Below are 41,498 nucleotides of genomic sequence, written 5' to 3' on the forward strand. Positions count from 1 at the left end.
TTTCTACTCCGCGGGTTGCAGGTTCGAGTCCTGCCGGGATCGCCAAATTTGCAGGCCGAAAAGCCAAGCAGAACCAAGGCTTAGTAGCACCGTGAAATTTTATTAGTACACGGACCGACTAGAACGGATGCCGGACAAAGTCGGCCGATGCCGACGCAACACGGGCAAAATTACCGAACTAATTCCCGAACTGATTTCGCACAGCGAAACGCGCGCGGCGCTGGTATACCGCGAATTATACACGCTGCGTGTAGACACATAGCGCATTATGCGCTATGCGCGAGATCCCGGCGTGCTGCTGCGCCGGCGAACCCAGGATCTCGAGCAATGGCAAAACCGAAAATCGAAAACGTTCACGTCGACAGCGTCAACAGCGACGCGTTCAGCGACAAGTTTGCGATCGGCTGGACGATCGGCGCCGACCGCTTCCACATTTGGGCCGTGCAGCAGCGCCGCGACCGCAGCCGGATCCTCGAGGGGATCATTTACAAAAACTCGATCGCGAAGCATGGCGAGCCCGGATATTTCCACACCCGCCAGCTCGATCCCGACAAAAAGGCGCAGGCCGCTATCCTCGCCGAGGTGCTCGCCGCCGTCGACCGCGACGACCTGGTCGCCAAGGCTCGCCAGGCCGCGCGCAGCAAGATCGAGCGACACAAACGGATTGCCGAGCTTTCCGCCCAATTGTCGGCGATGGAAAAGGAAGTCGTCGCGACCTGGATCAAGGACGGTGGCACGCCGCCGGCGGAATTCCGCGACCGCTACAACGCCGCCTCGCGCGAATTCTCGAAGCTGCGCGCCGAGAGCGCGGCGGAGCTCGCGCAATGACCTATCCCGTTCCGTTTGTTTTCCCGATCGAGGCCGGCCGCCCCCTGCTCGTCATGAGCTGCTCGAGCACCAAGCGAAAGGTCGTCGCCGGCGACCTGGTGCGGTTTTCGTATCTCTACGACGGCCCGACCTGGCGCCAGGTGCGCGCCTCGGGCTTTCCGCTGACCAACGTCGCCGCGATCTCGGCACTGTATGGCTTTCTCGAGCCAGGCATCGCGATCGAGACCTATGACCGCAAGATGGACGACAAGGCCGCCGAGCGGATCTGCACGACCAGCAATCACGTCTGGCGCCTCGAGCAGGCCGTGCGCCAGGCCGGCTCGGCCTTCATTGTCGGCGGCGAACTCTATCGCCGGCTCGGCGAGGCGATGCTGCGCCAGGCGCCGGATCTCGCCGGCGTCGTGACGTTCGCAACCGGATCTTACCTGGCGCAGCGCAAGCAGCTCGGCGCCTGGCTGCGCGAGCAGGCGGCGCCGATCGCCGCCGGCGCCGAGCTCGAGGCCGCGGCATGATCGAGGGATTTAACCTCGCCGCGACCGAGCGCGCCAACCGCATCAGCTGGCGCCGGCAGGCCTCGATCTGCCGCGCGCATCAGCAAATGCTAGTCGACGGCGCGCCCAATGGGCTATGGATCCGCGCGGTCGCCCATCCGACCGCGCTGCGGCCCTATTACGTGGTGATGCCGAGCGGCCGGATCCTCGAGCAAAAGTTTCCGCGCCTGCTCGAGGCCAAGTCGGCCGCGATCCTCGAGCTCGCGAAGGAAACGACGTGCACCGAATGACGCCCGACCAGGCCCGCGCGCACCTCGAGCGCCTCGAGATCTCGCAGCAGGCCTTTGCGCGCCTGGTCGGGATCTCGCCGCAACATTTCCGCAAGATGCTGCGCCAGGTCGAGCCGCTCGAGATCCCGCGCGCGGTCGAGTTGCTGCTGCGGCTGCTGACGCCAGCGAAGGTCCGGCGCCTGGTGCGCGAGCTCGAGGCCGACAGCGAATAGGATCGAACCGCCCCTGGCGCCAGGCGCCGGCGCGACTATATCGGCGGCATGCCCAAAGGTTTCGAGTTTTGCGTTCCGAAGGCCGCCAAGGCCGTGCCGGCCGGTCCCGACTGGATCCACGAAATCAAATACGACGGTTATCGCGCGCGCCTGGTGCGCGACGGCGAGGCCGTGCGGCTCGAGTCCAAGGCCGGCCTCGATTGGACCTGGCGCTTTCCCTGGATCGTCGAGACCGCCCGCAAGCTGCGCCAGGCGCGCTTTGCGATCGACGGCGAGATCGTCATTCTCGACGTCCGCGGGATCTCAGATTTCGACGCGCTGCATTCCGGCAAGCACAACGCCGAGGCCCAGCTCTACGCGTTCGACCTGGTCGAGCTCGGCGGCGACGATCTGCGCCAACTACCGCTGTTCGAGCGCAAGGCCGAGCTCGACAAGCTGCTGCGCCAGCGCGCCGAGGGGATCTTTGTCGCGCCGTTCGAGCCAGGCGCGATCGGTCCGGACCTGTTCGAGGCCGCCTGCCGTTTCGAGCTCGAGGGGATCGTTTCCAAGCATCGCGAGCGGCGCTACCGACCGCGGACCTGCGACTGGCTCAAGATCAAGAACCGCGCGCATCCGGCGATGTCGCGCCGGTTTGAATGAAACAGACCCGCGCCAGGATTCGCAGCGCGGCCCCGTGGTGCGTTAAAACGACCCCGGCCGCAGCTCCGCAGCCTCGCGCACGAAAAAACCCGCCAGGGACGCCCCTGGCGGGTTTCTCGCGAGGCCTGGTCAACCCTGCCCAGGCGCCGCCGCGGCCGGCCGCGCGGCAACAGCGCGCCGGCCGGATCTCACTCCGGCTTGAACAGCGAGGCGCTGGCCGAGATGCTGACCGACGTCAGCGGATTGTCGCCGGCCTCGGTCAGCACATCGCGCCAGCCGACCGATCCGCTCAGATTGACGCTGACATGCAGCGCCTCGTCGTCGACCAGCGCGTCGATCGCCGCGCCGGCATTGGCGAGCGCGGCCGCCCGATCGCGCGCGTGGATCGGCTGCGACGCGACCACCTTGTCGAATTCGGCGGCGACCGCGGCCTTGGCGGCCGCCTTGTTCGGCGCCTTGACGCTGAATGAATAACTCATCGGATATGCTCCTTTGGATTGCCGGATCCCGCCGGCGCGGATTTAGTCTCGATCCCGCCGGCGCCGGCGCATGCCGCGCTGCTCGAGGATGTCGGCCAGGCGGCCGCCGGCGAGCCAGAGGCCATAGACCGCCAGGATCGGCGCGATCAGCACCAGGCCGAGGCCGATGGCGAAAGCGCGCGCCAAGCGCCGCAGGAGGCTCATTCGACGCTGACCCTGGCCACCGCGCCCATGCCGAGCGCGATCGCGCCGGCGCGGCCGAGATCGACGCAGCGGCCGCGGACATACGGCCCGCGATCGTTGACCACGGCGCGGATGCTGCGGCCGTTGCGCAAGTTGGTGATGGTCACGACGCTGCCGAACGGCCGCGATTTGTGCGCGACAGTGTAAGGATCCGCCGCGAAGGTGTTGAACCTGGCGCCGGAGGCCGTGCGCCGGCCGTGATAGCCGTCGCCGACGCCATATTGCGAGGCTTGGCAGATCTCGGCCACAGCCGAGCTCGAGGCGATCGAGGCGAGCGCGATCGCCGCGATAAAAGCGGTTTTCATGTTTGGTGATGCTTTCGGTTTTGAGGGGCGGGAAAACTTTAGCGCTAGGAACCGCCGCCCTTGTCGGCTCGCTCGCTGCGCTCGATCCGCTCGAGCCGCTGCTCGAGGCGATTGAACCCCTCGCGCATGTCGCTTTTGATCTGGCGCACGCCCTCGCCGTGATCGCCCTTCGGCAGATACTCCTCGGCCATCTTGGCGCGGAATTCGAGGAGGCCAATCTGCATCGCGTGAATGTTGGCGCGCATCGCATCTAAGCCGACGCGATAATTGCCCTCGTATTCGTCGATGCGGCCGGTCAGCTCGGTCTTGAGCTTCTCGATCGCCGTCGCCGTGTCCTTGTCGAGCTTTGCGAACATGGCCGCCAGCCTGTTTCCGCCGCCGAACAGTTTCTCGCCGACCATGACCAGCATGGTCACGGCCGAGATGATGACGGCAATGATTGCGACGTTGCTGCTGCTTTCCAATTTCGATTTCCCAGCCGTTAAGAGGTTTGAGCCAGGATCATTCCCAGCCTGCGTTGAAGTTGAACGCTTCACTCAGGTCAGGATCTGCCGGCCGTTCGCAGCGACCGGCGGATCCGTTCGCGGCCGAGCTCGGTCCGCTAGTCGTCGTCACGCGGCTCGAGCAGCCGCTCGATCGCGCTGCGCGGCGGCCGCGGCGCCGGCGGCGCAGGCGCTGCAATCACCGGCGGCGGCACCGGCTCGAGCGGCAGCACCGCTGCAGGCGGCGCGGCCCGCGCCGGCAGCACGCGATCGCGGATCCGCCGCAGGATCCCGCGCCTGGCCGGCTTGGCCGGCGCAACCCTCGGCACAGGCGCCGCATCGAGCGCGGCCGGCCGCTTCTGCGGCCGCTTCCAATGACAGCCGCCGACGCCGCCCTCGAGCTGGCTGTCGATCCAATCCTGGTCATAGTCGCGCTGGCCGCGGACCTCGTATTTCGGCGCCTCGAAAATCCGGCACTCGCCGCCGGCGATCGAGGCCGGCCCTTTGCTGGCGCAACCGGCGAGCAGCAGCGCGATCGCCGCGATCGAAACAATCCTGATCAAGAGCACCTCCCCTCGGTTTGACTCCATTGGCCGCCGCGCTCGCGACATTCGCGCCAGGTCTTGCGCAGCTCTGTCGCCCGCCCGATCGCGCGCTTGTCCTCGGCCGCGATGTCGGCGAGCGCACGGTCATAGCCGGCGCGGAAAACCTTGTGATGCCAGATGCCGTATGCGCCGAGCGCAGCCAGCGCGAGCGATGCCGCGACGACCAGCTTTGTCACCAGGCTCGAGGCCTCGAGCAGCGCAAGCGCGCCCTTCAAATACATCATTGCCGTTCCCCCGTTTGCACGGCGAGCGTCGACGTCTTGATCGCGCGCCAAGAATTGTAAGCGATGAAGGCGAGGCCGCCCGCCCCTAACAGCAGCCAGGCGCCGACCGGCAGCGCCGCGATATGATCCCAGGCGCTCGAGACCAGGTTCGGATGATCGTCGACTACGTCGCGATGCTCAGTGAAGAAATCCCAGGCCTCGGAGACGTAACCGCTGACGGTCTGATAGACGGCGCCGGCGCCGGCGACGATCGAGGCCCAGAGCGCGGCGAGGAAATTGCGCCGCACCGGCGCGATCTCCGGCGCCAGCTGCGACAGCACTTTCGGATCCGCTTTCGCCCGCGCCTCGCTGACCGGACGATACCAACCCTCGGCCTCGGCCTTTCCGAGCTCGTCGCGCACCTGGTCGGCGATACCGTGAAACTCCTCGACCGACGTCGGCAGCGGCAGCACCAGGCCTCGATCGTTGAGGAAGGCGCCGAGCGCGCCAGAGGTGCCGCTGCCCCAGAGACCATCGAGCACGCCAGGCGAATAGCGCCGCGCCTTGAGACGCTTCTGCACCTCATAGAGCACGGGATCGCCGCGCACGTCAGGATCGAGCGGCTGCACGTTCGGCGGCGCGGCCGGCGAGCTCGGCGCGATCGGCGCCGGCGGCTCCTCGAGCTCGTCGACGGGCGCGCCGGTCTGCGGATGCAATGCCGGCGCCGGCCGGCCAAAGATCGGCGCCGGCGACGTCGGCTTGCGTCCACCATTGTCGACGAATTCGAAATGCATCGGATCCTTGCGGCCCTTGTACCAGCCGCCCCACATCGCACCCTGCCGGCAAAACGCATCGATCACGAACTGCGGCATGTTGCCCTTGGCATAGAGGCCGTTTTCCTCGGCGTTGAGATCGATCGCCGCGGCATAGGCATGGTTCGACCATTTGGTCTTTGAGCCGCGCACCATGCGATGATTGTAGGCGCCGGCATATTTCGAGACGCCAGCCGCATCGATCCGTTTCTGATCGCGGCCGCAAGCGTCCCAGATCTCATTGAGCGCGGCGAGCAGCGCGCCCGCCGCCTTGCGATGAAACTGGATCGCCTTGACGCGCTTCCCCTCGTAATACATTGCGAACGGCGGCACGACCGGCACCATCTGCGGCGCGATCTCGCCCTTGCCGGGATCGCCATAAAAGGCGTTCCGGGCGGCTTGCGTGTCCTTAGGCCAGGTCGGCACGGCAAATTCTCCTGATCAGCGGTTGAAAAGTCAGATTGCGCGAGCGCGCGCCTATTGCGCGGGTCAGTTGCGACAGCTAGAACGCGAGCCCTGCGCCGCACGCAATTATGCGGCCGGGATGGAATACGGCCGCGGAACACCCTCGGCGTCAGGAAATGCGAAGCATCATGTCATCTGCGGAGACACCGGAAGGCCCCGACACCCCACCGCCATCGAAAGAGGAAATTCAGCGAGGCGTTCGGATTTGGCTCACGGCAACGTCCCTGCTCGGTATTGCGGCGCTGACAGCGTTTCTATTGGTCAGCCGATAGCGCTCACGAAGGCGTCTCGCACCTTGATGTAGCCGGTATGGACCGGATGCAGACCGTCCGGCCCCAAGTCTGCGTCGCCGAGCACCGCATCGAGATCGACCAAAACGACGTTGAGCCCATAGCTTCGCGCCGTCATCACATTGTCGGCAATCATGGTCTTGAACCGAGTGTTACGCGCGGTCGAGGTGCCCTGCGCGGCATTTCCCGCCGCCGTGTAGTCGTGGGTATTGCCAACGACGACCAAGGGATCAGAGGTGACGACAGAGCCCGCGGTTAGGCCGGCGATCCAACACACATAGACGCCGTTGCTCGCTCCGGTCGCCGACACAACGGTCACGACGACAGTGTGCGACCCTGCTGACAATCCGGTAAAGAGCAGCGCAAACGGACCATAGCCGAACTTGCCAGGCACAACGCCCGACGACGGATAGCAGTTGAAGGTGCCTTTGTTGACACCATCGATGGTGACGCTGAATTGCCCGGCTTGTGACTGGTTCCAGTATCCAGTCAGGGCGACCGTCGTCCCGGAAACAGAACCGGTCAGGGTCGAGCCGTTCGTTGTGGATGTCCTGCCCCGAGCGTCTACAACGTTGGTCAAATTCGACCACGTCCCGCCTGCCGTCATGCTTTGCGCATGAACCTTGCCCGTGTCCTTGATCGCCATGTGCAGGACGTTGGCGAGGTGCGCCGATTTCGAATCCGCCTCGCGCGTCGAGCTGTCGAGGCTCAAATTCTTGTCATTGGTGCCGAGCCACATGACGCAGATATCGCCTGGTGCCGGCGTTTGCGCAAACGTTGCCGGACCTTCATCGGCACAACTGTACCCACCATCAGCAAAGTCGTTGATCGTCCAACCATAATAGTCGGCAAGTTGAGCGGCGGTCTCCATCATGAGCGAGTCACCGATCGCGATGACTCGCTTTCCATTCCACGTTTCTACGAAGCCCGCGCCTGCGTAGTCGGTTCGGAAGTGCTTGGAGACGGTCACGCAACGATTTCCTCAATAACCAGGGTAGTGCGGTTGACGCCGCCGAAAAGCCGTCCGCTTGCGTTGCCGTTAAAGCGTATAGGGCCCACAGCCGCACCTACGCGCACATGAACTGTTTGGGTTGTTGTTGCACCCGGAACAAACTCATGTTCAACCATTATAAGATTTCCAAACCCTGCCGGCTGAGTGCAGTAGCGCGCCGCTCTAGCGGCGGTTTCGGAATTTAGGAAAAGTGCCGCGATGATGTTATCGGCATTTGTCGGCGCGCACTCCCCGGAGAAGCGAACACGTAGTTTATTGGTTGTGCTTTTCGGCGTGATCGACGCTGCTAAAATTTCGGCTCCTTCGTCGCTTTGAGGAACTGTATCGTCAGTTGGAATGATTGCTGTGATTGAAGTGCTTGCGGTGTACTCGGCGTAGGCACTATCGATGATCGAACCAATCGGATAAGACACCGCGCCGGGCTGGCCGACGATGTTAAAATTCCAGTCTGCGAACGTGCCGCTGCCGTTGGTCTTGTCAATGTTGATGGTCAGCGTTGCTCCGCTCGCGTCTTGCGAGTACGCCGTGACAACACCCTCCATCCAGTTCGAAGGATTCGCCGCCGAGGTGGCGCGTATGCGAGCGCCGACCTTATAGAAAAGATCGATCTGCGTTACAAAGGCCTTCGATCCAGTTCCAATCGCCAGAGAAGTGACGCTTGTGCCGTTAGTTGCACCATGGACTATGAGTAGCCATTTCCCGGCAGCAAGATCGGCTGGGAATGTCCCTGACGTATGGCTGGCCAAACATTGATATAGAGAGCCGTTCACATGGGTAACTAAATCCGCGGGAGGACCGGCAACATAACTATGTCCCGTCACCCATGCTGCAGGTGTACCGTAAGGAACGGCACCAGTCGCACCCGTATCGCCCTTGCTCGCCAGCAACTGCCAATAGGTCGTATTCGGAGGCGTGTGGTTAGTGTGATCAAGCACGCAAACGTAGCTCGACCCACTGAGCGTCACGACATCGCCGACTTCATATGCGGTCGCGCCGCTCCACGCGCCCGTGAGCTGAAACGCCTTGAAAATGCCGAGGTAGACCCATGCGCCGCCAGTTTTGACCCACATCTTGCCGGTCGTCGGCTGCAACGCATATTGCCCATCGTCGCCAAGCGATGGATCGGGCACGATCGCAATGCTCGACACGAACACGAAAAAGCCGGTCGTGTTGAATGCCGCTACCAGTTTGTTGACCGTCGCCATTGCCTCGGCGCCGGCGAAGCGCTGCGGGGAAACCTGCCAAATCTTATAGGCAACGCCTGCCTGCGCGCCCCCACCCCAGGGCGGAATGACGAGATGCGTCCCATCTGTGACGTCCGAAATCACAGACTGGAAATTGCCTATCTGCAGGATATCGCCGGGCTTGGCGCTACCGTCATTCCAGATTGTACCAACACCCGTCACGGTCGTTCCGCCGGCGCCGACGCTGACAGTGCCGGTCGAATAGCTCGAAAGTGCAGTCATGGTCGTTGCCTTCAGGTTTCGAGGTTGAGCGTCAGGCGCGAGCCGTCCGGCCGCGCTGGAATTGCGGCAAGCATCGCGGCCGCCGTAACGTTGCCCTTGGACGCATCGCGCAGCGCCTTGCGATAGGCCACCCATGCGGCGCGATCGTCCTCCGCAATCGGATAATCCGGCATCACGTATTTGTCGGATGCCGCGAGCTCGGCGCGCACGGCCGCGCGCACCTCGTCGACCCGATCGGCCGACGCATCCGGCGCGTCTTTCGCGACGACCTTCCACGCCACGGCATCGAATCTTTGCCGGCGCGGATCGATCGGCTGGTCGTCGACGATCGCAACCTGGCAACCCGGATAGAGGCTAGTCTCGAAACCGTCACCATAGTCGGAACCGGATCCAAACGACACGATATCGCCGACCTCGGCGATCGAGCCATCGGGCCGAAACATCGCGCCCGCTTCCGTCACGAAATGAATATTCATCGCTTTGCCGCCATCGCAAACAGACATGCGCCGGCCGCGACGCGATCACCGCCGGATCCCGAACCACCGCCCGCCACGCCCGTGACCTGCACCGGAACCGACACGACACCACCGGTCCCCGTAATCGTGGTGGCGCCGGACATCGATCCGATCAGCGTCTGGTTTGCAGCCATGACGATGTCGAAGCCATCCACCTGCGAGCCATTGATGTACAATCGCCATTGCGTGTTCTCTGTCCCAGGGAGACCGCCGCCCACCGTGAATTTGTAGGTCACGTTTGCATAAATCGCGACGACCTTGCCGGACAGTCCCGTCGTGTCGATGCTCAATGTGCTGGACAAAAATGTCACGCCGCTAATCGGTATGTTGACGAGAGCGCCGAGCGTCTGCACGACCGGCACGGTCACCGCATTGTCGCCGATCTTGAATGATTTAACCGCAAGATCCTCGATCGCGCCATTTGCAGCCGTGATCGAATTGGCGGCCATCTTGCCGGCAGTCACCGCCTGCGCGGCCAGGTGACGCGTCAGGATATCGCCATCGAGATACAGATTGGCGCCGTTGATCCCGATCGCGGCGGCGCCATTGATGGTGCCGACCGTAAACACGGGCAATGGAGCGCCGCCGTTGTAGCCGGCCAGCTGCACCTGGAATTTATCGGCGACGACAATAAACGCGGAGGTCACGCCGCCGCCGTTGATCAGCTGGATCCCGGCGACATGGCCGTCGACGCTGGTCGTGACCGACCAGGCTGTGGCCGCATATCCGTCGAGCGTCGCGATCGCCTCGGCCGACTGCTCCACAAACGCCGTCGTCGATCCCCAGGTCGCGGTCGCAGTCGTCGAGAACGACGCAAACGCCGCCTCGGTCGTGACAGCGACGGTCCGAACGTCATCGATCTGTGCCAGAGCATCTTCGGAGCGCGCCGAGAGTTGTGAACGCAATTCCTGCTTGTCGAGCGGCGCGCGCGCAGCGATGTCGGACGCAATTGAGGCGATGCGGTTAATGGCCTCGGCGAGCTCGTCCTTAATCTGGTCGCGCAGCGTCGTGGTCGCATAGGTCAAGGCGGCGTCGAGCTCGGCCAGCGAAAATCGGACGTCCGGCGTCGTCACGTCGACCCAATCCGACCACAGCATGTCGCGCGGCGTGGTCGGCATGAACCGCCCGCGCACCTGGTAATCGGTATCGGGCAGGATCGACTGCGTGATGATCAGATTGCCCGCGATCGGCCGATCGGTCCGGCCTCGCGTCACGCTCGAGCCGTCCGCGGCAAGGCGCACCTCGAATTGCACCGCCGCGATGCCAGGCTGCACGTTCCAGCTGATCAGGATCGCCGGCCGGCGGCCGATGCCGTCGGCGTCGAGTAGCGTATATGGCTGCGCGTCGAAATTATCGATCAGCTGCGGCGCCGGCGGATTGGAGATGGTGCCGCCGCCCGTGACCGGCTTGAAATCGGCCCCGGTATCCCAATCGTAATCGGACGGATCGACCTCGGTCAGGCTCAACGTGACGTCGAGGTTGGTCTTGTCGATTGCGGCGTCGACGCGAAACTGCTTGGCGCTGTAGCCGTTGCGAACCGACGTCCATTCACCGACGTCGCCAGGCTCGACGATCCAGAACGCCGGCGGCAAGGTCAGCGTGTGCGTGCGCGCGCGCTGGCCCTCCTCGATCGCAGATTTCTGCAGGCGCTGCACCTGCTCCGGATAGGGCACGAAATCGAACGACGGATTCGCCATCAGGCGCCGGTTGCCGTCGCGCGCCTCGAGATCGGTCCGGTAATAGGCCGGCGCCGTTGCATTGTTCCAGCCCTGGTCGGGATCCGGATAGGTTGCCTGGATCCCGTTGACGCTGTCGGCCAGCGAAAAGAACGGCCTGTAAACCTGCGTTTCTGTCGACAGGATATCGTCATCGGAAAACGTGAACGTCGGACTATCCGGCGCGCCGACATGCACTTTGTAGAAGCCGCCGACCTCCGATAGCCGCCCCTGGCAACCCGTCAGCAGCGCCTCGATCGCGTTGGCCGGCTGCGCGCTGACATCGATCTGGCCGCCCGTGCGATAGGTCGGCTGCGGCCCGGTATCCTCGATCACCGTCTCGCGGCATTTGGCGATCTGCGCGATCCAATTCGAGACCGGCAGCCGCGCCGCCGTCATATTCTGCAGACCGTAGAGCCAGGCGCCGCCGTAAGAGAAGCCGCGCAAGATGTTATAGATCTGCACGGCCGGCAGGTCGTCGCCGTCGCCGCCCCAGGTCGCCGGATCGTTGTAGCGATGCGATCCGGATCCGCCGACCGTGGAATCCCGCGATGGATCATAGAGCGGCACGCCCGACAGCTCGAATTTGAAGGTCGGAAATCCGTTCCAGAGATCCTCGTTCACGTAGGCATGAACGATCGCGTAGCACATGCCTTTGCCGACGAAATTCGACGTATACGGCCGCTCGTCGGTCGAGCAATGCGCAACCGTGTAGGCATCGGCTGCGGTTTGCGTGCCGTTGTAGAATTTCACGAACAGATGCGCGGTCGGCGAGCTCTCGCCGTCGAGCAGCTTGATATATTCCGGCACCTGGTAGCCGAGATCCCCGACGCTGCCGAAATCCGCATCGCCCTCGGCGAGCGTCACCTTGGTGCCGTCGACCCAGAGCCCGACCAGGCGCTCGCCCGGCAGATCCGACAAGGCGATGACCTGCGTCAGGAAGGCATTCGGCGTTTGCGAGGTGCCGCCGTGCGTGTTGGCATACACCAGCGACCCCGCCGTGACGTGACGGCCGAGGCCGAACGACCGCGGCACGTCGCCGCCGCCGGCGATCTTGCCCTGGACGCCGAATGCATCCTGCTTGCCTTGCTGCTGCGGCTGTCCGGTCAGCGCACGCAGCGCATAGGACGTCGCGAGCGCCAGGCCGCCGGCAATGATCGACGTGGCGATCGCGCTGCCGGCAAAGAACGCGGCCGAGATCGCGGTCGCGATCGTGGTGAAAATCGCCATCAGAGCGCCTTCAGGAAATGCGTTTCCGCGACAAAATAGCCGCGGCGCAAATAGAGTTTTGCGACGGCGGGATCGTCGCCCATGCCGGCCATGCCGGCGAAGCTGCAGCCCTTTGACGCCGACCAGGCCTCATAAGCGTCGAGCATGGCGATCGCCGCGCGGCCGCGATGCGCCGGATCGATCCACCAGACCGTTTCGGCAGCCATCCAGACCGGCCCGAACGGATGCTCATAGGCCATTGCCAGCAACAGGCCCTGCGCGGTCCCGCCGACGTCGTGCACCAGGCAGCAGGCGTTCATCTCCATCATATCGTGATGCCGCAAAAACACCCGCTCGGCATAAGCAGGCACGAACGGCACGCGAAAGCCCGCACCCTCGCGGCGCGCAAAGCCCGCCGCTTCGTGCGAGTCGCGCAGTAGCTCGACCGCGCGCGCGACATCGCTGCGCTTGGCCTGCCGGATCATACGCGTCCCAGCACAGCGCCGGCGCCGGCGAGCGCACGCGAGGCGAGCGAGGATCCGCCACTGCCGCCGCTCTTGGAGCCGATCGTTCCGGGATCCTTGCCCCAGAACAGTTGCCAATCCGCAACCGTCGCCGTGTGACGCAGAAAATCGTCGGAGGCATCGCGCACCTTCTGCGAGGCATCGGATCGCGTGTCGGGATTGGATCGCGTCAGCTCCTGCGTGTTGCCCGTGCAGGTCAGCGTGACGTCGCCGGATCCGCCCTCTTTCGGCGTGGTGATCGGCGCCTCGTCGATCGTGCCGGCAAAGCGCGGGAAGGCCGGCGCGACCTGCGCGCGCGTCGCGGGATCGAACAGGCCGCGAAAGATCTGAACCCGGCCCTGCTTGCACTCATAGCCGCGCACCAGGTCATTGATCCGGTCCGACACCTGCGACAGCGTAACCGTGACGTGCTGCACGGTCAGGTTGGAGACCAGCGGCACGTCGGAGATCGAGATCAACCCGCCGGCGCCGTAAAACGTCCTGGTCGCAACCGAGCCCGTATCGGGATCGATGACATCGGCCGAGATGTTGCCGACGTCGGACCAATAGCCGTCCGTCACCGGGTTGTCCGTGACCAGATCCTTGACCACGAACCAGATGAAGTCGCGCGCGACCAGGCGCCGGTCGGTCAGCGCCGCAAAATTTTCGGCAGAAATGGCGCGCGTCATGCGACCGGCTGCCCGTCATAAATGGCGAACTCACCGCGCATATAGGCCTGCAGACCGGCCATGAAGGCCTCGGCCTCGGCGCGCGTATCGAACGCGCCGAACACCCGCTGCATGCCGTCCTGCGCGCCGGCGTCGGTCCTCGCCACGAAAAACAGAGTCATCGGATCTCGATCCCCTGAAATGAAACCGTGCCCCACCCACTGAGCGAGGCATCGGTCGATATCGACCCCGGCACCAGCGCCATGACGCAGGCCGGCCTGTAGACCGCGACGGCATCGCCGCCGGCGACGACGCCAGGCCAAATGTGCGGCCGCACCTCGAATTGCGCCGTCAGGCCGGCGCCGTCCGCGACCGCGGCCTCGAGCACCTGGTGCAGGTCGGTCCCGATCGCGAGATAATCGCCGACGCCAAAGGTAAAGCCGGCCGGAAGATCGCCGATCGCGATCGCCTTGCGGTTAGCGTTCACGGCCGCGAGCGAGGCCGAGACGCCGTCAAAACCGGCGCCGGTCGGCCAGGATCCGCGCGGATAGGCGATCGGATAAACCCTGGACAGCGGATAGGCGCGAAACGTGTAGAGCCCGCCCTCGAGCACCTTGAGCCGCGCGCGCCAATGGTCGAGCACATTCGGCGGCAGCACCTTGGATTGCGCCTTGAGCGTCCAGAGCGGCGGCCCAAGCTCCTTGACATAGGTGATGCCGGCGGCCGACCGCGACTGTTCCTGGCGCGCCATCAGCTCAAACGCCGTGGTCCAGCCGGGAAAATCGGCCAGGATCTCGAAAGGCTCAGCTCCGAGTGCCATTACAGGTTTCGCCCTTTCTGCGCGCGCTTGACCGACTCGACCACGATCGACGGCAGCTCGGCGCGCAGCTCGGCGAGCTGGCGATTGATCCTGGCCTCGGCGGCGTTGTCGGCACCGCGCGCGTCCATCGTGATATTGATCGGCACGCTGACGCCATTGCCGCCCATCTGCCGCGCGATATCGTTCGGGATCACCTGCGCGCCGCGCGGCAGGTTGACGATCTCCGGACCGTTCTCGCCGACGATCGCCGGTCCGCCTGGCGCATAATCCGTGCCGCCGGCGAACTGCGGAAACAGTTGCGATCCGACCTGGATCGTGCCCATCGCGCTGCCGCTGCCGCCACCGCCGAACAGGTCGAACCCACCGAACGCGCCCTGCAGCGATCGCATCAGCGGCCCGACTACCAGCAGCTTGATGATCACCTCCTCGATCGCGCGCAGCGCCACCTTGGCGAAATCGCCAAAGGCCTGGCCCGCGGTCTTGGTGCCGTCGATCGAATCGGCGATCGCCGCGGTCAGACCGCCCGAGATCGCCGAGGCGACTTGCCGATTAGCGTCGACCAGGCGCAGCGCCGCGGCCTGGCTCGAGGCCATCGCCGCCGGAATGTCGTCGCCATAGATGCCGCGCAGCTGCTGCGCGATCTGCACATCCTCCTGCGTCAGGAACGCCGAGCCGGCGCCGAACTTGATCTCGCTGGCAACCCGCGCTTTCGCCAGCGCCTCGCCAGCAGCGCCAGCCGCGCGCGAGATCTCGTCGATCTTTTTGGCGACCTCGCCCTGAACGGGAATGCCGGCCTGCTGCGCCGCCGTTAGCAGCGCGCTCTTGGCCCGGTACTCCTCGAGCGCGCCGGCCCCTAAGCCGACCGCCGCCGTGTCGGCCTGCAGTCGCGACGTATGCTTTTGAAGCGACTCGATCGCGCGGTCATAGGCGTCGGCGACATCATTCTGCGCCTTGGCCGGCGCAATCGACGTGTCGCCGCGCACCCTGCTCTGCGCGTCGATCGTCTGCTGCATGGCCCGGCGCACGGCCTCCGGATTGTTGAGGCCGGCGGCCAGGCGCGAGCGCGCAGGATCGTCGGCAAAGCCAGGCTCGCCGGGAAAGATGATGCCGAGGCTTTTCGGATCCGAGTTGAGGCCGAGCTTGCCCGTGACCTCGGTCAGCTTGGTCCAGAACGACGACGATCCCGCATCGGCGAGCGCATCCGGGATCCGCTTGATCGCGGCATAGAGCGCGTTTGCGTTCTCCACCGCTGACGACATGGTCTCGACGACGCCGATCCAGCTTTCGTGATAGTTGACGCCGAGCTTGGCGAGATCGTCCTGAATCGGCTTGAACTTCTCGGCGAGAACCTTCTGCGCCTCCTCGAGGCGGGTCTTCAGCTGGATCGCCTGGCCGACCTGGTCGTCGCTGACGATCTTGTCAGCCGACAATTTCTGCGCGGTCTCGAGCATCTGGTCGAGGAAGGTCGCATCCTGGCGCAGCCGGTCGGTAATCTCAGGACCGAACGCATTTTTTGCGATATCGAGCCCGGCCAGGCGCTGGCCGGATTCGAAGGCTTCGCGGATCAGCTGCACCGTCGCGCGCAGCTTCGCCTCGGTCTCGGTCGCATTGCCAAGCGCGCCAACGCCCGAATTGCCCTCGAAATTGCCGGCCTTCTTGAGCTCGTCGACACGCTGGCCGAGCGCGGACCCCCCGAGCTGGTCGCGCGATGCATTATTGAAACGCTCGAGCGCTGCATTGACCTCGTCGACCGTCAGGCGCAGCTGCTCGCCTGATTTGGTGAAGCGCTGGAAAAAATCGGTCGAGACGTTCGACTTGGCCGCCTTCTCGGCGATCTCGTTAAACTCCTCGATCTTTTCTTTGGCGAGCTCGGTCGCATAGCCCATCAGTTTGAACACGCCGACGATTCCGGAAACCGCGATCGACAGCGGACCGAGCACGCCGAGCAGCGAACGAAAGCCGAGCACGGCGCCGCCGGCCGCGCCCTGCGTCGCCAGCACCTGCGCGTTCATGTCGATAAACTGCTTGGTGATGAACTTGGTAGCTGTCGACGTCAGCCCCTTGGCGCTTTCAATGTTCTTTTGAAAGCCGTCCATGTTGAGCAGCATCGGAATCCGCAGTGACGGCGCCGGCATGTCTATGCAACCTTGTGTTTGGCGAGCATGGCGTCGAAATCGTCGTCGCTCATCGCTTCCGGTTTTTCCGGATCCGCGTTGGCGCGGTTGTAGCCGTCGATAAAGGCGACGATCTCCCAGAGCGTGAGATCCTCGACCACGCGCGGCGACCAGCCGAACCTGGCGCCGATCGCGATTAATTCGGAGCGTCGGAGGCGTCCGTCGTCGTGATGGAGCCGGTTTGCTGCGCCTCCGCCGGCTCGGCTTTTCCCTGGTCGTCGCCGTCAGGCTTTTTGCCGACCGGATCGTCGGGCACGCCGACCATGACCGCCTCAAGGATTGCATAGGCAAGCAGCACGCTCGACGTCAGCGGATTGCCGTCGACATGATTGCGCACCGCTTGCATCGCCTTGTCAGGCGCCATGCCGCCGCCGATCAGTCCGAGCCGGATCGGCTCGCGCACGTCGTTAAGGCGCCAGGTGCCGGATCCAAGCCGCGTCATCACGGTCGCGATACCGGCCTCGCATTTCGCCTCGAGATCCAGGATCAGGCCGACCTTGGCGAGGCAAAACTGATCCTCGCCGCCCGCCCAGATGATGGACCGCGTTCCATTCGCGCTCATTGCCCCTCACGCCTTGTCAAGCACGTCGGCGACGGCCTGCTCGATGTTCTCTTGAATGTCCGGCATCAGCTCGCGCGCCGTGTTGTAGAAAAACGGCTCGGCCGGCCGCTCGGTCGTGCCGTACTCGACCGCAAGCGCATAATCGTAATCGACCCCGGCGCCCTTGCGGATTTCCTTGCTCGTCGCCTGGCCGCCGGCGACAACCTCGAGCTCGAGCTCATTGCGCCGGCGCCGCACCTTGACGCTGTCGCGCAACGTGCCTGATACGACCGGCGCCTCGGCCTTGATCGCGGCGGCGAGCTCGTCGGCCTGCTCTTTGAGCCTGCCCGCGAGCTCGCGCTTGAGCTTGAACGGCAGGCCGGAAAACCAGCTCTGCAGCTCGTCGTCAGGCTCGGCCATCAGGGATTGGCAACCCAGGTCACGCCGCCGTCGTTCTTGAACGACAAATCGACGGTCACCTTGTTGCCGCGCGTGCCGGCGAGCTTGAAGCTGGTCAGTTTAAACGATCCGAGATAGTGGCCGAGATCGGCGTGATCGAGCTTGATCTGCATGTTCTTGCCCTCGGCGGACATGAACCAATCGTTCCACTTGTCGAACGATTCCACCGCCATGACGCCGGTCCCGGATCCGGTCGCCGACAGCGCGTTGATGTCGGTCGCCTCCCAGGCCGGTGCCTCCGGATCCGCGCAATCCGGAATCAGCGTCGTATTGGTCGACGCCGCCATGTCAAACGACTTCGTCGTCAGGCCGCACGGTTCGGCGAACACTTCCGGGCTGGCGCCGTCGCCAACCAAGAGCAGCAGTTTCGTTCCCGCAATGACAGTCGGTTTCGCCATGATCTTTCCCTTTCTTGGAAAACAGCCGCGATCATCGCGGCCTGGTCGTCGCGCGCATGGCGCAAACTAGTTTGAGGCCTCGAGCAGCGCGCGAAACGTGATCGCGGCGTGCCGCGTCTGCCCATCTGGATCGCGCATGTACTGGACGCTGGACAGCTCAAACACCGTGACGTTGAAGCCGTCGACCGTCAGCGCCTGGTCGTCGAGCGCGGCGATAACGGCCGCCGCGATCTGCTTGGTCTCGAAATAGCCGACCTTGCGGCTCCAAACGTCGACCTGCAGGAATATCTCGACGCCATCGATGCATTCCGCCTTGTCCGGCAACACCTGGCCGTCGCCGAGCGTCACCAGCGGATAGGTCGGCGCACCCGGCACCTGGTCATAAACGCGCTTGCCGACCGAGGCCGGCAGCACGCCGTCAGCGCGCAGCGCCTCGATCAGCGCATTCTGCAGCGGCAGGCTGGGATCGCTCATTGCTGCTCGATCTCCTCGACGATCTCGCCGGCGCCGGCGGCGACAATCGCGCGCGCCTGCACCTCCGGCACGCGGCGATAGGTTTCGCCGGCGCGATACTGGACAAACACGCGAGCAGCGGCACGGAACGAATAATCCCGATGCACGGCAACGGTTTTCACGCCGCAACCCCCGACTGACAGAGGAAATCGAGCCATTGCCTAGAGTCGTCAGGATCGACAGGACCGGACTTGATTTCCCAGATCGTGCCGTCCCGCATATCCTTGATCCGCCAATCCGTCGTCACCGCGCGCGTCGCGTTACTGCGCCTGACCGTGATCGTCGCGACCTTCTGTCCCTGCAGCCGCGCGGCGAGCACGGCCTCGCCGGCGAACCGGATCTGCACCTGGCCGCTGCACTCGAATTCAGGCGTATCCGAAAACTCGCCCTCTTCGTTGCCATACCCGTCGCTGACGACAGGCCGGCGAAAGAAGCCGAGCCGATGCCGCAGATCCCCCGCGCTGGTCATGCGCGCCGCCTAAAGGCGAACGTGCCGATATCCTCGCGGCCGAGATCGGTCTCGACCGAGTTCATCGCGGCCAGATCAAACCCACAGCCCTCAAACGTGCGGATCAAGCCCTCGCTGGTGAAATACCAGACATGCTCATCCTTGCGATAATGCTTGGATCTCAGCACGTGCTGCGCGTTGGTGAAGATCGGCACCGACACGAAAACCCAGGAGCTCACGCGATCGAGCAGCGCGGCGAAATCCGGAATGTGCTCGAGCACGTCCCAGAGCGCGATCGCCGGCACCTGGCCGCGATAGGGATCGATCCAGAGCGAACGCGCCTTGAGCCAGCCGATCGCGACCGGGTTGACGTCAAAGCCAAACGTATTCGGCCGGCCATCGCTCGCGGCGTTGCGGCGATCGATGAAGGCGCCCGACCCGATGCCGACGTCGACGACGGCGCCGGCAAAATGGCGGTTGACGAAATCGACCCGCGCCTGCATCAACGCGCGGCCGATCTCGGTTTCGGCCTGGCGCTGGTAGCGCTCGAAATAGGCGGCGTCATACGGCTCCGAACCGGCCTCGACCGGATAGAAGCCGATGCCGATCTCCGGCCACCAGGTCAGGCGGCGTTCGGCGCAAGCGTCGAAAAAGGAAGGCCGCGCCGCCGGCAGAACGCCGACCATTGCGCGGGAAGATCCTGAATCGTCTTGTCGCAGCGATGCAGCAAGCTGGTGCATTGGCAGAACTCCCGAGGTGTTGCGAAAGCGATCCGCGACAAATCCATGCGCGGATCCGTGATGACGTTCGGCGCGTTGTGGCCGCCGTGACCGCCGAGGATGACGAACGCGGCGCTCCCCAGCGCGATCGACGCCGGCACGATCCAGCCGACGCCGCCGACAACGACGTCAGCGGCGGCGACCAGGCCGAGCAGCTCGCGCACGGCGAACTCGCCCTTAAGGTGCGCCTGGTGATGCGGCGGCAGCTCGCCCTCGAGCCATTCGTGACCCGCGGCAAGATCCGCCGCGACGACGACGTGATGCGTCTGCATCAATTGCTGCGCGATCTCGGCGACATATTCCGGCCGCGGGTTGCGCGCTTCGTTGCGCCATTCGCCGCGCACCGTCACCGGCCGCACCAGCGCGATCGGCCGCTCGGCCGCGATCGGCGAGGCCGGCAGCGCCGGCAGATCCCAGACCGGCGCCGAAAGCCGCACGCCGACCGCCGCCACCTGGCGCTCGAGCGCCGCAACGATCGAACCGCGCGCGAGCTCGGCGTGACCATAGCCGAGCCGGATCTCACGGATCCCATGCGGCGGAGCCGACCACCGCGCCGGCGATTGCCGCGCCACGTTGCGCATTTGCGTGCGCAAGTTTCGCTTGGCGGCGACGAACCGCAGCGGCAGATCCTCGAATAGCTCCGGCCACGGCGTCTCGAGCCAGACGTCATATTTTGCGACGCAGGCGCGAATGATCGGCCTGGCGAAAATGTTATCGCCGAGCCCCCACTGACCGCGGATCAGCAGCGACGGTTTCATCCCGCCGCACCCGTCGCGATTTCGGCAGACACAACCGACAGCTTGACCGAGTGGTCGAGCACGATGACGCGGCCGCGCAATTCGGGATAGGCCTCGAACATTGCTTTGACCCGGCCGAGCGTCTCAGTCGAAAAGATGCCGTCGACCTGCACGGCGAGCAGATCGCCGGCGCCGAGCTTGATCCGCTTGACGTCCTCGATATCGATCATCAGCTAACTCCCTTCCGGCTCAGAGGTGATGACCTGACCGCCATCGCCCGATGCGATCGAGGCGCTCGCGCCATCGTTTGGGCCGCCGTTCGAGCCCCCGGTCATGCCCTCGATCGTGGCGCGCAACTCGCTGCCGTAGCGCTCGAGCTCGCCGACATGCGCCTTGGCCGAGGCGTGCGCCTCGTCGATTGCATCGAGCGCAGCGTCATAGCGCGCGCCGGTCTGCGCGATCGCCGCTTCGGTCTGCCTGGCGCGCGCCAGGCGGCCTTTCAGGCCGGCGAGCTCGATCGGCCGTTTGATCTGCATGTCGATACCCTCCAATAGACGCGGGTTGCGCTCGATCATCACCAGGCGCAGGCGCAGATGCGCGATCGCGACCAGCGCCTCGAGGCGATCCATCGTTAGGCCCGCGATTTCGCCCTGACCTTGATCATCACGGCCTGGCGCATGACGCGGCCGGCCGCCGTGGTGATACTGTTGACGATCAGATAGGACCGCCGATCGACGCCGGCCGACAGCCAGATCGTCGTCGACGTCGCGCTGCGCGACGACGCCTCGCCAAGGATCCCTGGCGGCACCGCGAATTGCGAGGCCGCGATCGCATCGCCCTCGAGCCGCTCCGTCCAATCAATCGCGAAGTCGAGCCGCTCGCCTGGCTGCTTGCTCGGCCAGCGCACGCCGCGGCCGTCCGCGCGCGCCGCGGCGCGCCGCGAGCTCGAGGCCGGCGCCGCGCTCATCAGCGATAGACCCGCAGCTGGCCGAGCAGAGCCTCGGCCGCAAGCGGAACGACCTTGAGCTCGGTCTCGGACGACGCCTCGCGGTTGCGATACCAGCTGGCCGCGATCATCAACACCGCCTGACGCGCGCGCGGCGGGAATTCGAGCTCCGGATCGTCACCGGCGCCAGTCATGTTCGGATCTTGGTCGAAACCGGCCTCGATCTCGATCTGCACCGCGTTGTAAGCGTCGGCTTTGAGCGCCGGCGAGGTGAAGCCGTCGAGAAAGCGGATCTCGGCCTGGCCGAGATCTGTCCGCTCCCAGCGATACAGATTCGCGGCGACAATCTGCACGGCACCGTCAGCGTCGAGATATTTGACAGTGACGTCGCGGACCGGAGTCAGCAGGATCTGAAGGCACCCCGACCACCACTCGCATCGATCGACGCGCCAGCTCGAGCGCCGCAGCGTCAGCGATGTCCTCTCGGCGACGAAATCGATCGCGGCGTCGAGGAAGATCTCGAGTTGCGGATCGTCGTCGGTAAAGTCGTTGGCATTGACGTGCTTTTTCAGCTCCTCGAGCTTCACAGGACGATCCTCGGCCTCGGCGACGACGTCGATCAATTTCAGCATTGCAGCGCCTCGGTCAAAGACATTTTCGGATAAGCCTTGAGCGCGGACACCGCGCTGGCATTGACGACGGAAACACCGAGCTCGGCGAGACGCGGCGCCTGGCCGTCAATGATGCAGCGCCACCTTGCGATGTTGGCGCCGTTTGGATTGTTGAGGCCGCGGCCGTGCTTGCCGTGCCAGTGAATGCCGAGATCGAGCCGCATGTCGAAACCGACCAGGATCAATTGCCGCGCGCCACACTGCACGGCGAGGTTGATCGCCTGAAAACCCGAATTGCCGCCGTCGCCGAGGATCCCCGGCTCGCCCATCAGGATCTCGTCGCGACCGGCAGCGATGCCGACCTGGCGCAAGCCCTTGAACGTAGCGCAGGCGCCGGCATCGTGCGTCAGCCTCAATCCTGCGAATTCCGCGAGCCCCTGTTGCGCCTTCCACCAGGCGCCGTCGCAGGCATAGGCGATGTCTGCGTCGGGACAGAGCCGCCAGCTGTTGTTGACGGCGACGACGCGGACGCCTCGAGCTCGGCCGGCGAGCTCGTCGCCGGCGCCGGCGGCGCTTGGTCCAGATCCGACGATGACGGCACATTCGCCGCGCCAGTCTGGAAGCTGGTCGGCGATGAAGTAGGGCGGCGCGCACCGTGCACCGCGGCGTCCCCTTGCACGTCCGAGACCAGGCCGCGCTGGATCAATTGCCGCGCATGCCAGTCGGTCAGATCGAGTACCTGGCCCACGCGGACCTTGCCCATGTCGTCGAGAAATTCGCGGGTTGCCTTCACCAGCATGTCACTCATCCAAGCCTAGAGGATCGCGAGCGGCACGCATGCCGCCCGCGCTGTCGAGATCATCGAGCTCAGACGTTGCCGAAATCGCCGTAGGTCAGCGCCAGCGGACGCTTGACCGCGAGCGCGAGCCGCTTTTCGGCGCGGACCGTGTACATGTTTTTGATAAAGTTATCCTGGTTCTCCGAGGAGACCGCGACCTCCGCATCCATCCGGTCATAGATGGTTGCGGCCATCTTGAACGCGCCGACCAGGAACTTGTCGACCGACATCGCCTGCGTGTCGACGATCGGCAGGCCCCACAGCGTCGGACCGGCGAGCGAACGCGGATTCGACCAGAGATAGCGATCCTGGCCGTCTTTCATGAGCTCGATCCGAGTCCAATCGGATGGATGCAGGATCATGCCATCGGCCGGAAACTCAGCGAGCGAGGCCTGCAGCATCGCCATCCGCAGCTGGTCGATCATGGTCGCGCCGGTCAGGACAAACGGCGCGGCATACGCGGTCGAGTTGGTGATCAGGCCCGAAAGATGCTGCCCCGCGCCCGATCCGGACAACAGCTCGGCTTCCTCGGCCAGGTCGAGACCATAGCGCAGCTCGCTGTCGATCTCGGTCTGCAGCTGCTGCGCGTCCTCGAGCGCCTGGCGCGACACGTTGATCCAGTGCGCGATGGTGCGCACCGCGACCTCGGTCGACGTCCAGACCAGGTCGGATTGCGGTTTGGTGCCGCCTTCCGTCACGACCGCCGCATTGTTGGTACGCGTGGTCTGCTTGGCATACTCGACCATATTGCTCGAGGTGCGACCCTGCGTCAGCAGCGCGCGCACGGTCAGGCGCCGACGTGCGAGCGAGACGATCTCCGGATCGCGGTCGGTCACGATCAGGCCACCAGCGGACGTCGAGAGCGACGTGATCGCCTGGTTAACCTGGATGACCTGCGTCCCCTTGGCGCCGCGCGCAACGTACTGTTTCAGATCGTCGTGAACCGAGATGACCTGGCCGGCCGTCTTGCTCTGCTCGCGCTGGCCCTGGCGCAGCGTGTCGGCGATCTTCTGCTCGATATCGCGATTGCGCGTCTCGAGCTCCTCGAGCTTCTGCGTCAGCTTGGTCTGCGCGTCGCCGAGCTGGCCGACCTGGCTGATCAGCTTGTCGGCAGACGCCTTGACCTCGGCCGACAGCGTGCCGCTGTCCTTGCTCTGCTTGAGCGCATCCTCGGCCGTGCGCTTGACGTCGCCGGAGATCCGCTCGAGCTGCGATTTGACCTCGGCGAGCAGCCTCTCGACCTCGGCCGGATTCGGCGCTTCGTTGCGGACCGCGCCGAGCACGGAGATCGGCCGCGAGCGCGCGAGCACCGCGTTGATACGGCCGGCCGGAACAAACTTATGGCGTAGCATGGTGATTAACCCCTGTTTTGCTGAGAAAGAGGGAGGCAAAACCCCTCAGATTGCCTTCATCCGTTGCAGCAGGTCGTGGACCTGGTCGACGACAGCGCTCGGCGTGTCGGTTGCAGCAGCGTCGCGCGTGCCGCCTTTCATCGCCGCGACAAGGTTGCGCCGCTCGGAACGCGGCACGCCTGCCCTGGCGAGGATCTCGTCAATTCGGAATTCGGCCTTGAGCGCCTGGCCGGCCGCCTGCTTGGCGGTCTCGGTCACGGCATCGGCCGGCAGGAAACCATCGGCGAAATTCTTATCGACCGCCTCGGTCCCGCCGATCCAGGTTTCGCGGTCGAGCATCTTTGCGATCGCCTTCGGCTCGAGGCCCGTGCGCGCGGCGTAGATGTCGACCGCGACCTGGTCAAACGGCTCGAGCCAGTCAGCGGCCTCGCGCAGCGCATTGCGATCGCCCATCGCAACGATCCAAGTGTTGTGGATCATCAGGAAGCCGGCGCGCGCGATCTGCACCTCGTCGCCGGCCATTGCGATGACCGAGGCCGCCGAGGCCGCGACGCCGAGGATCTTGACGGTCACCTTGGCGGGATGGTCGCGCAACAGATTGTAGATCGCCAGGCCTTCGAAATAGTCGCCGCCCGGCGAATTGATATTCACGACCACGTCACGCTTGCCGATGTTGCGCAGGATCGCCGAGATCCGCGAGGCCGTGACGCCGTTGCCCATCCAATCCTGGCCGATCACGTCGAGGATCGAGATCGTCGCCGGATCCTCGCCGCTGTCGGCGGCCTTCACTTCCGGCCGCCAGCGCTCGAGCGCCTTCGGCGTGATCACCGTGCGCAGGTCGCCGCGGACGTTGAAAGATGCTTTCGGCAGGTCGCGGTTGCTCATTGCTTCGCCTCGCTGTTGATTCCGAGCCATGCGAGCAGTGAAGCCCGCGCCTGGTTGGCGCCGCCGGCGTTCTGGCCGAGCTGCTCGAGCGGCACCAGGTTGGATTGTGCCGTCAGCTTGTCGCCGCCGGCGCGCGCCGGCAGGTTGAGCTTGCGACGGCCCTCGCTGCGATCCATCAGGCCGTTTTGCACCATCGTCGACAGGAACGACGCTTTCGCCGCCGCATCCATCTGCAGGAACGCCTCGCGGTTGAACTCGGCATAGATCCGGCGCTGCTCGCCTGGCGCGATCAGCTGCTTGCTGATGCGCCGCTCGATCCGCTCACAGATCGGATTGATGCCGAGCGCGAGCCAGGCCAGGAACGTCTGCTCGACGCCGGATCCGAACATGGTCTGACCTTCGGGCGCGTGACCGATGATGATCGGCGGCACGCCAACCCAACGGCAGATCTCCTCGATCGAAAACCGCTGCTGCTGCAGCAGCTCGGCGTCGACGGGATTGAGCTGCAGCTTTTCGAACTTGAGGCCAGCTTCAAGGATCATCATTTTGCCAGCCCGATCGGATCCGGCATAGGTCTGCATGATCTCATTGAGCTGCGCGCGCTGGTCCTTTTCGAGCACCTGCTCGGACGTCAGCAGGCCGGCCGCCTGCATCCCGTTGGAAAACAGCTTACCCGACGTCTCAAACGCCGCGAGCGCGGTCGAGAACGTCTGCACGCCGAACCGAATCGCCGATAGCCCGCTGTCACCGCCCCAACCGAACCCCTTGACGTGAAAAACCTTCTCGCGCGGCAGCGTGTAATCCTTGCCGCGATCCGAATATTTGTAAGTGAGAGCGTTGGTTTGCGGATCGCGGTAGGGATAGGCGTTCGGCAGGATATGGACCGCAGAGACCTTGCGGCCGATCGACGAAATTTCCGAACAAGCATTGCCATTGACCAGCAGCCAGGCGACGACCGACTCCCAATATTCCAGCGACGTCTGGTCGCTATTCGGACTGCCGACCAAGATCTCTGCGAGCGGATGATCCACTGAGATTGGACCGTCTTTGGTCTTTTCGAAGAATTGCAACGGCAAGGTCGAGACCGCCTGCGCGGTGACGCGCACGCAGGCCCAAAACGCGGCGAGCGACATGGCCGTGTCGACCGTGACTGTCTTTCCGGCGGCGCCGCGGTTGCCGAACACCCATGACCAGGCGCGACCATCTTCGAGTCGCAGGCGGCGTTCTTTCGCAATCTCGTCGCTGATCGATGAATAGACGCGGTAAACGCTCGCCGCCGCCTTGCCAGCGGTCCAGGAAACAATGCCCATTGATCAGACCACCATGACGGGATTTGCGAGGAAGGCGTCGAGGTTTTTGCGGCTGGATTGCGGATTCCAGCTCATCAGGATTCCAGCCTGAAGCAACGCGATCAACGGATCGATTTTCGCGCGGCCGGCAACCTGTTTCGTGATCATGTCAGCGTTGCCGCGCTGCTCGACCTTGGCATTGCCGACACACCAGCTCATGAGCGCCTGGTCAGCGTGCCAGAACGTGCCCTCGGCCAGCTTCATGTCGATTCCGTAGACCGCCGGCGCCAACGCTGGACCTTGCAGCAGCCGTCGGATCTGCTCGTCGGTCACGCCGGCGCCGAACAGGCTTTCGAACAGCGCGGCGGCCCGGTTCGGATCGACGCCGACCGCGTTCTCGGCCGGCAGCAGGCCGCTATTGACGATGCGCGCCGCGTAGCTTGCGAGATCGGCGTGCGCCTCGCCGATCGGCAGGATCTTGAACGACCCCTCGGTCGCGAAATCCTCGAGGTGACCGGCGATGTCCTTGCGGCGATCGAGCACTATCGGATCCGCCCAGCCATACGACCATGACAGCCAATGGCGCGTCTCTTTCTCGCGTCCGATGACCGAGAAGCCGAGCAAGTCGTCGCGGCCGCCGCCATCGGCGCCCATCGTCACGACTTCGCTGCGCTTAAGCAGCGTCTCGAGATCGAGTTTCTCGATGACCTGCTGATCCCAGAGATCGGCGCCGCTCCATCCGTCGTCGGTCGTGCCCGTGCCGATCTCGATATTGAGGTGCTGCGACGCCCAAACCTGCACGGCCTCGGCGCCCTTTTCGCGCTCGCTCGAGAACTCGGCGAGCATCGAGGCGACCGTGATCGGCCGGTTGATGTTCGGCATCACCATCGGCCACACGTCCGGATTCATCCAGCGCGGCTCGACGCCGGCGCGACGCTCCTCGCGCGTGAGCGTCGCGATCTCGCGCGGCAGCTCGTAGAGCAGCGGCAGCGTCGGGCGAATGATCTTTTCGCGATAGAGTCCATCCCGCACGTTGCGGACAAACTTCAACTCGCTCTTGAACGCGCCGGCCGGCGCCTCGTCGCTCTGTGTCGTGGTGATGACGAGAACGCCCTCCTCGGTTTTGTCGAGGCCGCCGCGGATCTGACGCAGCACGCGCGACGTATGGGCGCGCTTGCCGAGCAGATGCAGCTCGTCGAGCAGAACAAATACCAGCGCCATTGCCCCGGTCAAAATCTTGAGATCGAAACTTGCGATCATGATCTCGGATTTCGTGACGAGATCCTCGATCGTATTGTCATACTCGCGCGGCTTGAAGCGGCGGCGCAGATCCGGCGACTCCTCGATCATGCCGACCGCCTGCTCGAATGCGCGATTTGCGACGGCCTGCGTCTCGCCGATAAACAGCGCGGTCGCGCGCGGCCGGCGATTCATCAGCAGCGCGACCAGCATTAGCGCCGCGGAATAGGTCGTTTTCGAAGATCCCTTCGGCACCAGGGCGAAGAAGTCCCGGATCATCCTGACGCGGTTGTTCGGATCCCAGGATCCGAACACGGCGCGCACCAGATCGCGGAACCACTGGCCGGCGGCATCGCCGAGCCGCGGCGTGCCTTGGACGTCAGGCAGGCGGATTTCGTCGAAGAACGCCAGGCCCATGTCGGCCTCGTCAGCGAACAGCGGCAGATCCGGCAACAGCGACTTGCCCTCGCGCAGCCGCGTTTCCCAATCCGGGCATGAGGTATCCCAAGGGATCACGAGTTGAGACCCTGCTGCCGCCGCGCCATCAGCTCGCCGAGCGTCGAGCCCTGGTCCGGCGTGTGCGCCTCGATCACGGCGGCCTCTTTCTTTCCGACCTTCGGCGCCTTGGCCGGTTTGTCCGCGTCAGGCTTGCGCGGTTGCGGCGCGGTCTGGCCGTAGAGCATCAGGTCATTGCGCTCGATGAACTTCTGGAATTCCCGGATCGCCGAGACGTTGCCGGCGTTGACGCCCTCGAGCAGCTTGAGGCCGAGCTGCGCGACCAGGCGATCGCGCGCGACCTGCGCAAACTTGAGCTCGGAAAAATAATGCTTCCGCAGCGTCGGCGGCGTGACGTAAAGCGCGGCCGCGATCCGCGGCGCCGACCAGCCGAGCGCGACTAACAGGCTGACTCGATTCCGGTTTTGCTGTGTCGGCACATGTTCCGGCCGACCGCGCCCGCCCCAGTTGGACGGCACAGGATCACCAAACAGGTCGAAAACTTGCGCCATAACGAAAAAAAACCTGCGAATGCGAGAGGGGCCGGTCTCAGGCGCGAAAGCCTGGCGACTTTTGACCCGCCCTACCCCTTGCGATCGACCGAACGGATCAGCCCCTCGAGCGCGGTCGCGATACGCTCGAGGTTGAAGGCGGCGCGCGCGACGACGCCGGCAACGGCGGCCTGCGCCTCCGGATCCGGAACATCCTGATCCATTGCCTTGACCAATGCGGCCTTGATGTCTTGCTCAGTCATGATCGATCCTCTCAATCCCAGACGCCGCGCTGGTGCAGCGACGTCTGCTCGAGCTTCTGTTTCTCGGCGTCGTGGTACGCCTTCGATACCGTGTGAATGTTGGCAGGATCCCAGAACAGCGCAGCGTCGCCGCGATGCGGCTTGACGTGGTCGGCGACCGGGCTGTTGTCGGCGGGATAGACGCCGTCACAGAGCACGCCTGTTCGCTGGCACACATAGCCGTCGCGCAGATGGATCTGATCCTTGAGCCTGCGCCAGCGCGCCAGCTTGTACCACTGGCGCCAGGCCGGCTCGGCACGCTGCTGCTTGGTTTGCGGTCCCATCACAAAAGGAAGGCCGGCGCAGCGTCGCCGCTGGCCGGCCAGTCATAGGGAGGAAACGTCAAACAGCGGCAGAGCCAAGGAAACGCTACCGCTACCCCCAGACGCACAAAAGCCAGGCTCGAGGCCTGGCTTTGTTGGCTTGCGCTTCGCGCGTCCCCTTGACTCGGTATCACCGAGAAGGGATGCGCCGAAAGCCCTGTCCGCTTCCGCTTGCGCTATGCAGCGACCTTGGCCGCTGCTCTAGCTCGAGATCACTCTCCTCGATCGAGATCGGAGTGACGCGCCCGAATATGTTTATTCCAACAGTGAGTCGGCCTGTTGAGTCAAATCGTTCAACCTGGCCGCAGAAGTAAGCAAACGGCCCTGACGTCACCCGCACCAGCTCGCCGAGCGCAAACTTGCGCTCGCGCTTCGACTTCGGCGTGTTGCCGATCGCTTCGATATTGCGCAGGTCAATGACGTCCTGCCCCTTGAGAACGGGCACACACGGCCCGACGCGCATGACGTCGATCACGCCGTCGACAGCGTAGAACCGACCGAGCTTCACCTCGAAATCAGGCACCAGGATTGCGCCGCAGATCAACGGCGACCTGACCTGTTGCGTCAGGATCTTCTCATAGCCGCGGTTATAGCGCGACACGCTGCGCGTTTCGGTCTGCATCGGCAGCCAGGCCGAGATGTTCCTTTGTCGAAACGTGCGCATGACGTTGAGCTGCAGGTGCGGATGCACGCGCAGGATATACCAGCGCTCCGGATCGGCCGGCACCTCGCGCGGACCGTGCAGCTGCTCGAGATCGACATAGCCGACGATCTCGCCGCGCACGTGATCGCGTGGCCGCAATGGTTGATTCATGCGCATTCCCCCTCCTCGGTCGCCCAGGTGCCGTCGCGATGCGGCGGCCAGTCGGCCGGCACCCGCAGCACCATTTTTGATTTTCGTAATCGGAAATTCGGATGCAGCGCCGGCAGGTCGTGCACGGCCGGATTGTGATCCTCGACCCAGACCCGCTCGGCCTCGACCTCGACGCCCAGCCAGAGCGCCAAGCGATCGCGCCAGGCAGCAAACTGCGGCGTGCCGAGCTCGACCTGCAGCCAAGTCGCAGGATCGTCGCCGGCAAAGCGCCCCATCGCCGCCAGGTCTGGCTGATGCGGCTTGGTCGACCACAGGCCGCGACCGCGCTCGGCATCCTCGACCAGGCGCAGCGGCCGCTGTGCCATGCGGGCAGCGAGCTGCAGGCCGGCGAGCTCGTCGCCCTCGATCCAGCGACGCGCCGGCGGCGGATCCGGTAGTCGCGCGTTCGGAAACTCCTCGAAACGTTTCTGCCGGATCCATAGATGGAAATTCGGCATCGTGTCGCGCCGCAGCCGCTTCTGCAGCTCGACAAACGGCAGGATGGCCGCCCTGCAAAGCCGCTGCTTGTCCGGCTCGAGCTGGCGGAACTCGGCGAGCGCCAGGTCGCGCCGCATCGCCTGGTGACCTGGCCAGGCCTGCCACGCCGGCTCGAAATCCTCCGGTTCGCTTTCCTCGAGAGCCTCGCGGTCGCCCTCTCGTCCCCTGGAAGGGGATTTAGGGGAAGATTCAGGTTCAGGTTCAGAGATTAGCCCCTCTGCCGAGTCATAGGGCTGGCGTAGGGCTGGCGTAGGGCTAACCGTTTCGACAGGCTCATTTAGCCCTGTCTGCGGCATAGGGCTAACTTCACGTGAAACACCCTCAAAATCCCCCCTGGCGCCGGCCTCGATCACGTCAGGCTCGACGTCGATCATCAGACGGATCCGGTCGCTGATGCGCTTGCCCCTGCCGTCTTGATTGATTTTGCCGTACTCGTCTTTCCAGAGCGGAATGCGCGTGATCGCCCCGATCTCCTCAAGCCACACCAGACGGCTGCGCACGGTCTGCGCCGACAGCTCAGTGTCGTCAGCCAGCGTCGGGATCGACACAAAGCAATAGCCGTCGCCGTCGACATAGAGCGACAGCATCGCAAGCGTCAGCTTGGCGTGCGGATTGTTGAGTCGCAGGTTCCTCGCCCAGGCGTGCGCCTCGTCGGCGGCGACGCGTCGCGCGCGCCGTTTCACGGTCGTCATGGTCGAATGCTCTTAAAGTTTTGATTCAGTTGGACGCGGTAAGCAACACAACACAAAGGAGATCATCGCAGCCCGGTCAGCAGGATCATGACGATCCGGTCGGCCGAAAACCTCTCGATCGATCCGGTCTCGACCGCCTTGTCGAGCCGATCGATCCAGATCGAGGGAAACCGCCTCACGTGCACCAGCTGGCCGTCGTCGCCCATGTGCTGCGCAATCTCGAGCTCGCCGCACTCGGCGGCCTTGCTGACCAGGTCGGAAATGATGTCGGCCAGCTTGTCACCAAGCGGCCCGCCAGCGGCGAGCGTTGAGAGCACCAGGTCACACGGCATCGGCGAGCACCTCGACCGCCTCGCAGGCCGGCGTATTGCCGCCGATCTGGATCCTGGCGCTGCCGCGAAACCATTCCTTATAATGGTCCTGCCGTCCGTTCGGCTCGATCCGATGCCGCGACACGCAAACGATCTCGCAGCCGGCGCGCGTGCAGACCTTGCGCGAGTCCCCGTTTGGCGCCCGAACCTTTTCGCTCCACTTGTGGCGCGGCGTGCCCGTCATGCGCGCGCCCTGCGATTGCGGTCGAACTTCTCGCCCTCGGCGATGATCAGCGCGCCGGCGCGCACCAAGTCGCGGCGAAATCCCGCCGGCTTCCACCAATCCCGCGACCAAGGCCAGCGCGAGGGAATGTCGCTAAGCGACCGACCAGGCAAGCCGGCGCGATCGGCATAGCACCCGCCGGCGCGCGCGAGCTCGCCTGGCGCGTGCGCGTCGTCATGCTCAGTCGACCATCCTTCACCCTCGATCTGCCGAAACCGCTCGGCGATGACCGCTTGCATGAACGGCGACAGCGGCCGGCGAATGTGCAGCGCCTCGAATACGCGGCGCAGCGCAAACGACCGCGCGATCGAGACCACAGTCATGATCAGCGCGAACGTGATGTTTTGCTGCAGCGAGATCTGCACGCCGAGCAGCGGCAGGAAATAGATCTGCGCGGCAAGGCTGATGCCGAACCCGACGACGATATTGATGACACTCTCGACGAGTGACATGACCTTGCTTTGCTTCACGACGTTGCCCCTTGCTGCTGTTGAACGGATACCGGAGCGACCAGCTGCGCCAGGAACGCGCAGCCCTCATCGGTCACGATCACTTTCGAAATTCCACAATGCGCCAGGCCCTTGCCGACCAGGTGCCGCAGCATGCCGGGATCGACGCTTGCGCCGGCGGCGATCGCGAGTAGCGCGAGCTGCTCGGCCGCCTCGTCGTCGTCGACCGGCAGGCGCGTCTGCAGCTTGCCGTCGACCACGCTAGGCGCCGGTCGGTCGTCGACCTGCGCGAACAGATCCGGCTGCGGCGCACGATATGGCTCGGTCAGCGCGACCGGCGCCGGCGGCAATGCGGCCGCCTCGATCAACGCGCGCAGGCGCGCCTTGCCGGCCTCGCGCAGCTGCCACTGGCCGCCGCACTGATAGGCCATTTCACGCGCCTGCCAGTGCGCGCCGAGCACGGCCTGCATAGCCGCGCGCTTCGGATGGCAGAAATCGGAAAGAATGCGCAGCTGCTCGATCTCCTCGAGCTCGAGCGCGTCGAGCTCGCTAGGCGCCAGGAAATCGGAGCTCGACAGCTGGTCGACGATCGAGGCGTCAACGTCGTCATATGGCGCGCGATCGCCCGCGCTTTCCGCGAACTTATCCGCGACGGCCGCAGCAGGGCTGGCCCCGTTCTCAGTTGCTGCCGCAGCCGTCGCGGTCTCGCCGGCGTCGGAGGGCATTCCGGCGGCGAAACTTTGCTCGATCACTTCGCGCCAATGCGCGTCGACCGCCGCGTCGCACTCAAGGCCAAACGGCCTGGTCTCGCAGCGGAACGACCAGCCGCATTGGCAAGTCGCGACGTTGAAAGAAACACCGCCAGGATAATCGCGCGTCATCTTGACGACGTGCGCGGCCGCGATCGCCGGATGATCCCAAAGCCGTTCAGCCACGCGCGCGGCATGGGCGGCCTCGAAGGCCTCGCGGAGTCGCTCCTCCTCAGCGAGCTCGCGCTCGCGCGGATCCGGCGCCGGCGCCTCGACCTCGACGGCGGCAGCGCCGGCCTGGTTGCCGGCGGCAAGCCAGCCAGCCGGCAGCGGATGCTCGGCGTCGACGCGCGCGAACAGCTCGAGCACGGGCAGCGGCCGCCCCTCGGCATCGCAGCCGACCATTGTCGCGATCATGTGCCGGTAAAAGTCGGGCTTGCGCGAATGTTCGCGCGGCCGCTCGCGATGGTTGGATCCGAATTTTTCCGCGCCTGATGGTTTCGGCAGGCCCTGGCCGCGCTTGAATAGCAGCAGCAATTCATCCTGATCCCAGGCGATCAGCCCGGATCCGCTATCATCCGGGAAATCAGCATCTGTTTTCGTCCAGACAAAGCAGGTCGAATAGGAATCCATCCCAAGCGCCTGGCCGCAGGCCCAGGCCAGCGGCATGTCGACGCGCGCCTGCGTCACCTCGCCGGTCTCGGCGATCGTCACCTCGGTCTCGACCTCGACCAGCGCGAGCAGATGCGGCCGCGGGATCCACATGAACGCCCAGGCATCCGGCAGCAGCCGATCGCGCGCCTGGCGCAGATAGGCCAGGATCTCCGGCCAGGTCATGGTCGGATAATGGTTCTCATAGGCGCGATCGCCGATGCCGCCCTGACGGCGCCAGGGCGGATCGAGATAGACCGCAGGCACCATCGGCCCGGCCGGCAGCTCGGCCGATTGCGCCGACAGCACGGCCGCCACATTGCGGCGATGCGCCCGCCCCTTCTCCTCGGCGCCGACCTTGAGCAGATCCATTGCGATACGGCCCTTGCCGGACCGCATCAGCTCGGCGTGCTGCTCGGTTAGCGCCTCGAATTCCTCTGCCGGCAGCTCGGCGAGCTTCTGCGCCTGCGACGAAAAGCGATGCGTGACGCCGAGATCGCGCAGCGTGATTTCCGGCAGCTCGTCGGCGGAAACCTCTGACAAATCGTCAGAGGTTTTTTCCGATCGAGGCCGGCCGCCGCGCGCGACTTTTCCGGCCGCGTGCTGCTCGGCCATCATTTCGCCAAACCGTCGCTGCGCGCGAAAACGGATCTGCGCCGCCTGGATCTCGAGCGTCTTGTCGCCGGCGATCTTGGCCGCGTGCCGCATCGCCTCGGCCCGATTATGGATCGCCATCACCTCGTCGACGGCGACCGCCTCGGCCAGAGCGCGCCGCGCGGCCTCATATCGGACCAGCTCAGTCAAAAGGGATCTCCTCGACCAGGTCGGCCGCCGGAAGCGACGCGACGAGCTCGGCGACGATCGCCTCGAGGCTCGGCGCCTCGCCGCGCACGCGGCGGTTAATGTTGTTGTCGCGTTTGGTCGACCAGCGCCGGTTGGCGCGGCGATTGTCGAGCGTCTGACCGTTGATATGATCGACCAGGTGCGCCGCCATGTAATCGGCATCGCGCGGATCGTTGCGGATCTGCAGCTCGCGATGCATGCGCACCGTGTCGCGCCGCTCGCCCGTGTTGCGCTTGGCATAGAGCTGCCAATGCTTGCGGCCGTCGTGCCAGACGTTCCAGGACCATTGCGACAGCCACTCGAAATCATCGGCGTCGACCAGCGTCCAGATCGGCGCGTGCGACGACAGCCAGATCCGCCGCCAAGGCGTGCGCGACAGGTCGAGGAGATCCGCCTCGAAATCGACCGCGCGAGCGCCGGCGATGTTGACGGGCGCCTGCATCATTCGTCCGTGCCCTCGTCGTCATTGTCATCGGACGCAGTCGGCTTGGACTTAGGCACCAGCTCGAGCACAACGGCGCTTGGCCGCACCAGGCCGCGCCCCGTTTTTTCAGGCTTCGGTTTCGGCGGCACGTAAACCTCGGCATAGGCCTTGCCGGTCTCATCCCGCCAGATCCGCATCGGATCGCCGCCAACGTTGGCGATGATTTCACCGAACATCGGCACCAGCTTTTGAAACGCCTCGATCACCTGGTCGCGCGCCAGGCCGTCGCCGGCGAGCGCCGCGACCGCTGCAGCGAGCGGATTTTCTGGGATCATGCCGATCGCATGCATGTACTGCTCGAGGATCGCATCCTCTTGCTGCACGACGGATGGATCCTCGTCGCGGCGTTTCACGATCTTGCGGATCGCCTTCGGATCGAAACCGCTTGCCTTTGCCTCGGCGAGAATGGCGCGGATTTCGTCGCCGAGCTCGCGCCGTTCCTGCGCGACTCTTTCGACGCGCTCGATATAGCTTTTGAGATCGGCCGCGGCGGCCTTGGCTAGCGACGTCATCGCACCGCCTCAAAACTGGCGCCGGCGTACATCACGCGGGTTTTGCGATAGCAGAGCTCGCCCTCGATCGCCTGGCGGCGCAGCACAAAGGCCTCGCCTTCCCAGAAGATCACCCGCGGCGCGCCCTCGGCCGTGTCGATCGCGACCACGCCGCGCGCGATCATGTGATCGCCGCCCTCGAGCAGCCGGACAGCTTGCGCCATGATCATCGCCGGAACCTTTCGCGAATGATGCGCCAGGCCTCGCCGCGCTCGCCCTCGAGCGGCCAGGTGATGACGATCAGAGCGACGCCGGTCCCGATCAGAGCGGATCCGAGCATCGCCAGGTCGGGCAGGTCGAGCTCGCGCAAGAGATCCAGCATCACAGATCCCCGTTCTGCAGCGCCGCCAGGCGCGCTGCGGTTTCCCGCTGCTGGTCGAGCAGCTGCGAAATTTCCATCTGGCGGTTGAGCTTTTTGCGCCACGGCTCGGCGCATGACCGGGTCAAGGCCTTCCAAACGACGTCGCCGATCCGGCTATTGAGCAGCGCGGCGAGCGCCTCGCCGTCCGGCGCGCCGCGCGGCGGCGTCGCGACCCAATCCTCGCAAACCCTGGTTGAGCGATTCGCGATAAGTGCGAGCTCGGCCGCGAGTTTTTGCTTAAAAACCTTGCGCAGCTCGACCAGGACCGGCGCAAACCACCGATGATCCCTTCGGGATTTGCCGAGGATTTCCTCGGCGTCCGATTTTGCCTTCCCGTTCCCGCCGCGATAGGTCGGTTTCGTCATGTGGAACCTTTTGCAATCAGCCGTTGGCCGGCTCGTCCATGCGCCAGAGCCGCGGCTCGGCGCGCAGGCCGAGCGCGTCGAGCGCGGTCGTCATCACGAGGAAGGTCGTCGAGGAGAAGTTGCCGGCGGTGCGCCAGTTGGCGACGTTCTGGCGCGATCGCCCGGTCAGCCGCACGACCGCCATCGGCCCGCCGAGCGCCTCGATCACGGCGTCGACAGTGTCCAAAAGTGGCGGCTCAGCGGCGTTCCGAATCATTTCCATGCCGCCGAATATACACGCAGCATGTACAAAACAACCCGTCATCAGCGCATTGATTGAGCACTATGCAGGGTTTTGCGATAGTTCCGGGCATGAAAGACGCCAAAATCCCGGTCACCGAGGCCGAAAAACTGGCCGATCGGCTGAAACGGACGCGCGAGGCGTTCGGCCTCACTCAGGCCGATTGGTGCCGCCTGGTCGGGATCGAACCGCAGGCCTGGTCAAACTACGAAATGGGCCGCAACCGGATCTCGATCGACCAGGCGCTCAAGGTTTGCGCGGCGACCGGCATCACAACCGACTGGATTTACCGCGGCCTGATGACCTCCGGCCTGCCGACCGAGGTGCAGCTCAAATTACAGCGCAAGCGGCGCTAGGCCGCCCGTCGCAGCAACAGGCGCAGCGGCCGCTGCACTGCCCGCAGGGACGCCGCCCGCAGCGGTTCGCGCTGCGCCTGTATCCACGGTACGGCGATTGCCGCAATGATTGACATGGCGAGACCGATAAACTCATAGGTTGTCGGTAGATCGAGATCCCAGGCCGGCGGGATCACTGCCCAATTCGTCAGCACGAAGGCGCCAAGCGCGCTACAGACGGCCGCACCCCGCCCGAACAACAGGCCGATCACCGTCACCGCGAGCAGGTTGGCTCCAATCGCGCCGTAGCCGGTCAGGCGCAGCGCAACCGCGCCGGATCCGGCGGCGAGCGCCAAAATCCCCACGCAGCACAGCAACACCGCGACCCGCGACAGCGCCGCCGACGCCGAAACCGCCTCGACAGGCTGCGGCCGCCGCCACAGCCGGCGCGCCCGTGCCCGCGCCGAATGCCGCTCGATCAGGAACTCGTCGAGGCACTCCGACGTCAGCTCGAGCACACGGCGCGCATCCGCCACCGAGGCCGGCAGCTGCAGCGCGAGCTGTACCGCCAGCCGCCTCAATTCGTCGGTTTGTTCCGGTTCCCGCAGCATTTCCACTTTTACCCGCTCCATTTTTGTACATGCAGCATGTATTTTCTTTAGGTTTTGTACATGATGCGTGTATATCTTTTGAGTCACACCGGGAGACTCGCCGCATGACCCTCGACCGCCCTGATCAATTGTTAAGTTTAACAGCATCCGCCTCATCCCCAGCTTTGACAAGTCGCAAATCGGAAGGCTTTCAGCCGCAAGCTGCGCCTTGCTCGCGCATGGTTAACGATGCCGCAGCGCGGATCTATGCCGCCTGGCAACCGCACGTTGGCCACGCCGAGGCGCTGCACGAGGCGCGCGTATTTGCTGGCCGGTTTCACGTTCTGGTCGACGCCCCGCTGGCGCCGGTTGCCGACGATGCCTCGCTCGACGCGACGCTCGCGGCCGTCAGCGCCGCCATGAACATTCTCGACAACGCTGCCGAGGCGCTCTGAGCATGCGCAGCCGTCTCAAGACCTACGATTTCCACGTCATCGCGCTGCTTAAGCTCGGCCCGCTCGATCGCCGCCCGCGCGGCTGGCGCTTTGGCCTGCGGCGCATTCCCGACCACGTCGTCGACCGCCTGGTCGCGGCCGGCCGTGCCCAGATCGCCGGCAACCAGGTGCACCTAGCCGAACGCGAGCAGCGACCATGACCCGGCCCCTGCCCGCCGATCCGCTCGAGCTGCGCCAGGCGCTCGAGGCCGCCTTTGCCGGCCGCGCCACCATCGGCGTGCCCGAGCTCGCCGCCCTCATCCCCTTGCACCGCGAGACGATCGCGCGGCATGTTGCGGCCGGCAACCTGGTCGGCCGGCTCAAAGGCCTCGGCCGCGCCAGGCGGCACCGGGTTTTCACCATTGCCGACGTCACCCGGTTTCTGCAGCGCCTTAGCGAGCCCGAACCATGTCCCTCTTTCGTATCAAGCGCTCCCCGTTCTGGCATTACGACTTCAAGATCGACGGTTATCGATTTCATGGCTCGACCAAACTACGGGATGCGGATGCAGCCGCCAAATTCGAGCAAGCGCGCAAAGAAGCCGCACAAGCCGACGTCGACCGGATCCGCGCCGCCGGCGCCGAGCCGCTAACGCTCAAGGCCGCCTGCGATCGCTGGTGGAGCACGCACGGCTCGACCCTGGCCGACAGCAAGATCAAATCCGCGCTCGACCGCTTGGTCGAGATCATCGGCGCCAGGACGTATCTGCACGACATCAATGACGACGTCGTCTCGCGCATGGTCGCCGAGCGCAGCAAAGACGTTCGCCGGGATTCCGTCGACGACAAGGGCCGCCAGCTGTATCGGCCAGTCACGCCGACCACGGTCAATCGCACCATCGACCTGCTGCGACGCGTCGTGCGGCGCGCGCGCGACAACTGGAACGCGGCGCTGATCCGCGAGCCGGTCTGGAAAAAGCACAGGCTCAAGGAAATCAAGCGGCCCGTGCGCGAGATCTCGGCGAGCGAGGAAACCGCGCTCGACCAGGTGGAAGATCTCGACTTCGCCGAGCTGCGCCGATTTGCGATCATCACCGGCCTGCGCCGCGCAAACCTCCTGCTGACCTGGTCGCAGGTCGATTTCGAGCTCGGCGTGATCCGCGTCATCACCAAGGGCGGCGTGCCGCGCGTGCTGCCGCTGTCGGCCGAGGCCTATGCGATCCTATGGAAGCGCCGCGGCCATCACCCGCAATTCGTCTTCACCTACAAGGCCAAGCGGACCTGGAAAGGCCGCAGCCGGCAAGGCCGCCAGCTCGGCGACCTGGTCAAAGGCGAGCGCTATCCGATCACCTATCAAGGCTTAGGATCGAACAAGCGGAAATGGAAAAAGGCCGGCGTCGACGCGCGCATTCACGACCTGCGCCACACCACCGGAATGCGCACGCTGCGCAAAACCGGCAACCTGCGCGTGGTGCAAAAAATCCTCGGCCATACCGATATCGCGATCACGGCAAAATTTTACACCGACGCGACGGTCGAGGACATGCGTGCGGCGATGGAAGCGACCGCGCCGCGCCAGGTCGAGCAGCCCGAACCCAAGGCGATCGAGAAGAAAGGCGAATAGGCGATGATCATTGCACACATTGAAGGCGCGACGCGGATCTGCGGCAAGGCGCAAGGCTATCGCGGCCTGCCGCTGCGCGACGAAGTGATCAACGACGCGGTCAACGGCGAAGGCACACCGGCGATGGTGACGGCCTGGCAGCCGACGCCGGAGGAGCTCGCCGCGCTCAATGCCGGCGCCAGCGTTCACGTGCGGATCCTCGGCACGAAGCCGCCGCCCATGATGGTCGGCGTCGGCCCCGCGCCAGAGCCGGCTGCAGCACCCGCCCAAGATGCTCTAGCCGCCAGGATTGATGATGCAACCGACGTTATCGTGCGGGATTATTCCGGCGGGAAATATTCTGCTCTACCGCCTTGCCTGACAAATGACGAGCGATCGATGATCGTGCGCGCCCTGCGCTCGCTGAAATGACCGACCTGAAACTGCGCTCGATCGGCCGGCGCGATTATTCCGTCCTCGAGGGCAAGCAGCGCATCGGCCGGATCCGCTACGCGAGCGAGCGCACGCCCGGCGTCTGGATCTGGAACGTCGTCGTGCATATTCCCGGCCCGCCGATCGGCACGTCGCCGGATCTCGAGGCGGCAAAGGCCGACTTCAAAACGGCCTGGCTCGCGTTCAAGGCGCGCCAGACGCCGGAGGCGCTCGCAAAAGCTTACAAGGCCATGAACCTGAGAGAGGACGGAGAATGACGCACAACCTGCCAGCAGCAGCGCTATCGGTCCGCCAGCCGTGGGCATGGGCGATCATTTTCGCCAGCAAGGATATCGAGAACCGCAGCCAGGCCGCGATCCAGCACGGCATGCGCTGCCAGCGCATCGCGATCCACGCCGCCAAAGGCATGACGCAGAGCGAATACGACGACGCCGCCCGGTTCATGCTCGAGGATATCGGCATCAGATGCCCGCCGGCGGCAGAGCTCGCGCGCGGCGGCATCATTGGCAGCGTCGACGTCGTCGCCATCGTGCGCGAGAGCGACAGCCCCTGGTTTTTCGGACCGCGCGGCCTGGTGCTGCGCAACCCGGCGCCGTGCGCGTTCATTCCAGCGGTCGGCGCGCTCGGTTATTTCGCCTGGCGCGAGGCCGACCCTTCGATCGTGCCGCCGCCGGCGCGATGGATGCAACCGACGCCGGCGGCGCAGCGATCGCTGCTTTAAGAAAGGATCCCCGACCATGCCACAGATCCGCGAAGGCGATGAAGCGCCGAAGATCCCGACGACCGGCAGCGGCGTACGGCCGAGCGCGCAAGAGCAGCTCGATTTCCTCGTGACCGAGGCGCGCAAGGCGCTGCAGGTTTTCGCGCGCCTGCCGCTGCAGGACTATTTTCGCCGACACCAGGAAGGCGACGACCTGGCGCTGGCGATCGAGCAGGCCAGCGAGCATATCGCCAGCGCCTTGCACGTTCTCGGCAAACCGTCGCGCTGAAAGGATCCCCGATCGATGACGATACAGACCAAGCCGCCGCAGGAACGGTTCAAGGCCGGCGACATCGTGCGCTATGGCGACGGCGTCAGCGCCCTATTCCGCTACACCGGCACGCACAATTGCGATCGCCTCTATGGCGTGCACGTGCTCGGCGGCATCCACAGCGCCTGCGACATGATGTTTTATGATCTGCGGCCGGCCTCGGCCGAGGATCTCGCCTTTTGCCGCCTGTATCGGCCCGAATGGTTTGACTGAAAGGATCCCCCACAGATGAAAACCGCTCACCAAGCGATCGTCGACGTGCTGGCGCCAGGCGCGCTCGGCGAGCATCCCGGCGGCGCCGAGCTCGTCGCCGACGAGATCCTCTGGGCGCTCGAGCTCGCCGGCTATGCCCTCGAGCTGCGGCCGCAGCCTTGCGTGATCGACGGCGAGATCGTGCTCGAGCAAAGCGAGACGCTTGACGGCCGCCTGGCGCAGACCGTGCAGCTACCGGACGGCTCCGAGACCGTGCGCCTGGTCGGCGAGTCCCGAAAAAATTCCCGAACTCTGCGCGTGCCGATTGGCAAGTATTTGGACGGCCGCAAGAATTCCGGCCCTGGCTAAAAGCTTTCTACTCCGCGGGTTGCAGGTTCGAGTCCTGCCGGGATCGCCAA

General features: G+C 64.8%; 66 protein-coding genes. 15 read left to right on the top strand and 51 right to left on the bottom strand.

Features of this window, described 5'->3' with window-relative positions:
• Window positions 1-327 precede the first annotated feature (327 nt).
• The 5 genes from IVA87_RS34240 to IVA87_RS34260 are packed head-to-tail and all read left to right on the top strand — an operon-like array spanning window position 328 to window position 2,460.
• On the top strand, window positions 328-828 hold the full coding sequence (locus tag IVA87_RS34240; RefSeq protein WP_247337437.1) for a hypothetical protein: 501 nt from the start codon (window positions 328-330) through the stop codon (window positions 826-828).
• Window positions 825-1,340 (top strand): hypothetical protein, encoded by a 516-nt coding sequence (locus IVA87_RS34245; RefSeq protein WP_247337440.1) that lies wholly within the window; start codon window positions 825-827, stop codon window positions 1,338-1,340. Before IVA87_RS34240 ends, IVA87_RS34245 begins: the two co-directional genes overlap by 4 nt.
• Entirely contained in the window at window positions 1,337-1,609 is a 273-nt protein-coding gene (locus IVA87_RS34250) for a hypothetical protein (RefSeq protein WP_247337442.1), read from the top strand. The genes IVA87_RS34245 and IVA87_RS34250 overlap by 4 nt, the downstream gene beginning before the upstream one ends.
• A complete protein-coding gene (locus IVA87_RS34255) occupies window positions 1,606-1,821 on the top strand; it encodes a hypothetical protein (protein WP_247337443.1) in 216 nt (71 codons plus the stop codon). The genes IVA87_RS34250 and IVA87_RS34255 overlap by 4 nt, the downstream gene beginning before the upstream one ends.
• A gap of 48 nt (window positions 1,822-1,869) precedes the next feature.
• Window positions 1,870-2,460 carry a DNA ligase gene (locus tag IVA87_RS34260; RefSeq protein ID WP_247337445.1) on the top strand — a complete coding sequence of 197 codons (591 nt, stop codon included), beginning with the start codon at window positions 1,870-1,872 and terminating at the stop codon, window positions 2,458-2,460.
• 188 nt (window positions 2,461-2,648) lie between these two features.
• Here IVA87_RS34260 and IVA87_RS34265 read toward each other — a convergent pair whose 3' ends face one another.
• The 50 genes from IVA87_RS34265 to IVA87_RS34510 all read right to left on the bottom strand — a co-directional run bounded on the left by IVA87_RS34265 (window position 2,649) and on the right by IVA87_RS34510 (window position 36,388).
• Window positions 2,649-2,939, bottom strand: a complete 291-nt coding sequence (locus tag IVA87_RS34265; RefSeq protein ID WP_247337448.1) for a hypothetical protein — start codon at window positions 2,937-2,939, stop codon at window positions 2,649-2,651.
• A gap of 42 nt (window positions 2,940-2,981) precedes the next feature.
• Complete coding sequence (locus tag IVA87_RS34270) at window positions 2,982-3,143, bottom strand: hypothetical protein (RefSeq protein ID WP_247337450.1); 162 nt, start codon at window positions 3,141-3,143, stop codon at window positions 2,982-2,984.
• The gene (locus IVA87_RS34275; protein WP_247337452.1) at window positions 3,140-3,487 is read right to left on the bottom strand and encodes a septal ring lytic transglycosylase RlpA family protein; all 348 of its coding nucleotides are present in this window, start codon (window positions 3,485-3,487) and stop codon (window positions 3,140-3,142) included. The genes IVA87_RS34270 and IVA87_RS34275 overlap by 4 nt, the downstream gene beginning before the upstream one ends.
• A gap of 44 nt (window positions 3,488-3,531) precedes the next feature.
• Complete coding sequence (locus IVA87_RS34280; RefSeq protein ID WP_247337454.1) at window positions 3,532-3,951, bottom strand: hypothetical protein; 420 nt, start codon at window positions 3,949-3,951, stop codon at window positions 3,532-3,534.
• Between the two features lie 137 nt (window positions 3,952-4,088).
• Window positions 4,089-4,532, bottom strand: a complete 444-nt coding sequence (locus IVA87_RS34285; protein WP_247337456.1) for a hypothetical protein — start codon at window positions 4,530-4,532, stop codon at window positions 4,089-4,091.
• A complete protein-coding gene (locus IVA87_RS34290) occupies window positions 4,529-4,798 on the bottom strand; it encodes a hypothetical protein (protein ID WP_247337458.1) in 270 nt (89 codons plus the stop codon). The genes IVA87_RS34285 and IVA87_RS34290 overlap by 4 nt, the downstream gene beginning before the upstream one ends.
• Window positions 4,795-6,015 carry a M15 family metallopeptidase gene (locus IVA87_RS34295; RefSeq protein ID WP_247337459.1) on the bottom strand — a complete coding sequence of 407 codons (1,221 nt, stop codon included), beginning with the start codon at window positions 6,013-6,015 and terminating at the stop codon, window positions 4,795-4,797. Before IVA87_RS34295 ends, IVA87_RS34290 begins: the two co-directional genes overlap by 4 nt.
• A 300-nt stretch (window positions 6,016-6,315) precedes the next feature.
• On the bottom strand, window positions 6,316-7,314 hold the full coding sequence (locus IVA87_RS34300; RefSeq protein ID WP_247337461.1) for a hypothetical protein: 999 nt from the start codon (window positions 7,312-7,314) through the stop codon (window positions 6,316-6,318).
• A complete protein-coding gene (locus tag IVA87_RS34305; RefSeq protein ID WP_247337463.1) occupies window positions 7,311-8,822 on the bottom strand; it encodes a carbohydrate-binding protein in 1,512 nt (503 codons plus the stop codon). Before IVA87_RS34305 ends, IVA87_RS34300 begins: the two co-directional genes overlap by 4 nt.
• An 11-nt stretch (window positions 8,823-8,833) precedes the next feature.
• The gene (locus IVA87_RS34310) at window positions 8,834-9,298 is read right to left on the bottom strand and encodes a phage tail assembly chaperone (RefSeq protein WP_247337465.1); all 465 of its coding nucleotides are present in this window, start codon (window positions 9,296-9,298) and stop codon (window positions 8,834-8,836) included.
• The gene (locus IVA87_RS34315; RefSeq protein WP_247337467.1) at window positions 9,295-12,282 is read right to left on the bottom strand and encodes a phage tail protein; all 2,988 of its coding nucleotides are present in this window, start codon (window positions 12,280-12,282) and stop codon (window positions 9,295-9,297) included. Before IVA87_RS34315 ends, IVA87_RS34310 begins: the two co-directional genes overlap by 4 nt.
• On the bottom strand, window positions 12,282-12,746 hold the full coding sequence (locus IVA87_RS34320) for a GCN5 family acetyltransferase (RefSeq protein WP_247337468.1): 465 nt from the start codon (window positions 12,744-12,746) through the stop codon (window positions 12,282-12,284). Before IVA87_RS34320 ends, IVA87_RS34315 begins: the two co-directional genes overlap by 1 nt.
• Window positions 12,743-13,453, bottom strand: a complete 711-nt coding sequence (locus IVA87_RS34325) for a hypothetical protein (protein ID WP_247337471.1) — start codon at window positions 13,451-13,453, stop codon at window positions 12,743-12,745. The genes IVA87_RS34320 and IVA87_RS34325 overlap by 4 nt, the downstream gene beginning before the upstream one ends.
• Window positions 13,450-13,614: a hypothetical protein gene (locus IVA87_RS34330; protein WP_247337473.1), complete on the bottom strand. Its 165-nt coding sequence runs from the start codon at window positions 13,612-13,614 to the stop codon at window positions 13,450-13,452. The genes IVA87_RS34325 and IVA87_RS34330 overlap by 4 nt, the downstream gene beginning before the upstream one ends.
• A complete protein-coding gene (locus IVA87_RS34335; RefSeq protein ID WP_247337476.1) occupies window positions 13,611-14,252 on the bottom strand; it encodes a hypothetical protein in 642 nt (213 codons plus the stop codon). Before IVA87_RS34335 ends, IVA87_RS34330 begins: the two co-directional genes overlap by 4 nt.
• Window positions 14,252-16,387, bottom strand: a complete 2,136-nt coding sequence (locus tag IVA87_RS34340; protein ID WP_247337477.1) for a hypothetical protein — start codon at window positions 16,385-16,387, stop codon at window positions 14,252-14,254. Before IVA87_RS34340 ends, IVA87_RS34335 begins: the two co-directional genes overlap by 1 nt.
• Before the next feature lie 2 nt (window positions 16,388-16,389).
• Window positions 16,390-16,527, bottom strand: a complete 138-nt coding sequence (locus tag IVA87_RS34345; RefSeq protein WP_247337479.1) for a hypothetical protein — start codon at window positions 16,525-16,527, stop codon at window positions 16,390-16,392.
• 35 nt (window positions 16,528-16,562) lie between these two features.
• A complete protein-coding gene (locus IVA87_RS34350; protein WP_247337481.1) occupies window positions 16,563-16,988 on the bottom strand; it encodes a gene transfer agent family protein in 426 nt (141 codons plus the stop codon).
• Between the two features lie 6 nt (window positions 16,989-16,994).
• The gene (locus IVA87_RS34355; RefSeq protein WP_247337483.1) at window positions 16,995-17,387 is read right to left on the bottom strand and encodes an HK97-gp10 family putative phage morphogenesis protein; all 393 of its coding nucleotides are present in this window, start codon (window positions 17,385-17,387) and stop codon (window positions 16,995-16,997) included.
• The gene (locus tag IVA87_RS34360; protein WP_247337485.1) at window positions 17,387-17,824 is read right to left on the bottom strand and encodes a phage tail tube protein; all 438 of its coding nucleotides are present in this window, start codon (window positions 17,822-17,824) and stop codon (window positions 17,387-17,389) included. The genes IVA87_RS34355 and IVA87_RS34360 overlap by 1 nt, the downstream gene beginning before the upstream one ends.
• A gap of 66 nt (window positions 17,825-17,890) precedes the next feature.
• Window positions 17,891-18,298: a DUF3168 domain-containing protein gene (locus IVA87_RS34365; RefSeq protein WP_247337487.1), complete on the bottom strand. Its 408-nt coding sequence runs from the start codon at window positions 18,296-18,298 to the stop codon at window positions 17,891-17,893.
• Window positions 18,295-18,459 (bottom strand): hypothetical protein, encoded by a 165-nt coding sequence (locus tag IVA87_RS34370; RefSeq protein ID WP_247337489.1) that lies wholly within the window; start codon window positions 18,457-18,459, stop codon window positions 18,295-18,297. Before IVA87_RS34370 ends, IVA87_RS34365 begins: the two co-directional genes overlap by 4 nt.
• The gene (locus IVA87_RS34375) at window positions 18,456-18,806 is read right to left on the bottom strand and encodes a head-tail adaptor protein (RefSeq protein WP_247337491.1); all 351 of its coding nucleotides are present in this window, start codon (window positions 18,804-18,806) and stop codon (window positions 18,456-18,458) included. Before IVA87_RS34375 ends, IVA87_RS34370 begins: the two co-directional genes overlap by 4 nt.
• Entirely contained in the window at window positions 18,803-19,471 is a 669-nt protein-coding gene (locus tag IVA87_RS34380; RefSeq protein WP_247337493.1) for a methyltransferase domain-containing protein, read from the bottom strand. Before IVA87_RS34380 ends, IVA87_RS34375 begins: the two co-directional genes overlap by 4 nt.
• The gene (locus IVA87_RS34385) at window positions 19,408-20,322 is read right to left on the bottom strand and encodes a hypothetical protein (RefSeq protein WP_247337495.1); all 915 of its coding nucleotides are present in this window, start codon (window positions 20,320-20,322) and stop codon (window positions 19,408-19,410) included. The genes IVA87_RS34380 and IVA87_RS34385 overlap by 64 nt, the downstream gene beginning before the upstream one ends.
• Window positions 20,319-20,531, bottom strand: a complete 213-nt coding sequence (locus IVA87_RS34390; RefSeq protein WP_247337496.1) for a hypothetical protein — start codon at window positions 20,529-20,531, stop codon at window positions 20,319-20,321. The genes IVA87_RS34385 and IVA87_RS34390 overlap by 4 nt, the downstream gene beginning before the upstream one ends.
• Window positions 20,532-20,534: 3 nt before the next feature.
• Window positions 20,535-20,930, bottom strand: a complete 396-nt coding sequence (locus tag IVA87_RS34395; RefSeq protein ID WP_247337498.1) for a hypothetical protein — start codon at window positions 20,928-20,930, stop codon at window positions 20,535-20,537.
• Window positions 20,931-20,932: 2 nt separating this feature from the next.
• Window positions 20,933-21,268 carry a hypothetical protein gene (locus IVA87_RS34400; RefSeq protein WP_247337500.1) on the bottom strand — a complete coding sequence of 112 codons (336 nt, stop codon included), beginning with the start codon at window positions 21,266-21,268 and terminating at the stop codon, window positions 20,933-20,935.
• Window positions 21,268-21,879 (bottom strand): head-tail connector protein, encoded by a 612-nt coding sequence (locus IVA87_RS34405; RefSeq protein ID WP_247337502.1) that lies wholly within the window; start codon window positions 21,877-21,879, stop codon window positions 21,268-21,270. Before IVA87_RS34405 ends, IVA87_RS34400 begins: the two co-directional genes overlap by 1 nt.
• Window positions 21,873-22,274 carry a hypothetical protein gene (locus IVA87_RS34410; RefSeq protein ID WP_247337504.1) on the bottom strand — a complete coding sequence of 134 codons (402 nt, stop codon included), beginning with the start codon at window positions 22,272-22,274 and terminating at the stop codon, window positions 21,873-21,875. The genes IVA87_RS34405 and IVA87_RS34410 overlap by 7 nt, the downstream gene beginning before the upstream one ends.
• The gene (locus IVA87_RS34415; RefSeq protein ID WP_247337506.1) at window positions 22,271-22,657 is read right to left on the bottom strand and encodes a hypothetical protein; all 387 of its coding nucleotides are present in this window, start codon (window positions 22,655-22,657) and stop codon (window positions 22,271-22,273) included. Before IVA87_RS34415 ends, IVA87_RS34410 begins: the two co-directional genes overlap by 4 nt.
• Window positions 22,658-22,725: 68 nt before the next feature.
• Window positions 22,726-24,048: a phage major capsid protein gene (locus IVA87_RS34420; protein WP_247337508.1), complete on the bottom strand. Its 1,323-nt coding sequence runs from the start codon at window positions 24,046-24,048 to the stop codon at window positions 22,726-22,728.
• Window positions 24,049-24,093: 45 nt separating this feature from the next.
• On the bottom strand, window positions 24,094-24,933 hold the full coding sequence (locus IVA87_RS34425) for a head maturation protease, ClpP-related (protein ID WP_247337510.1): 840 nt from the start codon (window positions 24,931-24,933) through the stop codon (window positions 24,094-24,096).
• Window positions 24,930-26,243 carry a phage portal protein gene (locus IVA87_RS34430; RefSeq protein WP_247337512.1) on the bottom strand — a complete coding sequence of 438 codons (1,314 nt, stop codon included), beginning with the start codon at window positions 26,241-26,243 and terminating at the stop codon, window positions 24,930-24,932. The genes IVA87_RS34425 and IVA87_RS34430 overlap by 4 nt, the downstream gene beginning before the upstream one ends.
• 3 nt (window positions 26,244-26,246) lie before the next feature.
• Entirely contained in the window at window positions 26,247-27,977 is a 1,731-nt protein-coding gene (locus IVA87_RS34435; protein ID WP_247337514.1) for a terminase large subunit, read from the bottom strand.
• Window positions 27,974-28,396 carry a hypothetical protein gene (locus IVA87_RS34440; RefSeq protein ID WP_247337515.1) on the bottom strand — a complete coding sequence of 141 codons (423 nt, stop codon included), beginning with the start codon at window positions 28,394-28,396 and terminating at the stop codon, window positions 27,974-27,976. Before IVA87_RS34440 ends, IVA87_RS34435 begins: the two co-directional genes overlap by 4 nt.
• 143 nt (window positions 28,397-28,539) lie before the next feature.
• A complete protein-coding gene (locus IVA87_RS34445) occupies window positions 28,540-28,710 on the bottom strand; it encodes a hypothetical protein (RefSeq protein WP_247337517.1) in 171 nt (56 codons plus the stop codon).
• An 11-nt stretch (window positions 28,711-28,721) separates the two neighbouring features.
• The gene (locus tag IVA87_RS34450) at window positions 28,722-29,033 is read right to left on the bottom strand and encodes an HNH endonuclease (RefSeq protein ID WP_247337558.1); all 312 of its coding nucleotides are present in this window, start codon (window positions 29,031-29,033) and stop codon (window positions 28,722-28,724) included.
• A gap of 169 nt (window positions 29,034-29,202) precedes the next feature.
• Window positions 29,203-29,886 (bottom strand): transcription termination/antitermination NusG family protein, encoded by a 684-nt coding sequence (locus IVA87_RS34455; RefSeq protein ID WP_247337519.1) that lies wholly within the window; start codon window positions 29,884-29,886, stop codon window positions 29,203-29,205.
• On the bottom strand, window positions 29,883-31,115 hold the full coding sequence (locus tag IVA87_RS34460; protein ID WP_256466531.1) for a helix-turn-helix domain-containing protein: 1,233 nt from the start codon (window positions 31,113-31,115) through the stop codon (window positions 29,883-29,885). Before IVA87_RS34460 ends, IVA87_RS34455 begins: the two co-directional genes overlap by 4 nt.
• A 62-nt stretch (window positions 31,116-31,177) precedes the next feature.
• On the bottom strand, window positions 31,178-31,447 hold the full coding sequence (locus IVA87_RS34465; protein ID WP_247337522.1) for an ABC transporter substrate-binding protein: 270 nt from the start codon (window positions 31,445-31,447) through the stop codon (window positions 31,178-31,180).
• Complete coding sequence (locus IVA87_RS34470) at window positions 31,437-31,670, bottom strand: cytochrome C (protein ID WP_247337524.1); 234 nt, start codon at window positions 31,668-31,670, stop codon at window positions 31,437-31,439. Before IVA87_RS34470 ends, IVA87_RS34465 begins: the two co-directional genes overlap by 11 nt.
• Window positions 31,667-32,179 carry a hypothetical protein gene (locus tag IVA87_RS34475; RefSeq protein WP_247337526.1) on the bottom strand — a complete coding sequence of 171 codons (513 nt, stop codon included), beginning with the start codon at window positions 32,177-32,179 and terminating at the stop codon, window positions 31,667-31,669. The genes IVA87_RS34470 and IVA87_RS34475 overlap by 4 nt, the downstream gene beginning before the upstream one ends.
• Window positions 32,176-34,362: an S-adenosylmethionine-binding domain-containing protein gene (locus tag IVA87_RS34480; protein WP_247337528.1), complete on the bottom strand. Its 2,187-nt coding sequence runs from the start codon at window positions 34,360-34,362 to the stop codon at window positions 32,176-32,178. The genes IVA87_RS34475 and IVA87_RS34480 overlap by 4 nt, the downstream gene beginning before the upstream one ends.
• The gene (locus IVA87_RS34485) at window positions 34,355-34,846 is read right to left on the bottom strand and encodes an HNH endonuclease (RefSeq protein WP_247337530.1); all 492 of its coding nucleotides are present in this window, start codon (window positions 34,844-34,846) and stop codon (window positions 34,355-34,357) included. Before IVA87_RS34485 ends, IVA87_RS34480 begins: the two co-directional genes overlap by 8 nt.
• A complete protein-coding gene (locus tag IVA87_RS34490; protein ID WP_247337531.1) occupies window positions 34,843-35,397 on the bottom strand; it encodes a DUF2312 domain-containing protein in 555 nt (184 codons plus the stop codon). Before IVA87_RS34490 ends, IVA87_RS34485 begins: the two co-directional genes overlap by 4 nt.
• Window positions 35,394-35,600: a hypothetical protein gene (locus IVA87_RS34495; protein WP_247337533.1), complete on the bottom strand. Its 207-nt coding sequence runs from the start codon at window positions 35,598-35,600 to the stop codon at window positions 35,394-35,396. Before IVA87_RS34495 ends, IVA87_RS34490 begins: the two co-directional genes overlap by 4 nt.
• A gap of 2 nt (window positions 35,601-35,602) precedes the next feature.
• Complete coding sequence (locus tag IVA87_RS34500; protein ID WP_247337535.1) at window positions 35,603-35,758, bottom strand: hypothetical protein; 156 nt, start codon at window positions 35,756-35,758, stop codon at window positions 35,603-35,605.
• Entirely contained in the window at window positions 35,758-36,162 is a 405-nt protein-coding gene (locus IVA87_RS34505; RefSeq protein ID WP_247337537.1) for a hypothetical protein, read from the bottom strand. Before IVA87_RS34505 ends, IVA87_RS34500 begins: the two co-directional genes overlap by 1 nt.
• 16 nt (window positions 36,163-36,178) lie before the next feature.
• On the bottom strand, window positions 36,179-36,388 hold the full coding sequence (locus tag IVA87_RS34510) for a hypothetical protein (protein ID WP_247337539.1): 210 nt from the start codon (window positions 36,386-36,388) through the stop codon (window positions 36,179-36,181).
• A gap of 125 nt (window positions 36,389-36,513) precedes the next feature.
• Here IVA87_RS34510 and IVA87_RS34515 point away from each other — a divergent pair, with 125 nt between their 5' ends.
• Window positions 36,514-36,798: a helix-turn-helix transcriptional regulator gene (locus tag IVA87_RS34515; protein ID WP_247337540.1), complete on the top strand. Its 285-nt coding sequence runs from the start codon at window positions 36,514-36,516 to the stop codon at window positions 36,796-36,798.
• Here the strand turns inward: IVA87_RS34515 and IVA87_RS34520 are convergent.
• A complete protein-coding gene (locus tag IVA87_RS34520; RefSeq protein WP_247337541.1) occupies window positions 36,795-37,409 on the bottom strand; it encodes a DUF4118 domain-containing protein in 615 nt (204 codons plus the stop codon). The genes IVA87_RS34515 and IVA87_RS34520 overlap by 4 nt on opposite strands.
• 83 nt (window positions 37,410-37,492) lie before the next feature.
• Between IVA87_RS34520 and IVA87_RS34525 the strand changes: the two genes are divergently transcribed.
• From IVA87_RS34525 to IVA87_RS34565, 9 genes are all read left to right on the top strand, one after another.
• Entirely contained in the window at window positions 37,493-37,822 is a 330-nt protein-coding gene (locus tag IVA87_RS34525) for a hypothetical protein (protein ID WP_247337543.1), read from the top strand.
• A gap of 2 nt (window positions 37,823-37,824) precedes the next feature.
• Entirely contained in the window at window positions 37,825-38,022 is a 198-nt protein-coding gene (locus tag IVA87_RS34530) for a hypothetical protein (RefSeq protein ID WP_247337544.1), read from the top strand.
• Between the two features lie 247 nt (window positions 38,023-38,269).
• Window positions 38,270-39,424: a site-specific integrase gene (locus IVA87_RS34535; protein WP_247337545.1), complete on the top strand. Its 1,155-nt coding sequence runs from the start codon at window positions 38,270-38,272 to the stop codon at window positions 39,422-39,424.
• A 3-nt stretch (window positions 39,425-39,427) separates the two neighbouring features.
• Complete coding sequence (locus IVA87_RS34540) at window positions 39,428-39,835, top strand: hypothetical protein (RefSeq protein WP_247337547.1); 408 nt, start codon at window positions 39,428-39,430, stop codon at window positions 39,833-39,835.
• Window positions 39,832-40,113, top strand: coding sequence for a hypothetical protein (locus tag IVA87_RS34545; RefSeq protein ID WP_247337549.1), 282 nt, complete (start codon window positions 39,832-39,834; stop codon window positions 40,111-40,113). The genes IVA87_RS34540 and IVA87_RS34545 overlap by 4 nt, the downstream gene beginning before the upstream one ends.
• Window positions 40,110-40,577 carry a hypothetical protein gene (locus IVA87_RS34550; protein WP_247337551.1) on the top strand — a complete coding sequence of 156 codons (468 nt, stop codon included), beginning with the start codon at window positions 40,110-40,112 and terminating at the stop codon, window positions 40,575-40,577. Before IVA87_RS34545 ends, IVA87_RS34550 begins: the two co-directional genes overlap by 4 nt.
• A gap of 16 nt (window positions 40,578-40,593) precedes the next feature.
• On the top strand, window positions 40,594-40,845 hold the full coding sequence (locus IVA87_RS34555) for a hypothetical protein (protein ID WP_247337552.1): 252 nt from the start codon (window positions 40,594-40,596) through the stop codon (window positions 40,843-40,845).
• Window positions 40,846-40,860: 15 nt separating this feature from the next.
• The gene (locus IVA87_RS34560) at window positions 40,861-41,100 is read left to right on the top strand and encodes a hypothetical protein (RefSeq protein ID WP_247337554.1); all 240 of its coding nucleotides are present in this window, start codon (window positions 40,861-40,863) and stop codon (window positions 41,098-41,100) included.
• A 15-nt stretch (window positions 41,101-41,115) separates the two neighbouring features.
• Complete coding sequence (locus IVA87_RS34565; protein WP_247337556.1) at window positions 41,116-41,448, top strand: hypothetical protein; 333 nt, start codon at window positions 41,116-41,118, stop codon at window positions 41,446-41,448.
• The last annotated feature ends 50 nt before the right edge of the window (window positions 41,449-41,498 follow it).

The sequence above is a fragment of the Bradyrhizobium sp. 147 genome (assembly GCF_023073935.1).
In the GTDB taxonomy this organism is placed as follows: Bacteria; Pseudomonadota; Alphaproteobacteria; order Rhizobiales; family Xanthobacteraceae; genus Bradyrhizobium.

Bases quoted from the DNA above. Each gene is read 5' to 3' on its own strand.
- IVA87_RS34260 (WP_247337445.1), top strand. From the start codon at position 1,870: ATGCCCAAAGGTTTCGAGTTTTGCGTTCCGAAGGCCGCCAAGGCCGTG.
- IVA87_RS34315 (WP_247337467.1), bottom strand. From the start codon at position 12,282: ATGGCGATTTTCACCACGATCGCGACCGCGATCTCGGCCGCGTTCTTT.
- IVA87_RS34325 (WP_247337471.1), bottom strand. From the start codon at position 13,453: ATGACGCGCGCCATTTCTGCCGAAAATTTTGCGGCGCTGACCGACCGG.
- IVA87_RS34380 (WP_247337493.1), bottom strand. From the start codon at position 19,471: ATGGTCGGCGTTCTGCCGGCGGCGCGGCCTTCCTTTTTCGACGCTTGC.
- IVA87_RS34395 (WP_247337498.1), bottom strand. From the start codon at position 20,930: ATGGATCGCCTCGAGGCGCTGGTCGCGATCGCGCATCTGCGCCTGCGC.
- IVA87_RS34275 (WP_247337452.1), bottom strand. From the start codon at position 3,487: ATGAAAACCGCTTTTATCGCGGCGATCGCGCTCGCCTCGATCGCCTCG.
- IVA87_RS34565 (WP_247337556.1), top strand. From the start codon at position 41,116: ATGAAAACCGCTCACCAAGCGATCGTCGACGTGCTGGCGCCAGGCGCG.
- IVA87_RS34350 (WP_247337481.1), bottom strand. From the start codon at position 16,988: ATGAGCGCGAATGGAACGCGGTCCATCATCTGGGCGGGCGGCGAGGAT.
- IVA87_RS34340 (WP_247337477.1), bottom strand. From the start codon at position 16,387: ATGCCGGCGCCGTCACTGCGGATTCCGATGCTGCTCAACATGGACGGC.
- IVA87_RS34485 (WP_247337530.1), bottom strand. From the start codon at position 34,846: ATGATGCAGGCGCCCGTCAACATCGCCGGCGCTCGCGCGGTCGATTTC.
- IVA87_RS34450 (WP_247337558.1), bottom strand. From the start codon at position 29,033: ATGGGACCGCAAACCAAGCAGCAGCGTGCCGAGCCGGCCTGGCGCCAG.
- IVA87_RS34305 (WP_247337463.1), bottom strand. From the start codon at position 8,822: ATGACTGCACTTTCGAGCTATTCGACCGGCACTGTCAGCGTCGGCGCC.
- IVA87_RS34525 (WP_247337543.1), top strand. From the start codon at position 37,493: ATGACCCTCGACCGCCCTGATCAATTGTTAAGTTTAACAGCATCCGCC.
- IVA87_RS34320 (WP_247337468.1), bottom strand. From the start codon at position 12,746: ATGATCCGGCAGGCCAAGCGCAGCGATGTCGCGCGCGCGGTCGAGCTA.
- IVA87_RS34495 (WP_247337533.1), bottom strand. From the start codon at position 35,600: ATGGCGCAAGCTGTCCGGCTGCTCGAGGGCGGCGATCACATGATCGCG.
- IVA87_RS34460 (WP_256466531.1), bottom strand. From the start codon at position 31,115: ATGACGACCGTGAAACGGCGCGCGCGACGCGTCGCCGCCGACGAGGCG.
- IVA87_RS34545 (WP_247337549.1), top strand. From the start codon at position 39,832: ATGACCGACCTGAAACTGCGCTCGATCGGCCGGCGCGATTATTCCGTC.
- IVA87_RS34385 (WP_247337495.1), bottom strand. From the start codon at position 20,322: ATGAAACCGTCGCTGCTGATCCGCGGTCAGTGGGGGCTCGGCGATAAC.
- IVA87_RS34330 (WP_247337473.1), bottom strand. From the start codon at position 13,614: ATGACTCTGTTTTTCGTGGCGAGGACCGACGCCGGCGCGCAGGACGGC.
- IVA87_RS34255 (WP_247337443.1), top strand. From the start codon at position 1,606: ATGACGCCCGACCAGGCCCGCGCGCACCTCGAGCGCCTCGAGATCTCG.
- IVA87_RS34535 (WP_247337545.1), top strand. From the start codon at position 38,270: ATGTCCCTCTTTCGTATCAAGCGCTCCCCGTTCTGGCATTACGACTTC.
- IVA87_RS34240 (WP_247337437.1), top strand. From the start codon at position 328: ATGGCAAAACCGAAAATCGAAAACGTTCACGTCGACAGCGTCAACAGC.
- IVA87_RS34515 (WP_247337540.1), top strand. From the start codon at position 36,514: ATGAAAGACGCCAAAATCCCGGTCACCGAGGCCGAAAAACTGGCCGAT.
- IVA87_RS34455 (WP_247337519.1), bottom strand. From the start codon at position 29,886: ATGAATCAACCATTGCGGCCACGCGATCACGTGCGCGGCGAGATCGTC.
- IVA87_RS34540 (WP_247337547.1), top strand. From the start codon at position 39,428: ATGATCATTGCACACATTGAAGGCGCGACGCGGATCTGCGGCAAGGCG.
- IVA87_RS34335 (WP_247337476.1), bottom strand. From the start codon at position 14,252: ATGGCACTCGGAGCTGAGCCTTTCGAGATCCTGGCCGATTTTCCCGGC.
- IVA87_RS34490 (WP_247337531.1), bottom strand. From the start codon at position 35,397: ATGACGTCGCTAGCCAAGGCCGCCGCGGCCGATCTCAAAAGCTATATC.
- IVA87_RS34390 (WP_247337496.1), bottom strand. From the start codon at position 20,531: ATGATCGATATCGAGGACGTCAAGCGGATCAAGCTCGGCGCCGGCGAT.
- IVA87_RS34520 (WP_247337541.1), bottom strand. From the start codon at position 37,409: ATGGAGCGGGTAAAAGTGGAAATGCTGCGGGAACCGGAACAAACCGAC.
- IVA87_RS34360 (WP_247337485.1), bottom strand. From the start codon at position 17,824: ATGGCGAAACCGACTGTCATTGCGGGAACGAAACTGCTGCTCTTGGTT.
- IVA87_RS34505 (WP_247337537.1), bottom strand. From the start codon at position 36,162: ATGACGAAACCGACCTATCGCGGCGGGAACGGGAAGGCAAAATCGGAC.
- IVA87_RS34470 (WP_247337524.1), bottom strand. From the start codon at position 31,670: ATGACGGGCACGCCGCGCCACAAGTGGAGCGAAAAGGTTCGGGCGCCA.
- IVA87_RS34250 (WP_247337442.1), top strand. From the start codon at position 1,337: ATGATCGAGGGATTTAACCTCGCCGCGACCGAGCGCGCCAACCGCATC.
- IVA87_RS34530 (WP_247337544.1), top strand. From the start codon at position 37,825: ATGCGCAGCCGTCTCAAGACCTACGATTTCCACGTCATCGCGCTGCTT.
- IVA87_RS34555 (WP_247337552.1), top strand. From the start codon at position 40,594: ATGCCACAGATCCGCGAAGGCGATGAAGCGCCGAAGATCCCGACGACC.
- IVA87_RS34420 (WP_247337508.1), bottom strand. From the start codon at position 24,048: ATGCTACGCCATAAGTTTGTTCCGGCCGGCCGTATCAACGCGGTGCTC.
- IVA87_RS34245 (WP_247337440.1), top strand. From the start codon at position 825: ATGACCTATCCCGTTCCGTTTGTTTTCCCGATCGAGGCCGGCCGCCCC.
- IVA87_RS34430 (WP_247337512.1), bottom strand. From the start codon at position 26,243: ATGGGCATTGTTTCCTGGACCGCTGGCAAGGCGGCGGCGAGCGTTTAC.
- IVA87_RS34560 (WP_247337554.1), top strand. From the start codon at position 40,861: ATGACGATACAGACCAAGCCGCCGCAGGAACGGTTCAAGGCCGGCGAC.
- IVA87_RS34375 (WP_247337491.1), bottom strand. From the start codon at position 18,806: ATGACCAGCGCGGGGGATCTGCGGCATCGGCTCGGCTTCTTTCGCCGG.
- IVA87_RS34550 (WP_247337551.1), top strand. From the start codon at position 40,110: ATGACGCACAACCTGCCAGCAGCAGCGCTATCGGTCCGCCAGCCGTGG.
- IVA87_RS34400 (WP_247337500.1), bottom strand. From the start codon at position 21,268: ATGAGCGCGGCGCCGGCCTCGAGCTCGCGGCGCGCCGCGGCGCGCGCG.
- IVA87_RS34355 (WP_247337483.1), bottom strand. From the start codon at position 17,387: ATGGCCGAGCCTGACGACGAGCTGCAGAGCTGGTTTTCCGGCCTGCCG.
- IVA87_RS34500 (WP_247337535.1), bottom strand. From the start codon at position 35,758: ATGCTGGATCTCTTGCGCGAGCTCGACCTGCCCGACCTGGCGATGCTC.
- IVA87_RS34310 (WP_247337465.1), bottom strand. From the start codon at position 9,298: ATGAATATTCATTTCGTGACGGAAGCGGGCGCGATGTTTCGGCCCGAT.
- IVA87_RS34425 (WP_247337510.1), bottom strand. From the start codon at position 24,933: ATGAGCAACCGCGACCTGCCGAAAGCATCTTTCAACGTCCGCGGCGAC.
- IVA87_RS34405 (WP_247337502.1), bottom strand. From the start codon at position 21,879: ATGCTGAAATTGATCGACGTCGTCGCCGAGGCCGAGGATCGTCCTGTG.
- IVA87_RS34270 (WP_247337450.1), bottom strand. From the start codon at position 3,143: ATGAGCCTCCTGCGGCGCTTGGCGCGCGCTTTCGCCATCGGCCTCGGC.
- IVA87_RS34265 (WP_247337448.1), bottom strand. From the start codon at position 2,939: ATGAGTTATTCATTCAGCGTCAAGGCGCCGAACAAGGCGGCCGCCAAG.
- IVA87_RS34415 (WP_247337506.1), bottom strand. From the start codon at position 22,657: ATGCTGGTGAAGGCAACCCGCGAATTTCTCGACGACATGGGCAAGGTC.
- IVA87_RS34365 (WP_247337487.1), bottom strand. From the start codon at position 18,298: ATGAGCGATCCCAGCCTGCCGCTGCAGAATGCGCTGATCGAGGCGCTG.
- IVA87_RS34290 (WP_247337458.1), bottom strand. From the start codon at position 4,798: ATGATGTATTTGAAGGGCGCGCTTGCGCTGCTCGAGGCCTCGAGCCTG.
- IVA87_RS34445 (WP_247337517.1), bottom strand. From the start codon at position 28,710: ATGACTGAGCAAGACATCAAGGCCGCATTGGTCAAGGCAATGGATCAG.
- IVA87_RS34465 (WP_247337522.1), bottom strand. From the start codon at position 31,447: ATGCCGTGTGACCTGGTGCTCTCAACGCTCGCCGCTGGCGGGCCGCTT.